Annotated in this window: 42 protein-coding genes and 1 pseudogene (1 of these 43 running past the window's edge); 38 read left to right on the top strand and 5 right to left on the bottom strand. The window is 62.6% G+C overall.

From position 1 onward, the window contains the following. The 3 genes in view from HOP52_RS09885 to HOP52_RS09875 are tightly spaced (at most 42 nt apart) and all read right to left on the bottom strand, a layout consistent with a single transcriptional unit that may run on beyond the window. On the bottom strand, positions 1-86 hold the start of the coding sequence (locus HOP52_RS09885; protein ID WP_238977215.1) for a type II toxin-antitoxin system RelE/ParE family toxin. Its footprint begins 262 nt before the window's first position; 86 of the gene's 348 nt are visible here — the first part of the coding sequence; its start codon is at positions 84-86; its stop codon lies beyond the left edge, outside the window. Then, positions 83-346 carry a type II toxin-antitoxin system Phd/YefM family antitoxin gene (locus HOP52_RS09880; protein WP_238977214.1) on the bottom strand — a complete coding sequence of 88 codons (264 nt, stop codon included), beginning with the start codon at positions 344-346 and terminating at the stop codon, positions 83-85. The genes HOP52_RS09885 and HOP52_RS09880 overlap by 4 nt, the downstream gene beginning before the upstream one ends. A gap of 42 nt (positions 347-388) precedes the next feature. Beyond that, entirely contained in the window at positions 389-1081 is a 693-nt protein-coding gene (locus HOP52_RS09875; RefSeq protein ID WP_422677703.1) for an arylesterase, read from the bottom strand. Between HOP52_RS09875 and HOP52_RS09870 the strand changes: the two genes are divergently transcribed. From HOP52_RS09870 to HOP52_RS09860, 3 genes are read left to right on the top strand one after another with little or no spacing between them, the layout of a single operon-like run. Beyond that, a complete protein-coding gene (locus HOP52_RS09870) occupies positions 1080-1832 on the top strand; it encodes an ABC transporter ATP-binding protein (RefSeq protein ID WP_238977213.1) in 753 nt (250 codons plus the stop codon). The two genes, HOP52_RS09875 and HOP52_RS09870, sit on opposite strands and share 2 nt — an antisense overlap. After that, positions 1829-4417: an ABC transporter permease gene (locus tag HOP52_RS09865; protein WP_238977212.1), complete on the top strand. Its 2589-nt coding sequence runs from the start codon at positions 1829-1831 to the stop codon at positions 4415-4417. Before HOP52_RS09870 ends, HOP52_RS09865 begins: the two co-directional genes overlap by 4 nt. Before the next feature lie 58 nt (positions 4418-4475). After that, a complete protein-coding gene (locus tag HOP52_RS09860; protein WP_238977211.1) occupies positions 4476-5891 on the top strand; it encodes a hypothetical protein in 1416 nt (471 codons plus the stop codon). A 116-nt stretch (positions 5892-6007) separates the two neighbouring features. Here the strand turns inward: HOP52_RS09860 and HOP52_RS09855 are convergent, their stop codons facing one another. Beyond that, positions 6008-6265, bottom strand: coding sequence for a hypothetical protein (locus tag HOP52_RS09855; protein ID WP_238977210.1), 258 nt, complete (start codon positions 6263-6265; stop codon positions 6008-6010). A 244-nt stretch (positions 6266-6509) separates the two neighbouring features. On the opposite strand from HOP52_RS09855, the gene glyA reads away from it, so the two are divergent. The 20 genes from glyA to HOP52_RS09755 all read left to right on the top strand — a co-directional run bounded on the left by glyA (position 6510) and on the right by HOP52_RS09755 (position 32475). Then, complete coding sequence (glyA, locus tag HOP52_RS09850) at positions 6510-7775, top strand: serine hydroxymethyltransferase (protein WP_238977209.1); 1266 nt, start codon at positions 6510-6512, stop codon at positions 7773-7775. Positions 7776-7993: 218 nt separating this feature from the next. Next, positions 7994-9016 (top strand): NAD-dependent epimerase, encoded by a 1023-nt coding sequence (locus HOP52_RS09845; RefSeq protein WP_238977208.1) that lies wholly within the window; start codon positions 7994-7996, stop codon positions 9014-9016. 84 nt (positions 9017-9100) lie between these two features. Then, positions 9101-9448, top strand: a complete 348-nt coding sequence (locus tag HOP52_RS09840; protein ID WP_238977207.1) for a four helix bundle protein — start codon at positions 9101-9103, stop codon at positions 9446-9448. A gap of 63 nt (positions 9449-9511) precedes the next feature. Then, positions 9512-10849 (top strand): UDP-glucose dehydrogenase family protein, encoded by a 1338-nt coding sequence (locus HOP52_RS09835; RefSeq protein ID WP_238977206.1) that lies wholly within the window; start codon positions 9512-9514, stop codon positions 10847-10849. 34 nt (positions 10850-10883) lie between these two features. Next, the gene (locus HOP52_RS09830) at positions 10884-11183 is read left to right on the top strand and encodes a nucleotidyltransferase domain-containing protein (protein WP_238977205.1); all 300 of its coding nucleotides are present in this window, start codon (positions 10884-10886) and stop codon (positions 11181-11183) included. Beyond that, on the top strand, positions 11180-11662 hold the full coding sequence (locus HOP52_RS09825) for a hypothetical protein (RefSeq protein ID WP_238977204.1): 483 nt from the start codon (positions 11180-11182) through the stop codon (positions 11660-11662). The genes HOP52_RS09830 and HOP52_RS09825 overlap by 4 nt, the downstream gene beginning before the upstream one ends. Positions 11663-11898: 236 nt before the next feature. Next, on the top strand, positions 11899-12144 hold the full coding sequence (locus HOP52_RS09820) for a DUF6364 family protein (RefSeq protein WP_238977203.1): 246 nt from the start codon (positions 11899-11901) through the stop codon (positions 12142-12144). Continuing rightward, positions 12141-12542: a type II toxin-antitoxin system VapC family toxin gene (locus HOP52_RS09815; RefSeq protein ID WP_238977202.1), complete on the top strand. Its 402-nt coding sequence runs from the start codon at positions 12141-12143 to the stop codon at positions 12540-12542. The genes HOP52_RS09820 and HOP52_RS09815 overlap by 4 nt, the downstream gene beginning before the upstream one ends. 62 nt (positions 12543-12604) lie before the next feature. Next, positions 12605-14074 carry an MBL fold metallo-hydrolase RNA specificity domain-containing protein gene (locus HOP52_RS09810; RefSeq protein ID WP_238977201.1) on the top strand — a complete coding sequence of 490 codons (1470 nt, stop codon included), beginning with the start codon at positions 12605-12607 and terminating at the stop codon, positions 14072-14074. A gap of 284 nt (positions 14075-14358) precedes the next feature. Then, on the top strand, positions 14359-15498 hold the full coding sequence (wecB, locus tag HOP52_RS09805) for a non-hydrolyzing UDP-N-acetylglucosamine 2-epimerase (RefSeq protein ID WP_459076824.1): 1140 nt from the start codon (positions 14359-14361) through the stop codon (positions 15496-15498). A gap of 53 nt (positions 15499-15551) precedes the next feature. Beyond that, the gene (gene wecC / locus HOP52_RS09800) at positions 15552-16823 is read left to right on the top strand and encodes a UDP-N-acetyl-D-mannosamine dehydrogenase (RefSeq protein ID WP_238977199.1); all 1272 of its coding nucleotides are present in this window, start codon (positions 15552-15554) and stop codon (positions 16821-16823) included. A 25-nt stretch (positions 16824-16848) separates the two neighbouring features. Further along, entirely contained in the window at positions 16849-21711 is a 4863-nt protein-coding gene (locus HOP52_RS09795) for an FkbM family methyltransferase (RefSeq protein WP_238977198.1), read from the top strand. A 938-nt stretch (positions 21712-22649) separates the two neighbouring features. Continuing rightward, the gene (locus HOP52_RS09790) at positions 22650-23891 is read left to right on the top strand and encodes an ISL3 family transposase (protein ID WP_238977197.1); all 1242 of its coding nucleotides are present in this window, start codon (positions 22650-22652) and stop codon (positions 23889-23891) included. 196 nt (positions 23892-24087) lie between these two features. Then, the gene (locus HOP52_RS09785) at positions 24088-24624 is read left to right on the top strand and encodes a hypothetical protein (RefSeq protein ID WP_238977196.1); all 537 of its coding nucleotides are present in this window, start codon (positions 24088-24090) and stop codon (positions 24622-24624) included. Then, positions 24621-25682, top strand: a complete 1062-nt coding sequence (locus HOP52_RS09780) for a glycosyltransferase family 4 protein (RefSeq protein ID WP_238977195.1) — start codon at positions 24621-24623, stop codon at positions 25680-25682. Before HOP52_RS09785 ends, HOP52_RS09780 begins: the two co-directional genes overlap by 4 nt. Beyond that, positions 25672-27006 (top strand): glycosyltransferase family protein, encoded by a 1335-nt coding sequence (locus HOP52_RS19725; protein WP_238977194.1) that lies wholly within the window; start codon positions 25672-25674, stop codon positions 27004-27006. Before HOP52_RS09780 ends, HOP52_RS19725 begins: the two co-directional genes overlap by 11 nt. Then, positions 26996-28747, top strand: coding sequence for a hypothetical protein (locus HOP52_RS09770; protein ID WP_238977193.1), 1752 nt, complete (start codon positions 26996-26998; stop codon positions 28745-28747). Before HOP52_RS19725 ends, HOP52_RS09770 begins: the two co-directional genes overlap by 11 nt. Then, the gene (locus HOP52_RS09765; protein WP_238977192.1) at positions 28716-29972 is read left to right on the top strand and encodes a glycosyltransferase family 4 protein; all 1257 of its coding nucleotides are present in this window, start codon (positions 28716-28718) and stop codon (positions 29970-29972) included. The genes HOP52_RS09770 and HOP52_RS09765 overlap by 32 nt, the downstream gene beginning before the upstream one ends. 17 nt (positions 29973-29989) lie before the next feature. Continuing rightward, on the top strand, positions 29990-31183 hold the full coding sequence (locus tag HOP52_RS09760) for a glycosyltransferase family 4 protein (RefSeq protein ID WP_238977191.1): 1194 nt from the start codon (positions 29990-29992) through the stop codon (positions 31181-31183). 17 nt (positions 31184-31200) lie between these two features. Then, positions 31201-32475: an exopolysaccharide biosynthesis polyprenyl glycosylphosphotransferase gene (locus HOP52_RS09755; protein ID WP_238977190.1), complete on the top strand. Its 1275-nt coding sequence runs from the start codon at positions 31201-31203 to the stop codon at positions 32473-32475. A gap of 41 nt (positions 32476-32516) precedes the next feature. Here the strand turns inward: HOP52_RS09755 and HOP52_RS19800 are convergent. Beyond that, positions 32517-32600: pseudogene (locus HOP52_RS19800) on the bottom strand (transposase); the annotation flags it as partial. A gap of 315 nt (positions 32601-32915) precedes the next feature. On the opposite strand from HOP52_RS19800, the gene HOP52_RS09750 reads away from it, so the two are divergent. From HOP52_RS09750 to HOP52_RS09680, 15 genes are all read left to right on the top strand, one after another. Next, entirely contained in the window at positions 32916-34298 is a 1383-nt protein-coding gene (locus HOP52_RS09750; protein WP_238977189.1) for an undecaprenyl-phosphate glucose phosphotransferase, read from the top strand. A 306-nt stretch (positions 34299-34604) separates the two neighbouring features. After that, the gene (locus tag HOP52_RS09745) at positions 34605-36776 is read left to right on the top strand and encodes a putative bifunctional diguanylate cyclase/phosphodiesterase (RefSeq protein WP_238977388.1); all 2172 of its coding nucleotides are present in this window, start codon (positions 34605-34607) and stop codon (positions 36774-36776) included. A 124-nt stretch (positions 36777-36900) separates the two neighbouring features. Next, positions 36901-38667, top strand: a complete 1767-nt coding sequence (locus HOP52_RS09740) for a type I secretion system permease/ATPase (RefSeq protein WP_238977188.1) — start codon at positions 36901-36903, stop codon at positions 38665-38667. A 3-nt stretch (positions 38668-38670) separates the two neighbouring features. Continuing rightward, on the top strand, positions 38671-40083 hold the full coding sequence (locus HOP52_RS09735) for an HlyD family type I secretion periplasmic adaptor subunit (RefSeq protein WP_238977187.1): 1413 nt from the start codon (positions 38671-38673) through the stop codon (positions 40081-40083). Then, a complete protein-coding gene (locus HOP52_RS09730) occupies positions 40083-41573 on the top strand; it encodes a TolC family outer membrane protein (RefSeq protein ID WP_238977186.1) in 1491 nt (496 codons plus the stop codon). The genes HOP52_RS09735 and HOP52_RS09730 overlap by 1 nt, the downstream gene beginning before the upstream one ends. Before the next feature lie 21 nt (positions 41574-41594). Beyond that, positions 41595-42974, top strand: a complete 1380-nt coding sequence (locus HOP52_RS09725; protein ID WP_238977185.1) for an undecaprenyl-phosphate glucose phosphotransferase — start codon at positions 41595-41597, stop codon at positions 42972-42974. Between the two features lie 147 nt (positions 42975-43121). Next, positions 43122-44585, top strand: a complete 1464-nt coding sequence (locus HOP52_RS09720) for a mannose-1-phosphate guanylyltransferase/mannose-6-phosphate isomerase (RefSeq protein ID WP_238977184.1) — start codon at positions 43122-43124, stop codon at positions 44583-44585. Then, a complete protein-coding gene (locus HOP52_RS09715) occupies positions 44582-45793 on the top strand; it encodes a glycosyltransferase (RefSeq protein WP_238977183.1) in 1212 nt (403 codons plus the stop codon). The genes HOP52_RS09720 and HOP52_RS09715 overlap by 4 nt, the downstream gene beginning before the upstream one ends. Continuing rightward, on the top strand, positions 45790-46044 hold the full coding sequence (locus HOP52_RS09710; protein ID WP_238977182.1) for a hypothetical protein: 255 nt from the start codon (positions 45790-45792) through the stop codon (positions 46042-46044). Before HOP52_RS09715 ends, HOP52_RS09710 begins: the two co-directional genes overlap by 4 nt. Then, the gene (locus tag HOP52_RS09705) at positions 46041-48941 is read left to right on the top strand and encodes a glycosyltransferase (RefSeq protein ID WP_238977181.1); all 2901 of its coding nucleotides are present in this window, start codon (positions 46041-46043) and stop codon (positions 48939-48941) included. The genes HOP52_RS09710 and HOP52_RS09705 overlap by 4 nt, the downstream gene beginning before the upstream one ends. Continuing rightward, on the top strand, positions 48935-49750 hold the full coding sequence (locus tag HOP52_RS09700) for an ABC transporter permease (protein ID WP_238977180.1): 816 nt from the start codon (positions 48935-48937) through the stop codon (positions 49748-49750). The genes HOP52_RS09705 and HOP52_RS09700 overlap by 7 nt, the downstream gene beginning before the upstream one ends. 91 nt (positions 49751-49841) lie before the next feature. Next, a complete protein-coding gene (locus HOP52_RS09695) occupies positions 49842-51068 on the top strand; it encodes an ABC transporter ATP-binding protein (protein WP_238977179.1) in 1227 nt (408 codons plus the stop codon). Continuing rightward, positions 51065-52567, top strand: coding sequence for a methyltransferase domain-containing protein (locus tag HOP52_RS09690; protein ID WP_238977178.1), 1503 nt, complete (start codon positions 51065-51067; stop codon positions 52565-52567). The genes HOP52_RS09695 and HOP52_RS09690 overlap by 4 nt, the downstream gene beginning before the upstream one ends. Then, positions 52564-53589: a glycosyltransferase family 4 protein gene (locus tag HOP52_RS09685; RefSeq protein ID WP_238977177.1), complete on the top strand. Its 1026-nt coding sequence runs from the start codon at positions 52564-52566 to the stop codon at positions 53587-53589. The genes HOP52_RS09690 and HOP52_RS09685 overlap by 4 nt, the downstream gene beginning before the upstream one ends. Before the next feature lie 460 nt (positions 53590-54049). Then, on the top strand, positions 54050-57671 hold a 3622-nt coding region (locus HOP52_RS09680; RefSeq protein ID WP_238977176.1), incomplete at its 3' end, for a DUF4214 domain-containing protein.

Here is a 57671-nt window from a genome sequence, read left to right as displayed (position 1 = left end):
TCCTGGTGATCGATGAGGAAGTGGCGACAGCGACGCAGTGACCGAAGGGCGGTGTCTTCAAGGGTGACGGGAAGGGGAGGGGTCACAGCCTTTCGCCCAGCTCGGCCCTTTCATCCTCCTTCAGCCGGGCCATGAACTCTTCGGCGCTCATGGTCTTGCCCTCTTCACGGCTCTTCTCGCCCAGGCTCAGCAGCTTGAGCAGAGCGATCGCCTGTTCGCGCCGCTCGTGGGCGGCATAGGACTCGACCACATAGGTGGGCTTGCCCTTCTGGGTGATCACCAGGGGCTCCTCGACATCGAGCGTCGCGGCGTTCTGCTTCAGGTAGCTGATGGTTTCGGTGCGCATGGTGGGCTCCGGGGCGAATTCGACTGGTCCAAGTTTAGTCCATCAACGGACCGGCCGCGAGTCGTCGGCCAGTGCCAGGCCGCTCTCCTCCAGCAGCGGGGCGAGCTCGGGCCAGACGTTATCGAGGATTCGTGGCTGAGCCGCGGCGGTGGGGTGGATGCCGTCGGACTGCATCAGCCCCGCTTCCAGCGCCACGCCCTCGAGCAGGAAGGGCACCAGCGCGATCTCGTAGGCCTCGGCGAGCTCAAAATAGACCCCGGTGAAGGCGTCGCGGTAGGCCTGGCCGTAGTTGGGCGGAATATCGATGCCCAGCAGCAGCACCTCGGCCTCGGCGTCCAGGCTCGCCTCGATCATGCTCGCCAGGTTGTTGCGGAACTGGCCCGGCGGCAGGCCGCGCAAGCCGTCGTTGCCGCCCAGCTCGAGCAGAACAATGTCCGGCTCGAGCTGTCCGAGTAGCTCGGGAAGCCGGCTGGCGCCGCCGCTGGAGGTCTCGCCGCTGATGCTGGCGTTGACCACCCTGGCCTTCCCGTCGAGCCGCGCTTCCAGCAAACTGACCCAGCCCTCCTGCTGCTCGATGCCGTAGGCGGCGCTCAGGCTGTCGCCCATCACCAGCAGCAGCGGGCGTTCGTCCGCTACGGCCACCAGCGCGGCCAGCCACAGCCCGGCGCCGGCGATAATCGCCAGGCCGAGCCGGCGATATGTCACCATCCAACCTCTGGGGAAGCCCTTCACCATGTCCCACTCCTCGACTCGTGATGCTGTTTCGACGCCCGATGCCCCGGTAGCCGGGGGGACCAGGCCGATTCTACACGCCGAGCGGCTGGTCAAGCAGGTCACCAGCGGCGAACGGCAGCTCACCATTCTGAGTGGTTTGGACATGACGGTGTTCCCCGGCGAGAGCGTGGCGATCCTCGGCCAGAGCGGCGCCGGCAAGTCGACCCTGCTGGGGCTGCTGGCCGGCCTGGACCAGCCCACGGGTGGCACCCTCGAGCTGTTCGGCCAGTCGCTGGGCGAGCTGGACGAGGACGGCCGGGCGCGGCTGCGCGCCGGGCGGGTGGGCTTCGTCTTCCAGAACTTCCAGCTGCTGCCGACCCTGACCGCGCTGGAGAACGTGCTGCTGCCGCTGGAGCTCTCGCCGCTGCCCGACACCGCCACCCGGGCCCGCGACTGGCTGACCCGGGTCGGCCTGGCAGAGCGCCTCGACCACCTGCCCAAGCAGCTCTCCGGCGGTGAGCAGCAGAGGGTGGCCCTGGCCCGGGCCTTCGTCACCGGCGCCGAGCTGGTGTTCGCCGACGAGCCCACCGGCAACCTGGACCAGGCCACCGGGGCGCGCATCATCGACCTGCTGTTCGCCCTCAACCGCGAGGCCGGCACCACCCTGGTGCTGGTCACCCACGACCACGCCCTGGCGCGGCGCTGCGACCGCTGCCTGGAGCTTGAAGACGGGCGGCTCAGCGAGATGCGCCTCGACGAGGTGAGCGCATGAGCCAGGCCGCCGCTCACCCCGCCCCAGACGCCCGGGCCTCGGCGGGGCGCACCCTGCGCCTCTCGGCCCGCGGCCTGCTGCGCGACCTGCGCGCCAGCGACGTGCGGGCGCTGTTCCTGGCGCTGGCCCTGGCGGTGGCCGCCTCCACCATGATCGGCTTCTTCCTCGACCGCCTGGACCGGGGCCTGACCCACCAGGCCGGCCAGCTGCTGGGCGGCGACCTGGTGCTGGAGCAGAGCCGCCCCTTCGACGACGACCTGCGCCGCACCCTGGCGCAGGCCGGTCTCGAGCTCAGCGACCAGACCGGCATGGTCACCATGGTCAGCTTCGACGACGCCTTCCACCCCGCCAGCCTCAAGGCGGTGGATAGCCGCTATCCGCTCTACGGCGAGGCCCTCGTCGACCTGGGGGAGGGCATGCAGAGCGTGCCCCGCGGCCCCGCCCCCGGCGAGGCCTGGCTGGCGCCGCGCCTGGCGCTGCTGCTGGAGGCCGAACTCGGCGACCGGGTGCGGGTGGGGGAGATCGAACTCACCGTGGCCGGCCTGATCGAGCGTGAGCCCGACCAGCAGGGCGGCTTCGGCAACTTCAACCCGCGGCTGATGATGCACGCCGACGACCTGGCCGCCAGCAACCTGGTGCAGGCCGGTTCCAGGGTCAGCCACACCCTGCTCGGCGCCGGCGAGCCCGCCGCCCTGGACGCCCTGGCCCCGCGGCTGCGCGAGCTCGCCCGGGACGGCGTGGAGGTGCGCGATGTGCGCCGCGACCGGCCCCAGCTGGGCAACGCCCTGGAGCGCGCCGAGAAATACCTCAGCCTGGCCGGCCTGGCCGCGGTGCTGCTGGCCGGCGTTGCCGTGGCTATGGCCACCCGCCGCTACGTCGACCGCCACCTGGATACCGCCGCGCTGCTGCGCTGCTTCGGCGCCACCCAGCGCGAACTCACCCGGCTGTTCGCCCTGCAGCTGCTATGGCTGGCGCTGGCCGCCTCGCTGCTCGGGGCGCTGCTGGGGCTGGTCGGCCAGGCGTTGCTGCTGCGCCTGCTCACCGCCTTCCTGCCGCTGACCCTGCCGCCGCCGGGCATGCTGCCGCTGGCGCTGGGCGTGCTCACCGCCCTGGCAGTGCTGGTGGGCTTCGCCGGGCCGACCCTGCTGCGGCTCAAGCGGGTCAGTGCGCTCAAGGTGCTGCGCCGCGAGCTCGACCCGCTGCCGGCCTCCGCCTGGGTGGTGGTGGCGGTGGCCAGCCTGGTGTTCGGCGGTCTGCTGTGGCTCTACTCCGGCGACCCGGGGCTGGCCGGTGCGCTGCTGGTGGGGGGCCTGGTGATGCTGGTGGTGCTGTGGGGGCTCGGCGCGCTGCTGCTCGGCGGGGTGCTGCGCCTGGCCGCCCGGCTGCCCCGGGCCGAGGGCGGGCGCGGCGAGTTCTACCAGGCGCTGCGCCTGGGCGGGCGCCAGCTGGCGCGGCGGCGCAGCGCCAGCCTCGGCCAGCTGCTGGCCTTCGCGGTGACCTTCTTCGCCATGGCGATGATCGCCATGGTGCGCGGCGACCTGCTCACCACCTGGCAGGCGCAGCTGCCCGAGGACACCCCCAACTACTTCGCCATCAATATCCAGCCCGCCGAGCGCGACCCCTTCATCGCCGCGCTGGAGGATGCCGCTGACGACCGCACCGCCCTCTACCCCATGGTGCGCGGGCGCATCAGCGCCATCAACGACCAGCCGCCCCGGGAGGCGGTGCCGGTGGAGTCCCGGGGCGACAACGCCCTGCGCCGCGAGCTCAACCTCACCTGGCAGGCCGAGCTGCCCGAGGGCAATCGCCTGGTGGCCGGTGAGTGGTTCGATGAACCGGCCGACAACGGCGCGGCGCCGGGCGATCGGGTACCGATCTCCATGGAAGACGGCCTGGCGGCGCGCTTCGGCCTCTCGCTTGGCGATACCGTCACCTTCGCCATCGGCGGCCAGCAGATCGTCGGCGAGCTCACCAGCCTGCGCAACCTGGACTGGGACAGCTTTCGGCCCAACTTCTACGTGATCTTCCCGCCCGAGGTGCTGGAGCGCTTCGGCCACAGCTATATCACCGCCTTCCATCTGGATGCCGACCAGGGCGACACCCTGCGCCGCCTGGTGGCGGAGTTCCCCGGTGTCTCGCTGCTCAACGTCGACGCCATCCTCGGCCAGGTGCGCGAGGTGCTCACCCAGGTCACCCGGGCGGTGGAGCTGGTGCTCGGCTTCGTGCTGCTGGCAGGCGTCAGCGTGCTCTACGCGGCGCTTACCGCCAGCCGCCCCCAGCGCGCCCATGAGAGCGGCCTGCTGCGGGTGTTCGGCGCCGGCAACCGGCTGATCTCACGGGTCCAGGGCGCCGAGTTCGCGATCCTCGGCCTGGCCAGCGGGCTGATGGGCGCGCTGCTGGCGGAGCTCGCCACCGCCGGGATCTATGTCGCCTGGCTCGACCTGGCGCCACGCCCGCACCCCTGGCTGTGGCTGCTGTTGCCGCTGGGCGGCGCCTTGCTGATCGGCGTCATCGGGCATCTGCTATCGCGCGGCCTGCGCCGCCAGGCCCCCGCCGCCAGCCTGGGGCTGCTGGGAGAGGCGTGACTCGCATCCTTCCAATTGGCTGTTAGACTCAAGGTTTCCATCACAACGGAGGTGACCAATGACCATTGCAACCTGTTCACGGCCGGCCCGTGCCGGCTCTACCCTGGCCCTGGCCGCGCTGCTGGGGGTTTCCGGAAGTGCGCTGGCCGATGCAGAGCGGCTGGAGGCCGATCTGCGCGCCATGTTCGGCGGCTACGGCAGCGTGGAGCTCGGCGAAGTTTCCAGCGCCATGGTGCGCTCGCGAGTGACCGCCGAGGGCTTCGTCTTCGAGGCCGAGGAGGGCGAGCGCCTGCTCATCGACCGCTACGTGGTCAGCGGCGATTACGACAGTCCCGACGAGGTGACCCTGGAAGGGGTGCGCATCGAGGACCGCCTCACCGATCTGACGCTGATGAGCGCCGAGCGCATCGTGCTGGGCGAGCCCTCCCGGGCGGTCTTTCCCTTCGACGACAGCCTGGCCCCCGAGGACTTCCGCCTGGGCAGCCTGGCCATCGACGACATCGTCGTCGACCTGGCCTCGGAGATCGCCGAGGATCTGTTCTACGGCACGCCCTTCACCGCCAGCGAGGGGCGCCTGACCATCGACAGCCTGCGCGGCGAGTCGCTGAGCCATGACGCCATCGGCATGCTGGAGATCACCGGGGTGGCCGGCGCGGGCGAGAACCTCGACGAGCTCGGCTCGGGTTCCTTCACCCTGGCCTCGCTGCGCGTTGAGGGCCTCTCCGGGCTCGATGGCGACGAGGAGCGGCTCGACTCGCTGGTGATGCGCGACTTCGCCGTGGAGTCCGACCGCCTGGTGGGCAGCCTGTCGCGGCTCGCCATCGACGGCGACTTCAGCGATGGTGAGGGCGGCCTGCGCCTGGAAGATTTCTCCCTCGACCTGGCGAAGATGATCGAGCTGGCACCGGAGAGTGAGCGTACCCAGCTGCGCATGGTCAGCAACGTGCTCACCGACGGCAGCGGCACGCTGCGCCTGGACGCCGCCTTCCTCGGCAACTGGGAGGAGGGCAGCGATCACAGCCGGATCCACAGCGACAGCCATATCACCGCCCATGACGCGGTGCGCCTGCTGTTCGACATCGACCTGCCGCTGCTGCTGCCCGAGGGCGCCGAGCCCGCCGATGTCTTCGCCGATACCGGCCTGCTGGATGCCGCCACCCTGCTGGGCGGTGACATCCGACTGACCATCGGCAACGAGGGCCTGTTCGGTCGCCTGGCCACCCTGGGCGCCGCCATGGAAGGGGTCACCGAGGCCCAGTACATCGAGCAGACCCGCACCCAGGCCGAAGGCTTCGGCATGATGTTCGGTCCCCAGGTGCAGGCGATCCTGATGGGACTGGTGGAGCTGTTGGAGGGCAACGCCAGCGAGCTTGAGATCAATGTCGGCCTGCCGGCGGAGAGCAACCTGGCCACCTATACCGGCGACCCGCTGGGACTCCCCGACAAGGTCTCGTTCGACGTCGAGACTCGCTGAATCGACCGGCAAGCGATAAACGCCCCGCTCGGCCATGAACCGAGCGGGGCGTTTTGTCGAGTCGTGGGGCGGCCAACCGTGGGCCGGCCGAAGATCTAGCCAGTCAGTACGACGAATCAGTACGAGGAAAGCGTCTGCTGGGAGCGGCGAAGGTGGCGAAAGGCCGCCAGCGCCGTCAGGCCCGACAGCACGATCACCGTGGCGACCAGGAACGGCTCGAGCGTCTTGCCCCAGGCGAGGTCGGCCGCCGGGAACAGCGGCAGCAGCTGCAGCGCAATGCAGGCGATCGAGGTGGCAATGGTGGCGATCAGGCAGGCGCAGAACAGGCGGTCCTGCGTCATGGCGGGTAGCGGCGTATCAGGCGTCATCAGCATGTCGTCCCTCCAGTGGTCGAGCCGGGTATCCAGAGTGCGGTTCGGGACAAGTCTATTGCAAATGAAAACCGTTATCAATAGCGGGGGCCACTTCCCCGGTGCAGGCATCGTCGGCACTCGGTTGGCACTAAACCCAGCATGAGAATTACTGCACCCAACGATGACGGCCTTTCATGTGAAAGCCTTCATGGGCTGGGGTATCATGCCCGCTCAGATTCTCCCCGTGATGCGAGGTTTCCCGCCGATGTTCAGCCGTGACATGCAGATTGCCGGTTTCGATGACGCCCTGTTCGATGCGATGCAAAAGGAAGTCGCTCGCCAGGAGGCGCATATCGAGCTGATCGCCTCCGAGAACTATGCCAGCCCGCGCGTGCTGGAAGCCCAGGGCAGCCAGCTCACCAACAAGTACGCGGAAGGCTACCCCGGCAAGCGCTACTACGGTGGCTGTGAGTACGTGGACATCGTCGAGCAGCTGGCCATCGACTACGCCAAGCAGCTGTTCGGCGCCAGCTACGCCAACGTCCAGCCGCACTCCGGCTCCCAGGCGAATAGCGCGGTCTTCCAGGCGCTGGTCAAGCCGGGCGACACCGTGCTCGGCATGAGCCTGGACGCCGGCGGCCACCTCACCCACGGCGCCAAGCCCAACTTCTCCGGCAAGCACTACAACGCCGTGCAGTACGGCATCGACGAGAGCGGCCGCATCGACTACGCCGAAGTGGCGCGGCTCGCCCGCGAGCACCGGCCCAAGATGATCATCGCCGGCTTCTCCGCCTACTCCCAGATCATCGACTGGGCCAAGTTCCGCGAGATCGCCGATGAAGTGGGTGCTTACCTGCTGGTCGACATGGCCCACGTGGCCGGCCTGGTGGCCGCCGGCGTCTACCCCACGCCGCTGCCCCACGCCCACGTGGTCACCACCACCACCCACAAGACCCTGCGCGGCCCCCGCGGCGGCCTGATCCTCTCCAGCGAGGGCGACGAGGCCATCGAGAAGAAGCTGCAGTCCGCGGTCTTCCCCGGCGGCCAGGGCGGCCCGCTGGAGCACGTCATCGCCGCCAAGGCGATCTGCTTCAAGGAGGCCATGGACCCCGAGTTCACGACCTACCAGCGGCAGGTGGTCAAGAACGCCCAGACCATGGCCGGCGTGTTCATCGAGCGCGGCTATGACATCGTCTCCGGTGGCACCGAGGACCACCTCTTCCTGCTCTCGCTGATCAAGCAGGGCCTGACCGGCAAGGACGCGGACGCCGCCCTGGGCCGCGCCCATATCACCGTCAACAAGAACGCCGTGCCCGGCGATCCCCAGAGCCCCTTCGTCACCTCCGGCCTGCGCATCGGCACCCCGGCGGTGACCACCCGTGGCTTCGGCGAGACCGAGTGCAGCGAGCTGGCCGGCTGGATCTGCGACATCCTCGACGCCATGGCCAAGGGTGAGGACACCGCCACCCTGGAAGCCGAGGTCAAGAGCAAGGTTGAGGCTGTGTGCGCCCGCTTCCCGGTGTATCGTTAAAGGCGCAGGTCTCGCCGTGGGGCCATTGCGGTTGCGCATAGCGAGAGGCGCCGGGGACTGGGCGTAGAGGGGGTCCTACGCCATGGATGGCGTCGGTAGCGCCCAGGGAGGGGTTCACAGCGCCCCCTCTACGATCTGTCGCCGGAAAGGTCTCGAGCAGGTTCCGCATCTGCGATAGCCCTGCTCTCTCGCCGCGGTATAACCAGGGAGGCCACACCATGAAACTGCTGATTACCGGAAGCGCCGGCTTCATCGGCTACCATGTGGCCAGGCAGCTGCTCGAGCGCGGCGACAGCGTGGTCGGCTTCGACAGCGTCAACGACTACTACGACGTCTCGCTCAAGGAGGCCCGGCTGGCGAGGCTCGAAGAAACGGCCCGCCAGACCGGCAGCGACTACACCTTCATCCGTGCCGACCTGGCCGACCCGGCGGCGGTGGAGCGCTGCTTCGTCGATCACGCCTTCGACCGGGTGATCCATCTGGCCGCCCAGGCCGGTGTCCGCTACTCGCTGGAAAACCCCCACAGCTATGTGCAGAGCAATATCGTCGGCTTCACCAATATTCTCGAAGCCTGCCGCCACGGCAAGATCCCACATCTGACCTACGCCAGCACCAGCAGCGTCTACGGCGCCAACACCGCCATGCCGTTCAGCGAGCACCAGGGGGTGGATCACCCGCTGCAGTTCTACGCCGCCACCAAGAAGGCCAACGAGATGATGGCTCACAGCTACAGCCATCTGTTTGGCCTGCCGACCACCGGGTTGCGCTTCTTCACCGTCTATGGCCCCTGGGGCCGGCCGGACATGGCGCTGTTCAAGTTCACCCGGCATATCCTGGCCGGTGAGCCGATCCCGGTGTTCAACCACGGCCACCACACCCGCGACTTCACCTATGTCGACGACATTGCCGAAGGGGTGATCCGTGCCAGCGACGATATCGCCAGGCCCAACCCCGAGTGGAACAGCGACAGCCCCGATCCGGCCACCAGCAATGCGCCGTACCGGCTGTTCAATATCGGCAACAGCACCCCGGTCAAGCTGATCGACTATATCCACGCCATCGAGGAAGTGCTGGGCAAGCCCGCCATCAAGGAGCTACTGCCCCTGCAGCCGGGCGACGTGCCCGATACCTTTGCCGACAGCAGCGCGCTGGAGCGGGCGGTGGGCTACCGGCCATCGACGCCGGTCAAGGAAGGGGTGGCGAGCTTCGTACGCTGGTATCGCGACTTTTACGGGGTTTGAGGTGCGAGGTACGAGGGGCGAGGGGCGAGGGGCGAGGAAGCCTCTTAGGAATCATGCGTCATTCAAGGATGAAGAGGGGACGTCATGCAGTTCGAGGATCTGGAGGTATGGAAGCGTGCCGCACGCCTGTGTGCGCATATTTACCGTCATTTCGGGGATTCTCGGGACTATGGCTTCAAGGATCAAATTACCCGTTCATCGCTCTCAATTGCTAGTAACATTGCTGAAGGATACGAACGTGTCGGCGAGAAAGATCGCATCCGCTTTCTCAACTACGCCAAGGGCTCATGTGGCGAGCTGCGCACTCAGATTTACATAGGCATGCAGGTTGGCTTTATCGACCGCGGTTCCGGCAAGCAATGGGTGGAAGAAACTCACGAACTCTCCCGAATGCTCTACGGCCTGATGCAACACTTCCGGCAGCGTCAGTAGCTTTCTTGAACCTCGAACCTCGAACCTCGAACCTCGAACCTCGAACCTCAAACGGAGTGATTGATGAGAATCACCATCTTCGGCACCGGCTACGTGGGCCTGGTCACCGGCGCCTGCCTCGCCGACGTGGGCCACGACGTGCTGTGCATGGACGTGGACGCGGACAAGATCGCGCGTCTCGAGCAGGGCGAGATTCCTATCTTCGAGCCGGGGCTCGAGGGGTTGGTCAAGGAGAACGTGGCGGCGGGGCGCCTGCGCTTTACCACCGACCCGGCCGCGGCGGTGGCCTTCGCCACCCTGCAGTTCATCGCCGTGGGCACCCCACCGGATGAGGACGGCAGCGCCGACCTGCAGTACGTGCTGGCCGTGGCCGAGACCATCGGCCGGCACATGGCCGACGACAAGGTCATCGTCGACAAGTCGACGGTGCCGGTGGGCACCGCCGACCGGGTGCGCGAGCGGGTGGCCGCCATGCTGGAAAGCCGCGGTGAGGCGCTGGCGTTCGATGTCTGCTCCAACCCGGAATTCCTCAAGGAAGGGGCGGCCATCAACGACTTCACCCACGGCGCCCGGATCGTGGTGGGCACCGACAGCGAGCGGGTGAAGAGGCTGATGCGCGAATGCTATGCGCCCTATATTCGTCAGCAGGAAAAGCTGATGTTCATGGACGTGCGCAGCGCCGAGCTCACCAAGTACGCCGCCAACGCCATGCTGGCCACCAAGATCAGTTTCATGAACGAGATCGCCAACCTCGCCGAGCGACTCGGCGCCGACGTGGAGCAGGTGCGCTTGGGGATCGGCTCAGACCCGCGCATCGGCTACCAGTTCATCTATCCCGGCTGCGGCTACGGCGGCTCCTGCTTTCCCAAGGACGTGCAGGCGCTGGCGCGCACCGCCGGCCAGGTCGGCTACCGGGCCGAGCTGCTCACCGCGGTGGAAGCCGTGAACCAGCGCCAGAAACGCAGCCTGTACACCAAGCTCGAGCAGGCCTTCGACGGCGAGCTGGCCGGCAAGACCATCGCCCTGTGGGGGCTTGCCTTCAAGCCCGACACCGACGACATGCGCGACGCTCCCAGCCGCACCCTGATGGAGGCGCTGTGGCAAGCCGGCGCCACGGTGCGGGCCTACGATCCACAGGCGATGAAAGAGTGCCGCCGCCTCTACGGCGAGCGCGACGACCTGCTGCTGGCGGGCGATCGCATCCAGGCGGTGAAGGGCGCCGACGCCCTGGTGATCTGCACCGAGTGGAAGGACTTTCGCGCCGTGGACTTTGACTGGCTCAAGGCCCAGCTCGCCACCCCCGTGGTGGTCGACGGCCGCAACCTCTACGACCCGGCGCTGGTCCGCCAGGCCGGCCTGCTCTACTACGCCGTGGGGCGGGGCGAGTCGCTGGTTCTGTAAACCTTCTCTCAGCCAGTCCAGGAGCTACCGAGCCATGCGTCTGACGGACCAGCAGTGCCAGATCATCCACCGCATCATCGACCAGGAGCTGGGCGGCGGTGCCCGGGTCAGTCTCTTCGGCTCACGGCTAGACGACCAGGCTCGAGGCGGCGACATTGACCTGCTGGTGGAGGTCGACGAACCGATCGAACGCCCGGCGCAACTGGCGGCACGTTTGAGCGTTCGGGTCATGCGGGCGATGCGGGGGCGCAAGGTCGATATCCTGCTGAGCGCCCCCAACCTCCAGAACTTGCCGATACATGACATCGCCCGAGAGCAAGGAGTGCGGCTATGAGCAGCAATGCCACCGAAACCACTGAACGGCTGCGCTTCCTGCAGCGCGTGGTCGGCAAGGAAATCCAGCACCTCCGCTACTCCGCGGGCAACGTCTTTGGTCAGCCGCTGACGGAAGAGCGCGTGGCGACACTGGGCGAAGACGAAGCGCTCGCTGAGAAAGTGGAGGCTTATACCAGCCGTTTCTGTCGGCTGCAGGATACCGTTGGCGACAAACTGCTGCCGCTATGGCTGCGTGCGCTCGGCGAAAAAACGGCTGCTGCTGTCGACAATCTGGACAAGGCCGAGAAACTTGGCGTCTTGGCATCGGCCGACAAGTGGCTCGAGATACGCCAGATCCGAAATCAGATGATCCACGAATACATCGAGTCGACCAAGGTGCTGACGGATGCTCTCAATACCGCCTTCGACTACCAGGAGTCACTCATCGAGTTCGCCACTGCCATGCTGCGAGATGCCGAGCGTCGTGGCCTGCTATGAGCCACTCCCCCTGTTAGCCCGCAAGGAACCCCAGTCATGGACGACTACCCCTATATCCTTCACCACGCGGCTCCTACGCCGTGGGGCATCGCTGGCTAGGCTAGGGGGATGGTGTCCAGCGTTGTGTGCCGCTTCTCCAAAGCGACGAACCGCTCGTGCGTCAGGCTTGTTTTGCCATTCTGCCCTCTTGCCGTACACTTGGGGAAAGTAAGCCGTACGAGCGAGAGGTTGATCGTATGGAGCGGGAAACCACCAAAGTCACCATCCGCCTTCCCAAACAGGATGTCGAATTTGCCAAGGCCTATGCCAAGGCACACGGTATCAGTATGACCGAAGTCATCGATCGCCACTTGCGCCGCCTCAGGGAGCTGGAGCGCCATACCCCGAGCGCGGAGCTTGATGCGATCACCGGCCTGCTGCCATCCGATCTCGACGCCGAACGGGTATACCGGGAGCACCTAGTCGAGAAGCATCTTTCATGATCATGCTCGATCTGAATGTCCTGCTCGATATTCTGCAGAAACGAGAGCCCCATTATCGGGTATCGGCTGCTGTGCTCGAGAGGATTCTTCACGGTGAGGAGCGAGGTGCCCTGAGTGCGCATGCCGTCACCACCGTGCATTACCTGGTGGGACGCTACGTCGACCGTGCCGCTGCGGATCGCGCGCTCTCCTGGCTTCTTGACCATCTCACGGTATGCGCAGTAGGCCGAGAGGAGCTGGAAAGAGCCCGCTCCCTCGGCTGGTCCGATTTTGAAGATGCCGTGGTGGCGGCTGTCGCCGAGCGTGCCGGCTGCGCTTGTATCGTGACGCGAAACGTGAAGGATTTTGCAGACTCGCCTGTCAACGCCCTGACCCCGCAGGAATTCCTGCTTCACTGATTGGGTGGTCCATCTAGGAGGCTGGTACTCTCCTGAATTCAAGCTACCAAGGAGCCCCAGTCATGGACGACTACCCCTATATCCTTCATCACGGCGGCGCCGATGGCGTCACCGGCAGCTGCCATCGCCTGCAGCTCGCCCCGGACCGGGCGCTGCTGGTCGACTGCGGCCTGTTTCAAGGTCAAGACGCTAATGACCAGGGCGGCGAAGGGCAGGGCGGTGAAGGGCGGGGCGTGTTCGAGCAGCACCGGGTGCGTTTTCCCGTCGAGGACGTGCTGGCGCTCGTCGTCACCCACGTGCATATCGACCATATCGGCCGGCTGCCCTACCTGCTGGCGGCCGGTTACAAGGGGCCGCTGCTCTGCTCGGTGCCCTCGGCGAAGCTGCTGCCGCTGGTGATCGAAGACGCCCTGAAGATCGGCTTCACCCGCGACCGGTCGCTGATCGAGCGCTTTCTCGAGGAAGTGGAAAGCCGGCTGGTCGCCCTCGACTACCGGACCTGGCACACCCTCGTCGACGACGAGCGCCACCGCCTCCGGGTCAGGCTACAGCGCGCCGGGCACATTCTTGGTTCCGCCTATGTCGAGGTGGAGAGTGAGGAGATCGGCAGCCACGACCGGCAAAGCGGCAAGACCCAGCGCACCGTCTTCAGCGGTGACCTGGGCGCCCCCCACGCCCCGCTGCTGCCCGCGCCGCGCTCCCCCCACCGGGCCGACGTGCTGGTGCTGGAGAGCACCTACGGCGACCGCCTTCACGAGAATCGTCGCCAGCGCCGGTCGCGTCTCAAGGCCGCCATCGACCAGGCCCTGGAAGATGGCGGCACCGTGGTCATTCCCGCCTTCAGCATCGGCCGCACCCAGGAGCTGCTCTACGAGCTGGAAGGGCTGATCCACGCTGCCCGCGACCAGCGCTGGCGCGAGCTCGAGATCGTCGTCGACTCACCCCTCGCCGCGCGCTTCACCCGGGTCTACCGTGAACTCAAGCCCTGGTGGGACGCCGAAGCCCACCGGCGCCTGCGCAGCGGCCGCCACCCGCTCGACTTCGACAACCTCTACACCGTCGAAAGCCACGAGGAACACCAGCGCAGCGTCGACTACCTGGCGACCAGCCACCGCCCCGCGGTGGTCATCGCCGCCAGCGGCATGGTCAGCGGCGGGCGGGTGGTCAACTACCTGAAGCGCATGCTGCCCGACCCGCGCCACGCCGTGCTGTTCATCGGATACCAGGGGGCCGGCACCCCCGGCCGCGACATCCAGCGCCACGGCCCCCGGGGCGGCTGGGTGGCGCTCGACGGCGAGCGCATCGAGATCCGCGCCCGGGTGGCGACCGTCAGCGGTTACTCCGCCCACGCCGACCGGCAAGACCTGCTGAATTTCATCAAGCGCATGCGCCACCCGCCCCGGGAGGTGCGCCTGGTGCACGGCGAGCCCGACGCCAAGCGCTCGCTCAAGGCCGCCATCGAGGCCTGGGCGGAAGGGGCAGGGCACCCGCTCAGGGTGGTGGCTGGTTACAAAAAACCACCCGATAGCTGAATTGACACATCGAGTCTCTCCGGGGCATTGGATAGAATCGCCGCACTTTTGGTGTCTTCAGTCGCCTTCACTTTGCTGAGGATGGCAAGGTGGCTAGGTAGGATTCTTCGATCTACAGGGTATGGGAAAGCGCCCGGCATCAATCCCTGGGCGGTAGCGTGCCCGGGCAACAAGCAGAGCCATTTGTTGCCAGTATAATAGTACGATTCGATAAGGATCAGTCCCAAGGAGTCCTGAAAACTCCAGGTGCTTAAAATTTTCTTTTGATACAGATGATTATGCCCATCAAGACGCTCTGCGTGTTCGGCACGCGCCCCGAAGCCATCAAGATGGCTCCTCTTGCACTGTCTCTCGCTGCCGACAAGCGTTTCAACGCTCAGGTTTGTGTGACCGGCCAGCATCGAGAAATGCTGGATCAGGTGCTCGATCTATTCGAACTTAGCCCTGATTACGACCTCAAGGCCATGAAGCCAGGCCAGGACCTGACCGATGTGACCACCACCATCCTGCAGGGCATGAAGGGGGTGCTGGAGAGCGTAAAGCCGGATATCGTGCTGGTGCATGGCGATACCACGACAACCTTTGCCACCACCTTGGCGGCCTACTACCAGCAGATACCCGTGGGCCACGTTGAAGCCGGGCTGCGTACGGGCAATATCTATTCACCCTGGCCCGAAGAAGCCAACCGCAAGCTGGTGGGTGGCCTGGCGGAGCTGCACTTCGCCCCAACCGAGCGCGCTCGGCGGAACCTGCTCGAGGAAGGGGTATCACCGGGTAAGGTATTCGTCACCGGCAACACCGTCATCGATGCCCTGGTCGATGTGGTAGACATTCTCGAACAGAATACGCGTTTTCAGCGGCGTTTTGCCGAGCGATTTTCCTACCTGGAAGAAAGCCGCCGGGTGATTCTGGTCACCGGTCATCGCCGCGAGAGCTTTGGCGGTGGCTTCGAGCGGATTTGCCGGGCGCTACGCGACACCGCCAGCCGCCACCCCGAAGTGCAGATCGTCTACCCCCTTCACCTGAACCCCAGTGTGCGCGAACCGGTGCAACGGCTGCTTTCCGATATCGACAACGTCTATCTGATCGAGCCCCTGGACTACCTGCCGTTCGTCTATCTCATGAATAGGGCCCACCTGATTCTCACCGACTCAGGCGGTATCCAGGAAGAGGCGCCCTCGCTGGGTAAGCCGGTGCTGGTGATGCGGGATACCACCGAGCGTCCGGAAGCTGTGGATGCCGGAACGGTGAAGCTGGTAGGCACCGATGTGGATCGTATAGTAGTGGAGCTGGATGCCCTGCTGACGGACCCGGAAGCCTATGGCGAGATGAGTGTCGCCCACAACCCCTACGGCGATGGTCGGGCCTGTCAGCGAATCATCGATATCCTGGCATCATCCTCGCTGGCGTCTCGTGCCGGGTAATGCCATGCCGAACTCATTGCCAAGAAACTCAAGTGACTGACCTGGACTCCTCCATGACCCTAGACACCGTCACGGTGGTCGGCCTCGGCTACATTGGCCTGCCGACTGCTGCCGTGATCGCCTCCCGCCGCAAGAAAGTGGTAGGGGTCGATATCAATCAGCATGCCGTGGATACCATCAACCGTGGCGATATCCACATCGTCGAGCCCGAATTGGATATCGTGGTTCACGCCGCCGTCAAGGAGGGCTGGCTGCGTGCGACGACCCGGCCGGAGCCGGCCGATGTCTTCTTGATCGCCGTCCCCACACCCTTCAGGGCGGAGCCGGGCAACGACCATGTGCCGGACCTGAGTTATATCGAGGCCGCGAGCAGGGCCATTGCGCCGGTGCTGAAGACGGGCGACCTGGTGATTCTGGAATCCACCTCGCCGGTGGGTGCCACAGAGCGGATGGCGGCCTGGCTTGCCGAGGAGCGGCCGGATCTCAGCTTTCCACAGACCCGGGGTGAGGCCTCGGACATCCGGGTGGCACACTGCCCCGAGCGAGTCCTTCCCGGGCATGTGGTGCGCGAGCTGGTGGAAAACGACCGGGTCATCGGCGGGATGACCGCCAGGTGCTCCGCTGCGGCGGCTGCGTTCTACGCGATCTTCGTGGAAGGTGAGTGCATAATGACCACGGCACGCACCGCCGAGATGGCCAAGCTCACCGAGAACAGCTTCCGGGACGTGAACATCGCCTTCGCCAACGAGTTGTCCATCATCTGCGACAAGCTCGATATCGATGTCTGGGAACTGATTCGGCTGGCCAACCGTCATCCCAGGGTCAACATCCTTCAGCCCGGTCCGGGAGTCGGCGGGCATTGCATCGCCGTGGACCCCTGGTTCATCGTCAGCGAAACGCCGGCCGAAGCCAGACTCATCCGCACGGCCCGGCAGGTCAACGACAGCAAACCGCAATGGGTCATCGACAAGGTGAACGCGGCGGTGGGCAGCTTTCTGAGTGAGAACCCCGACAAGACCGCGGGGGATGTCACCATCGCCTGCTTCGGGCTGGCCTTCAAGCCGGATATCGATGATCTTCGCGAGAGCCCGGCGCTTAGAATCGCTGAAGATATTGTTGCGCGTCACCCAGGTCAGATATTGGTGGTGGAGCCGAATATCAAAGAGCTGCCCAAGGGAAAGATGGCAGATGCCAGATTGGTTGATGAGTCGGCTGCGCTCGAGGCTGCAGATATTGTGGTGATGCTTGTCGATCATAAGCCCTTTAAGGAAACTAAGTTGCCGGGCAGCTTGGCATTGGTCGATACGCGTGGCATCTGGGGCTAGCAGCGGACAAAAGGCATTAAGCAATATGGATAAGCAGCAGCTCGCACTGGATGGTGCAAGTTACGTTATTTTCCTGCCGGATGCGGCTACAGACTATATTCAGGGAAAGATTGCCAGCGCAAAAGAGCCTTATGAACTTGATATGCTGCGTGATATGGCGTCGCGGCTGGAAAAGGGAGATCTGGTTCTGGACGTTGGGGCCAATATCGGGAACCATAGTCTTTATCTGGCCAGTATTGTTGGCTGCCGAGTTGAAGCCTTCGAGCCCAACCAGAATTTGTGTGAGGCGTTGCAGGCTTCCATTGCGTTGAATGCACTGGAGGAGCGGGTCGTTGTCCACCAGGTGGGCGTCTCCGAGGCTCAGGGTTTTGCCCATTTCGACCATGACCATGTCGATGCGAGCAACCTGGGGGGGCAGTCGCTGGAAGTATCCCAGAGCCCGGACGAAATCACGTTGGTGAGCCTAGATCAGCTTGATCTTCCCGCTCCGCTCAGAATGATCAAGATTGACGTTGAAGGCATGGAGCTTCAGGTGCTGCGTGGAGCGAAGAACCTGATCGAAAGAGACCGCCCTATCCTCTATGTTGAAGGGAAGACGGAGAATGATTTTTCTTCCATCAATAACTTGCTAAAAGAGCTAGGCTATCTGTTCTGCTCCACTTTCAATGCGACGCCGACGCACCTATTCCTGCATCATTCAGAGTTTTCTGGGCTGGCGGAAGCAGGACGTTACCTAGAAGAAAAAGTACACTTCTCCTATCGGGCTAACCACGCCATCTCGGAGTTGTGTGCCAAGTTGGAAAATAGCAACCTAAAATACAGGGAGCTGAACGAGCGCTATGCCGACATCAAGAAGCGTTACGAGGAAGCCAATCTAAAATACCGAGAAGTAACAGCTAAGACCGCAACTATGAAGAGTGAGATAGCCAGACTGAGCCTCTCTCTGAGGGAAGCGGAGCTTGATAAAGAAAAATTGCATGCCAGCAAAGACTTGGAGCTGGAACGCGCTGCCTTGGATTTTGAGCGGGAAAAAATGCGCCACCAGACCCAGATCGAGCGCCTGAGCCTGGACAAGGGACATGCTGAGCAGGCCCGGAACCAGCTGCATGAGCAGTTGCAGAGTGTGCGAAAAGAGCTCGCAGCATTGAACGCTGCCCATAGCGAACTTCGGGCTAGAAAACAGGCCAGACTGCAGGAGCTGCAGCAGGCCAACGGCAAGTACCGCCAACTGACAAGCGAGACCATTCCCACTCTGAAGCAGAAGCTGGATGCTCAGACCCAGCGCACGGCAGAGCTGTACCAGCGTACCGAACAGCTCAACCAGGAACTCAAGCAGGCCAGGCAGCTGCAAGCAGCGGCACAGCGAGCCCTGTCGTCCATAAAGTCCAGTGCCACCTATAAGGCAGGGCTGCATGTCCGGGCCGCCTCCAGCTCCATAAGTGCAGCACTCAAGCTTCCCATTCGTCTGTGGCGGCTCCGTAAGCTCAACCCGCAAACGCAGGCGGAAGCGGCTTTCTTGCCGGCTACCTCCCAACTGGCACCGGCGGCAGTGGACCGGAAAACACTCTTTACCGAATGTCTTGAGAACAAGCCCGCCAGTCAGGTTCGCGTAGCCTGCATCATGGATGACTTTACATTCGGCTCCTACCAGCCCGAATGCGATCTGCACCAACTGACCCCTGACGGCTGGCAGGCCGAGTTGGAAGCCTGCCAGCCGGAGCTGCTGTTCATCGAGTCGGCCTGGCGGGGCAAGGATGAACTTTGGGGCAGCAAGGTCGGCCATTGCAGTCAGGAACTGCAGGGCATCGTGGCCTGGTGCCGTGAGCGCCATGTGCCGACCGTGTTCTGGAACAAGGAAGACCCAGTGCATTTCGAGACCTTCCTGACCACGGCCAAGCTGTTCGACTTCGTCTTTACCACTGATATGGACTGTATCCATAGGTACAAGGCCGCCTTGGGACACGAGCGGGTGTTTTTCCTGCCTTTTGCCTGCCAACCAAGCGTGCACAACCCGATCGAAAAGTACATCCGCAAGGACGCCTTCTGTTTTGCCGGTGCCTACTACCTGCGTTACCCAGAGCGCACTCGGGATCTGGAGAGCTTCGTTCAGGAGCTACCGGCCTATCGGCCGCTGGAGATCTATGACCGCAATTTCGGCAAGGACGATCCCAGCTATCAGTTCCCCAAAGCCTATCAGCCATACATTGTCGGCACCCTACCGTTCGCAGAAATTGATAAGGCCTACAAGGGCTATCGCTACGCCATCAACCTCAACTCCATCAAGCAGTCGCAGACCATGTTCGCGCGCCGGGTCTTTGAACTGCTGGGGTCCAATACCCTGACCGTCAGCAACTTCTCCCGGGGCGTGCGCCTGATGTTCGGTGACCTGGTGCTCACCAGCGACAGTGGCGAAGAAATCAAGCGGCGGCTACAACAACTGCAGAGCGGCAACCAGGTAGACCGGCTGCGCCTGGCCGGGCTGCGCAAGGTCATGGCCGAGCACACCTATGCAGACCGGCTCAACTACATGCTGCAGCAAGTAATCGGCAAGGCACGGCCTGCGAAGCTGACTCCTTTCACGGTGCTGGCCTCCGTCAAGACACTGGTTGATGTCAAGAGCATTGCCGCCCATGTGGCCCGCCAGCAAGGGGTTGAGCTGAGCCTGGTTCTGGTGATACGCCGTGGTCTGTCCATGACCGAAGCCGAGGCGGCGCTGAAGGATCTGCCGTGCCCCTACACACTGCTGCCGGCCAAATTCCTCCGACACAAGAATCTGCTGGAGCTGACGGGCTCGGATCAGCATTGGATAGCCGGCATGGTGCCTGACGACTATTACGGCCCTCATTATCTGCTGGACATGGCTCTGGCAACCCGGTACAGCAAGAAGTCAGTGATCGGTAAAGCCGCCCGACATATCTGCACACTGAATAATGGCGCTCCCCATATTACCCTGAATAATGCTGCAGAGGCTTATATCCCCGCCAACCACCTGTACGCACGTTGCTCAGTCATAGCTCCGGAAGTAGCCAAGAGCATCCGATCGGATAAATGGCTGGCCGCACTGGCTGACTGGCAATACGACCAACCGGAACAATTGAGTATCGATCCCTATCACTACTGCCAGAACGTGAGGTCTGAGCACTGGCCGCAGGTGGCGGATGAGGTAGACGATCTTCCGGTTGACACCGGCGTGGAACTGGCCAGCCTGACCCAACTGGCGGAAAATATAGAGGCAATGGAAAATGGCGCGACGAAAGCTCCGAGCCTCAATGGCAACCAACTGGCACAGCTATTACTTGGCAAGGGACTCAATCACGATGCTCAGAGCACCTTGGCCCTGCCTGACGGCCCGATCAAGCTGACGCGCAACAAGTCCATCCATCCTGGGATTACCGGTGCCACGCTGGACCTGGAGTCGAGTTTGCCGGACGGCAAGCATGAATACCTCTATGCGACAAATGTCATTGAGGTAGCTGCTGTGAGCTGCTTGGTGGACGGGCAACAGTCGATCCCCATGCACCTCGAGGTAGATCCCGGACTGAACCTGAACCTGGTCGTTCTGTTTCTGGATGGCAACAAAGAGCGCCTAGGGCACCAGATGCTACTGCCCAATCGCAACGTGAAGCTGGATATACCGGTCGATGCCGAGTTCTTGCGGTTCGGGCTGCGGGTGTATGCCGGTGGCAGCACTCGTGTCAAGCGGCTGATGTTCGGCCATCTGGATCTGGAACCGGCCAAAATACTCGGTCAGTCAGATGTATTGCTGCTGACCAACCACTACCCCAGCTACGACGACCTGTACCGAAACGGCTTCGTCCATAGTCGGGTAAAGGGCTATGCTGAGCGAGGAGTGCCTGTCGATGTGTTCCGCTTGCGCAAGGATGAACCCATCAGTTGGCACGAATTTCAGAACGTGGATGTGACCACGGGCTCTCAGCAGGCGTTGCGCCGCATGCTGCAAAGTGGATGTTATCGACATGTACTTGTGCACTTTCTCGACCCTGACATGTGGCAGGTGCTCAAGGATTTTGTTGAATGTATTAAAATCACTGTGTGGGTGCATGGTGCTGATATTCAACCATGGCATAGGCGTAAGTTTCTTGTTGATACTTTGGAGCAAGAAAAAATAGCTATAGAACTCAGTGATAAGAGGATGTCATTTTGGCGAGATATCGTCTCTTCCATACACCCCAATCTTGAGTTGGTATTCGTGTCGAATTACCTTGCGGAAGAAGTGATGGAGGATTTGGGCTTTAGGCTTCCAGTAAATCAATATCACATCATTCATAATCCCATTAATACGGAGCTATTTAAATATCAGGAAAAAGATCCTGCTCTTAGGAAAAAGATTCTTTCTATCCGATCATACGCTTCACGAGTCTATGCTAATGACCTGACCGTCAAGTGTATAATTAAGCTCTCTGAAGAGCCTTTTTTCAACGAGCTGGAGTTTAGGTTGATTGGTGATGGAAAGTTGTTTGATGAAACTGTTTATCCATTGCGAAAATTTAAGAATGTTATCATTGAGAAAAAATTCCTGACACAGCAAGAAATTGCAGAGCTTCATAAAGAATTCGGTATCTTTCTTTGTCCGTCCAGGATGGATACTCAAGGGGTGTCCAGAGATGAGGCTATGTCATCGGGGCTTGTTCCAGTTACTAGTAATGTGGCAGCTATACCTGAGTTTGTTGGATCCGAGTGTGGAATAGTTGCCAGTCCTGAATCATATGTCGAAATGGCGGATGGAATTTCCAAACTTTACCATAGTCCTGATTATTTTCTTGGATGTTCTTTTTCCTCTTCCCAGAGTGCTAGGCGTAACGTCGACCAAGAATTGGTGATAAAAAAAGAAGTTTTGCTTTTTTCTGATGGTATGCTTGGCCTGTGAAGGAGCGAGTTCAAATTGTGCACATTGTTGATGTGGTTATTTTAAAAAACTCTTGGGTGTGGTGGAAGGTATATCTCATTGTCGTATTTTTGTTGGTGGTTTTCAAAAAAACCGGCTCTGGCGCAATAGTTAGCTGGCTTAATGATGTTTATGGGGTGAAAAGTTACCTAGGTGGCTTGTCTGAGACTCAACTAGTGACTTGACCTGTTGGACTGGGCGCCCTTATGGAAAGAATTAGGAACGACGATGAATTTGGCTCTGCCCTTGTTGAGTCTCACTTTTCTTTGTTTCGAAAAATGAGTATGTAGAGAGGATTATTTAAAAAGTAACGCGGAACTGAATAGAAGGAAAATAAATACAAGCATGAATTTGTTCAAATAAGAATTTTTGAATGATTATGTCAGCATTAATTTGAAAAGAAAATTTTGTTTTATTTAATTTTGGTTTCGATAACCGCACAGCTAGCCACATGGTTTCTAACTTCCTTGATGACATCGGTAACTTTGTTAAGTCCCACAGCTCTAGCGTAACATTGTTTAATAACGAGCCGAACTGTCGGAATCTGGGCTTGCTTAGTGGAGTTCCTGGGCATGCCTTCTTGGGTATTTACAGGGGCTTAAGGGATGTTTATTCGGATGTTATTGTTCTTCGGAAGCGATCTTTAAATGAAAGAGATGTCAAGCGCTTCTTGAAAACGTACAAAAAGTTTCTCGATGAATCAACATCAGGTGCCAGTAGGCAGGATATGCTGAGAGTGGCCTTCATAAGCTTTGATAAATTTGTTGGGATCAGATCGTAAGAAACAGTTTGAGAAGCTGGCTGGGTATAGATCATTTGGCAGTGGGTGGAAGTAAAAAATTGGCTCTTCGTCGTCGGGTATGGAAGCCGGTCCCGGTGTTGAGCCACGATAGAGCCTCCACGACGACAGGAGGCATGACATGGACGGCACCCAGATTCTGACCCTCGGCCTCGGCCTGGAAGCGCCCTGGGTTCTCAAGGACCAGCACCTGGATACCGCCGTGTCGCCCCACCGCCTGGATCTCTATGTCGAGGCCGAGCGTGGCAGCCTCTACCCCTGCCCGGAGTGCGGCAAGGCCTGCCCGGCCCACGACTTTGCCGACCGGACCTGGCGGCATCTGAACTTCTTCCAGCACCACTGCTACCTGCACGCCCGCGTGCCTCGCACCAAGTGCCCCGAGCATGGCGTCAAGCGCATCGAGGTGCCCTGGGCGCGGCCGGGCAGCGACTTCACCCTGCTGTTCGAGCAGGCCGCCATGTCGCTGGTCAAGGAGATGCCGGTGCTGGCCGTCTCTCGGCAGCTGGAGATCTCCGACAAGCGCCTGTGGCGCATCGTGCACCACTACGTGGGCCGTATGTTGGGTGAGCTGGATCTGTCCAGCGTGGCCACCGTCGGCGTGGACGAGACAGCCTCTCGACGAGGCCACCGCTATGTCACGGTATTCCTCGACATGCAGCGCCAGCAGGAGCCGGTGCTCTTCGCCGTTCCTGGCCATGGCAAGGACGCCATCAAGGCGTTCAGCGCCTTTCTGGCGGAGCATGGCGGCGATCCGGACAATGTCGTCGAGGTGGTCTGCGACATGTCTCAGGCCTTCCTGAGCGGCGTTGCCGAGAACCTGCCCAACGCCGAGGTGACGGTCGACTGGTTCCATATCGTGCAGACCTTTACCAAGGCGCTGGACGAGGTCCGCAAGAAGGAACGTCGTGAGAAGGGGCATCCCAAGGCGCTGCGGTGGGCGGTGCTCAAGAGCCTGGATAACGAGAACATGACAGCCAAGCAGATTGCTGCCCTCCAGGAGCTGGTGGCCGATCAGGGAGCCACCGCCGATGCCTGGGTGATCAAGGAAAAGCTGCGCTGGATCCAGAAGGCCCCGACGCCGCGAGCCGCTCGTTGGCGGATCACGAACTACCTCCGGGTGATGCGGGAAGCGGTTACCGATCAGCCGCTGCTCAAGCCGATGGCGAAGGCTCTGACGACCTTGGAGCGACATGCCGAGCAGGTCGTGAGACGCTGGATTTCGGGGCTGACCAACGCGCGATTGGAGGGCATGAATGGTCTGTTTCAGGCTGCCAGATCACGCGCACGCGGCTACCGGAACGAGGCTAACTTCATCGCGATGATCTACCTGATCGGCAGCCCCGTGGGGCGCCTGCTCGATTAGGCCAAATCCACATGATGTGACGAAGAGCCAAAAAATTCCTCTTTTACGAAAAGAAAGCCAAGGAAAGTGTGAGGTTTTATAAGTTGGTTCTTCCGGGGAAATTGTCGGAAATGATTGAATGTGAAGGGGGCGGCTTATTACTGATTTCGAGCAAGAGTTAAGTGAAGAGAATATGTTAATTGAATGAAGGTGGTGGATGGCTTTGGGAAATATTTTCTTAATTGAGTTGCTGCGACAGGAGGTGCGAGATGCTGAGCAGGAGCTTTCCAATCTGCGTAGCAGCCTTAGATATAGTATTGGCGATATGCTGTTGCAAGCGTTACCCTTGTCCTGGCGGTCGTTCCGGGTGCTGCCCAAGCTATGGCGGTTATATCGTCAGTACAGTGGTGGGCGCGCGCCCGGCACTGCGGCAGCTCACTCGTTGTTGAAGCTTCCAGAGACGGCTCTGGGGGCGGAGCATCTTTTATTGGGTCCGACTTCTGCCGAGGGCGGGGCTCATGCCTGGGCGACCGAGGATGTCGAGTTGATGGCGCTGCGCTTACGAGCCGATGCCCCCGTTGCGTCGCTGACCCTGCGTTGCCTGTCGGCGTCGGTAGTTCGCCAGTTGGCACGCGTGCAGCAACAAGGGGGCCGTATCATCTGGTGGCCGAACCCAGAGATATCGAATGCCCCGGAGCTGGAGGCCTATGTCGTGGCGCTGGCTGATGAATGCCGATCAGGAGATCCTTTTTGAAACTGCTCTATGCCTACCGATATGGCATCGTTGGCGGTGTGTCCACCCAGCTGTTGCTGCGCAAGCGCGCGCTTGAACAGGCCGGCTTTCAGTGCGAGCTATTCTTCACTCAGGATAACGGTCTTCGTCAGGTTTTGCCGGCGGGTATCGAAGGTGTGCACTTCGGCAATCTTAGCGCCTTTCGGCAATTGGCCGCCAAGGGCCGCTTTGATGCTGTGGTTGTAATTGACACCCCCGAATTGTTGAGTTTGGCTGCGGGCCCCCTGTGGCGGCGCAATCGTGTATTTCTGGATGTGCATACCACCACTCAGACCGGTCTGAGTTATCTGGATGGCCTGTCGATAAAATATCTCGCAGGTATCATGGTGCCGTCGGCCTATTCGGCCCGGCTGGTTGAACGGAGGCGCCCCGACTGGCGGGCGCGAATTCATGTCATTGCCAACCTGCTCAATACGGAGGTGTTCACCCCTGCGGAACCGGTTACGCCTGTCCGCAGCGGCCCGCAGTTCATCTGGGTAGGCAAGCTGGACAAGCACAAGAACTGGCGGCTGGCATTGATCTATGCTCGCCTGCTCAAGGATCTGTTGGGGGACATGCACCTGTATGTGGTTGGTGGTTACACTGCCCCCGAGGCTACGGCGGAAGCCTTTTTTGAGCTGGCCTATCGGTTGGACATCAGTGATGTGATCACCTGGCTTGACCGGGTGGAAAACGTGCAGCTGGCTCGGCTGTATCATCGGTGCGCCCACAGCGGCGGGGCCATGTTGGTGACTTCCCGGGACGAGTCCTTTGGTATGGCGGCGGCGGAGGCCTTGCTGTGTGGTTGCCCGCTGATCACCAACGATCTGCCCGTCTTCCGCGAGGTGTTTCCTGAGTCGTCAATGGTGCAACGCGTAGATATCTGGCAGCCGGGGCAGGTGGCATCGGCTGTCGAGCGGCTGTCACGCGGCGTTGCGACTAAGGATGAGTGTCTGAACTTGTACGAGACGTTGCGCACCCGTTATGGTGTATCGGCATTTGTTGCGGCGTTACGCGGGGTGATGGGCAGTGGGGCGTAAGACAGAGACTGAACAGCAACTTGAAGCAGCCCGCCAGGAGTTGGAGGCGTTGCGTCTGGAGTTCCAGCGTGTGGAGCAGAGCAGCAGTTACCGCCTCGGGCGCCTGTTGACGGCGGCGTTGCGTTCACCGCGGCAGCTGTTACGCCTGCCTGTGGGGCTGTTCAGGCTGGGGCGGGAAGCGCTCCAGCTTAGGCGCCCCCCAGCGCCGGATTCGACGATCTTCCGTCAGCTGTGGCAGGCTTGGCTGGGGCTTGTCGAACAGGTAAATAATGAATCGGCACCCGTGATCTTCATGTTTTCTGGCACCACTTTCATTCAGGGCACTCGGGGGAATAGGCCAATTCGCCAGACTCAGGCGCTGCTGCGCCAGGGCGCCAAGGTGCTATTCAGCTACCATCGCTCGCATTTTAATGATCCGCTGCCAACTTGGAGTGCTCATGGCCTAGTGCAGATGCCACAGGATGTTAGCCTGCAACTGCTGCCGGAAATCGCTCAGGCGGATCTGGGCTCTGCGCCCAAGCTATTCATCGTGTCATACCCCTATCCTGGTATCGAAAAGCAAGTGGAGGTGTTTCGCCAGCAGGGCTGGAAAGTGGTGTACGATTGCCGGGACGACTGGGAAGAGTTCTCCAAGGTGGGTATGGCCCGCTGGTTCGATGCCGATGTGGAGCAGTCTCTTGTGCGCCAATGCGATGCAACCCTCTGCGTGTCGGCTCCCCTGGTGAAGAAGATGTGCGGTTTTGCTCTGGACAAGCCGGTTTTACTGGTGCCCAATGCCGTTGAATCAGACTTCTTGCCGGTGGGCTATCGACGTGCGCCTGTGGTTCCGCCGGTGGTTGGCTACTTCGGTCATTTAGCCGATGCCTGGTTCGACTGGGAGGCATTTGTGCAAATTGCCGAGGCCTGTGCCCAATACCGTTTTGAAATCATCGGCCATTCCGCTCCCCAAGGGCTGAAACTACCCGGTAACGTGCGACTGCTGGGCCCCAAACCCTGGCATGAGCTGTACCGTTATGCTTCCCGCTGGAGTGCTGCGATCATCCCATTCCGTATGGGGCCGCTGGCCGACGGCGTGGATCCCATCAAGATTTATGAGTATCTCTCCTTTGGCTTGCCGGTGGTTTCGTTCCGAATGCCGCAGATTGAGCGCTACCCCTGCACAGCCACGGTTGATTCCGTATCTGATTTCTGTATAGAGCTTAAGGTAGCATGTTCGATGGAGCCTGATGGACAGTTGATAGGTGAATTTATCGCTGCTAATTCCTGGGAGATTAGAGCACAAGAGTTGCTTAACCTGATTAGGGATTCTGGCAATGGCAGCTAAATTGGTTTCTGGTCTTCGCTGGAATGTCTCTCTGGGCGCCAAGTTTTTAAGAGTGGTGCCGTTTTTCACTCTGGTTGTTGTATTCCTTACGCTGGTTTCACAGATAGCAGCGCTGCTTGCCTCATTCTTGCCCTTGAAAGTAATTATCATGCTGGGGTCGGATGGAATCCCTCGCTACTTTCCTTCCTCTTTTGCCACGCTGGATCGGGATAGTCTTATTGCAGCCTTGAGTGCAGGAACTCTCGGCTTCTTTTTGCTTCACTTTCTAGCCGAGCGGATGATTGGCTGGGTGACTTCCCTGTCAACCAGTCAGCTGTTGTCAAGAAGTCAGAAAATGGTGCTTTTTGAAAATCAGGAGGAGCTGGCAGCAAGCTCTTATCAGCGCTATTCTCGTGCTTTAGCTGGCGGTGTTTTTATTGTTCTGTCACTTTTCGGGCTGGTCTGGTTTTATCCTTGGATGTTTACTGTAATCATCGGATATTTTTTTCTGGTGAAGGTTGTGTTTCTCTTGTTGTATCAGTTAAGCAATGGATTTCGTGAGCGTTTGGAGTCCAAATTGCCTCAAACGCTAAATTTATTTGGCGGGGTTGGTTTTTTTGTCGCCTTCGGATTTTTGGTGACAGACTTCATCTTCTGGTCCCCCCCTGGTGTGATCATTGCCATTGTCGCGCTGCTGCTTAGCCGGCAAGTCATGCAGCGTGCCGCTGGTATGGTGGGGGACCTGACGTCATTGCGTCGGCAGCAGGTAAAGCTCGACGCTTTGTTTTTCCATGGTAAGGTGCTGTTGCCCCAACAGGTCCATCCGGAGAAAACGCTGTGGCCGCTATTAGCACCTGAGGCTAGGCAGGCTTGGGTGGCTGCAGTATTGGATGAGCTGGTAGGTCCTGAGCAGGGTGAGCTTGATTGCCATTGGCAGCAGTTGGGCACACCCAATGTGGTAGGGCTGAGAGCCATGCGTGCTAACCGCCAGTATCTCGTCAAGCTGTTTGAAGTCAACCGTAGCTCCTGGGCCCTCCATGAAGCTACATTGATGGCCGGGTATCCGAACAACTTGTCGGCGCCTTGTTGGGTTGGCACCACCCAGTTGCAAAAATTCCATTGTCTTGTCTATGCGCTTCCCCAAGGTGCAGGGCCTGAAGTACGGCAGGTGAAGGAGTTTGTTCAGCAGCTGCAAGGAGATCTACTGGCTGCTCAGCTAAAGCATGAGGATGTAAAGCGCTATCAGCGCTCCAGGGCAATGTTATGGCAACGTCTTGAGGCGAACCTTATAGAGCGGCTTAGCGTTGCCGCAGAGACACCTGATCAGAGACAGGACTTGGCTAACTTGCTCAAGCAGATGGCACACCTTCACCAGCAGCTGAAAGCGCTTCCCGTGGTACTGCTCAATCCCGAGATCACTCAGGATGCGATCTGGATTCCCGCTGCGAAAGGCGAAGAGCGAGCGACACCTATCTTGCTCAATTGGGGGCGGTGGTCGCTGGAGCCAGTGGGCGCAGGGTGGCCGGAGGATGAAAAACAACTGGCCAACCTGGGTGAAGCCCTGCGCCTAGCCGCTGAGCAGCGTGCGGAACTCTCTCGAGTTAACGTCGAGCAGGCTGAGTTAGCTGCGCTTGCCTTTGCACTGGAGCGTGAATGCAATAGGCAGCGCTACGTGCAGGCGTTGGAACTCGTGCCTCGTATGCTTGAACGACTTGCCGTTCTTGAGACCGATGATCAACCAGGAACTGCCAATGCAGGATGAGATTCCCTCCATCGCAAGCTCTCGTGCAGCGCGTGTCAGCATGTTGGTCTGGAATACCTTTCAGAACGATGCTCGTGTGCTGAACGAAGCTAAAACCTTGGCACGCGCTGGTTATCAGGTCACGGTTCATGCGCTGGCGCTGCCCGGAATCGCACCAAGGGTTGAAACGCCGGAAGCCGGCATCACGGTGCGGCGCTGTGGCGGGGGGCAAGGCCGCAAGCAGATCAAGAGTGCTGGTGGAAGAAGCGCCTCTTGGTTTTCGCTGCTGTTGCAAGCGAGCTCTCGCACCTTTGCGCTGTTGCAGATGGGCAGGGCAGCCTTACGCGCCCGCCCGCAGGTAATCCATGCGCACGATGTCAACGTGCTGCCCACCGCTTGGCTGGCGTCGAAACTGGCAGGGGCGCCGCTGGTCTACGATGCCCATGAGATCAGCACCGACCGGGAAGGCTATCACGCCTTTCGCGGGCTGGTGGCAGGTCTCGAAAAACGCATCATGCCAAGGGCGGCGGGCACCATCACCACCACCGACGCCCGGGCCAAGTTCTTCGCGCGAGCCTATGGCATTCCCCGGCCGCTGGTGCTGCAGAATCGGCCGCGCCGCGTCCAGCCGCCTCGCGGCAACCGTATTCGCGATGAGCTGGGACTGAGCGAGCCCTGGCCGATTGTGCTCTATCAGGGCGGGCTGCAGCCGGGGCGGGGACTGCTGCGGCTGGTCGAGGCAGCGGCGGATGTGCCCAACGCTTATTTCGTGTTCATCGGCGGAGGACGACAGCGGCGCGAGCTCGGCGAGCGGGCGGAGAGTCTGGGCTTGTCCCATCGGGTGCGTTTCATCCCCACCGTGGTACTCCGTGAGCTGCCGTCCTATACCGCCTCGGCGGACATCGGCGTGCAGCCCATCGAAAATACCTGCCTCAATCACTTCACCACCGACTCCAACAAGCTGTTCGAGTACGTCATGGCCGGGCTACCCGTGGTGGCTAGCCGGTTGCCCGAGATCAGCCGAGTCGTGGCTCCCCATGATCTGGGCTTGCTGGTTCCCCCTGGCGACACGCCAGCCCTGGCGGCAGCCATTCGACGCCTGGTCGATGAGCCTTCGCTGCGCGATGAGTATCGTTCGCGAGCCGCTCTCGCCGCGCAGTCGCTCAACTGGGAAGCCCAGGAGCAAGCCCTGGTGGACCTCTATGCCAGGGTGCTGCCCGCACCCTCAGCCCACCCCGGCTCATGACGGCGCCGCTTCGCCTGTTGTTGCTGGGCTTCCACTATCCGCCCGACATCAGTGCCGGCGCCTTTCGTGCCCAGGCGCTTGTGGAGGCCCTGGCCCGCCGCCTGCCCGAAGGCAGTGAGCTGCTGGTACTGACGACCCTGCCGAATCGCTATACCGCCGGGCGCGACGCCGTACCCGAGGTAGAAACCCAGGCGGGAGGCAAGGTCACCATTCGGCGACTGCCGGTCGCGGGGGGAGCAGGCGGAATGGCCGCCCAGGCCCTGGCTTTTCTGCGCTATGCGCGTCATGCCAACGCCCTGACCCGACACGGCTCCTACGATCTGGTGATCGCCACCTCATCGCGCCTGATGACCGCCGTGCTGGGGCGCTGGATAGCCCGGCGCAGCAACGCCAGGCTCTATCAGGATATTCGCGACAACTTCGTCGACAATCTGCCTCACGTACTGCCACTGGGTGCCGGGCACTTGCTGGCCCCGTTGTTCGCCAGGCTTGAACGGTGGTCGCTGGAAAAGGCGGATTGCCTCAACCTGGTCTCCCGAGGGTTCGGCGACTACTTTCAAGCTCGCTATCCGCGGCTCGCCATTTCCTGGCACACCAATGGCATCGATCCGCTCTTTCTGGAGGCCTCTGGGTCGGTCAGGTTCCCGTCGAACCCTGGACACCGCCAGGGCCAGCCCCTGCGGGTGCTCTATGCCGGCAACCTAGGCGCCGGGCAGGGCATCGAACGCATCCTGCCGGCACTGGCCGAGCGTCTGGCAGGGCGTGTGGAGTTTCGAGTGATCGGTGCCGGCGGGCGGCGCCAAAGACTTTGCAGCGAGCTTAGCGCGCGCGGCCTGACCAATGTTCAGGTAGAGAACCCCGTTCCCCGATCGCGCCTGCCGGCAGCATACGCCGAGGCGGACGTACTGTTCCTGCACCTCAACATGCTTCCCTCGCTGGAGGCCGTGCTGCCATCGAAACTGTTTGAGTACGCCGCGACAGGCCGACCGATATGGGCGGGCCTGAGCGGCTTTCCGGCGGGATTCGTGGAAAACGAAATCGATAATGCGGCGCTGTTTCCCCCGGGCGATGTCGAGGCGGCTCTCGATGCCCTGGGGCGGCTTGAGATATGCTTTCGCCCCCGGTTACGTTTCGTGGCCAGGTGGCGACGGGACACGATCATGCAAGCGATGGCAGACGATCTCATGGCACTGGTGACGGATGACACTTGAAACATGAAGTATGAAACATGAGCCATGAATACGAACGCCGTCACTCGCGGTGGTACGAGGTGCTGCTGCTTGGCCTGCCGGTCCATGTGCTGGTGGGCATGCCCTTGGTCATCGGGCTGCCGGCCATCGACCGCTGGGGCTGGCAGTTCTGGCACTACCTGCCGGATGTTCGCTTTAACACCGTGCTCGCCATTGGGTTGGCCTTTCTGGCGTCGGCCTTGACGCTCAGGCGCATGGCTCGCTTTCCCGGCTCGCAGCTGGCGGCGCATATCATGCCCACGGTATCCATCGCCTTCCTCTTGGCGGCCGCGCTGCTGCTCTTCACGCGCGAGGGTTATACTCGCCAGGTGCTATTCGGTGGCTATCTGGCCAGCCTGGCGTGGTTTTACCTGGGTTACTTCGCTGGCCGGCGCTTTCGCAAGCCCAAGCTGGCGCTGGTCCCGTTTGGCGGAACTGGGCAGCTGTTGGGCACAAGCTGGGCAGACCTGCGGATGCTGAGTTCCGTGGATATGGGCGGGGTGAGATTTGACGCCGTCGTGGCCGACCTGCGTGCCGTGGACATGCCGCCCGAGTGGGAAAAATTCCTGGCGCACTGCACTCTGGCGCATATTCCCGTCTATCACATCCGCCAAGTGGCGGAGTCGCTGTCGGGCCGGGTGCAGATCGACCATCTGGCTGAGAACGAGTTCGGCACCTTGTTGCCGCCACTGTTTTACGTGGGTGCCAAGCGGGTGATGGATTTTGTCGCTGCCCTGCTGATGCTGCCGTTGCTGGTTCCCCTCATGCTGCTGGTGGCCGTTGTCGTCAAGATCGACAGCCCGGGCCCGGCCCTTTTCCTGCAGCCGCGCATTGGCTATCGGGCGCGGCCGTTTCTGATGTTCAAGTTTCGTAGCATGTACCACGACATGAGCGGTGAGGACTTTACCCTCTCCGATGACGACCCGCGCATCACGCGGGTGGGGCGGGTGATCCGCAAATACCGCCTGGACGAGCTGCCGCAGATCTTCAATATCCTCAAGGGGGAGATGAGCTTCATCGGCCCGAGGCCCGAGTCGGCGTCGCTCTCGGAGTGGTACGAACAGGATGTGCCCTTCTTCAGCTATCGCCATGTCGTGCGCCCGGGCATCACTGGCTGGGCCCAGGTGAATCAGGGCTATGCCGCCGAAGTGGGCGGCATGACCACCAAACTGCAGTACGACTTCTATTACATCAAGCACTTTTCCCTGTGGCTGGATGTGCTGGTTTGCCTGAAAACCGTGCGCATCCTGTTTACCGGGTTCGGTTCGCGCTGAAATGAAAGCAACGGTATGGAGGCCTCCCCGCCAGGCAGATTGGTGAAGGTTTGCACGATATGGAACCAGTCGACCGTCACCTCGGCGTTGGGCAGGTTCTCGGCGACGCCGCTCAGGAAGGCGCTGAGAGCCTTGATGGCGTCCTTGTCATGGCCAGGAACGGCGAAGATACCGGCTCCTGCTTACGCTGCATGTCGAGGAATACCGTGACATAGCGGTGGCCTCGTCAAGAGGCCGTCTCGTCCATGCCATCCCTGCTGTCATCGTGGAGGCTCTATCGTGGCTCAACACTGGGACCGGATTCCACACCCAACGACGAAGAGCCCAATTTTTGTGGTGCTTCTCCATGATGTGGTTGTTTATCATCTCAGTAAATCGAATTGAGATTTAAATGGGGCTCATGGCTGATATATTACACAGTATCGGAAAGAGTATTCAGAATGCCTGGTGAGATTAAAGGGCTTGCAGAGCGCTATCCGGCTCAGCTTATGGTGCCTATTATTGATGTCTTGTCCATCGTGCTGGGCGGGGCGGTAGCGCACGTGTGGCGTTTCGGAAATTTGCAACTTCCAGAGCGTTTTGTGCTGGCGATGGCCATCATGGCCCTGTTGGTGGTGATATTTAATACCGTCCTGGGTGGCTACTCTCGTTGGCGAGTCACCCGTGTGTCAACGCTGCTTGGGCGATTGCTGCTGGTCTGGATGATGGTAGCGCTGATGGCAATGTCTACTATCTACCTTGCCGATGCCGCTCAGCGCTACTCGCGCTTGTGGGTGGGAGTTACGCTACTGGTTTCCTTTATCATCGCAGCCAGTGCGAGGGTGACAGCACAACTGGTATTGCGAGGAGTGCGCCTGAGGGGAATGGCAAGACGTTCGGTGTTTCTTATCGGGCCGGGTCATCATCTGGTGAATGTGGCCAAGGGCATGCGAGCATCGCCGGGAGAGGGCTATTCCATTGCAGGGGTCGAGCGACTGTCCGGCATGCCGGATCAGGCCTGCGTGACACGGCTCTCCAAGCGAGTGAATGACTCCGGGGCAAGTGAAGTGTGGATCTGCGTTCCGTTGGAAATGGGGAGTGTCGTGCGTACCATTTTTCATGCGTTGCGAAATCATACTGCAGAAGTCCGTTTCATACCTGACTTCAAGGATATGCACTTGCTTAACCACCGTGTGAGTGAGGTGGTTGGCCACTACTCCATTGATCTTAGTGTGACGCCGATGGATGGTATGGCCAGGGTGATAAAGCGTATAGAAGATATTTTGTTAGGGGTTTTTATCAGTATATTGATTCTGCCAATCTGCGTCATGATCGTTCTTGCAATAAAGCTGACATCCCCCGGGCCTGTGCTTTTCAAGCAATATCGCACGGGTGCCAATGGAAAGCAGTTCAAGGTCTATAAATTTCGCTCTATGGAGGTTCATCATGAGGAGGGAGGGCGCCTGACTCAAGCAACCCCGGGTGATCCAAGGGTGACGAAAGTGGGAGCCTTCCTGCGCCGCACCTCGCTCGATGAGCTGCCACAGTTCTACAATGTACTACAGGGGCGCATGTCGATTGTAGGGCCAAGGCCCCACGCCCTGGCGCACAACGAGCATTACAAGGAGCTGGTGGAATCCTACATGCGCCGCCACAAGGTAAAGCCCGGGATTACAGGGTGGGCTCAGGTCAATGGCTTGCGCGGTGAGACGGATACTCTGGAGAAAATGGAAAAGCGCGTTGAGTATGACCTATGGTATATCGATAATTGGTCGCTCTGGCTGGATCTTCGCATCATTATCCTGACCGTCTTCAAGGGGTTTATCAGCAAAAACGCATATTGAGGCATGTCAGGCAATCCATGGTGAGCCTGGTAACGGATGCTGCCATCCATAGTCGAGTGCAGTCACTCTGCCCTAGGCAACGCGCCGTATGAAACACTCGGCAGAATGCCTGACATGCACCATACTGAGCATATCCATACTCCTGATGCCATGAGGGTGACGGCCACCCTCATGGCCTTAGCGGGTTCTGCGTGCCCAGGGAGCAAGCCGCTCATGGACGAATCCAGGGAGTTGCCGCGTGGCCCCGCCAGGTCGGTGGTCAGGTGCACGTGGCTCATATATTTGATCACCCTGGTGATTGCCTTGGTGGTTGCCGCCGTGCTGCTCTACGAGCGTAGCGCGGTGCAGGCTGGCTGGTGGCAAACCCTGCTGCTGCTGGGCGGTGCCTGGCTGTTGCTGGCCGGATTTGGCCTGTGGGGGGTGTGTCACTACCTTGACCTGCGGGAGAGCGAGCAGCGGCGCCGCGCCAACGAACGCCGGCTGGCGGCGCTGGTCAGCGCCATACCCGATCGAATCTTCGTGCTGGACCGCCAGGGCCGGGTCCTCTTCGCCAATGGCCGGGAGCAAGCCAGCCAGGAGCGGGGGGGCGATCTGCTGCTGGTCGACTTGCTACCGGGGGTGTCCGCCGAGTCGCTGCGCGCGGCCATGCAGCGTATCGGGTCCGAGGGCGCCACCGCTGAGCTGGAGTACAGCGAGTCAGCCGATGAAGGCGGCATCGCCCACTGCCATGCCGTGCTCAGTCCCCTCGATGCCAGTGCCGATGCAGATGCAGGCAGGTTGGTGATGGTGGTGCGCGATGTCACCGAGAGCAAGCGTGTGGAGGAGCGTCTGCGCATCGCCGCCACGGCGTTCGAGACCCACCTGGGCGTAATGATCACCGACGCCAGTGGCGATATCGTCGATGTCAACACCACCTTCACCCAGATCACCGGCTATGAGCGGGAGGAGGTGCTGGGTCGCAATCCGCGGCTGCTGAATTCTGGCCAGCAAGGCCTCGAATTTTACCAGCGCATGTGGGAAGCGCTAACGCTCAACGGCCGCTGGCAGGGCGAGATCTGGAACCGCCGCAAGGGAGGCGACCTCTATCCCCAGTGGCTGACCATCAGCGCCGTGCGCACCCCAGCGGGGGAGCTCACCCACTATGTCGCCACCCTCCATGACCTGACCGAGCGCAAGGCCGTGGAGCAGGAGCTGCATCACATGGTGTTCTTCGACCCCCTGACCGGCCTGCCCAACCGCCGGCTGCTGCTCGACCGCCTGGACGGCGTGCTCAAGGACAGCTATCGCAGCGGCAAGCTGGCGGCGCTGGTACTGCTCGACCTGGATCACTTCCAGGCGGTGAACGATACCCTGGGGCACCGCTGCGGCGACCAGCTTCTGGTTGCCTTGGCCGGCCGCTTTGCCACCATTCTGCGCGATACCGATACCCTGTCGCGGCTAAGTGGCGACGAATTTGCCATCCTGCTGCACGATATCCACGGTGACTCGGATGCGGCCGCCATTGCGGTTGAGCGGGTCGCTGCCAAGCTGTTGGAATCCCTCAAGGTGCCGGTGACCATTGCCGGACAGCCGCTGGTGGTGACGGCGAGCCTCGGCGTCAGTCTGTTCCGTCAGCAGGAGGTCTCGCTCGAGGACGCGCTCAAGCAGGCGGACCTGGCGTTGATGCAGGCCAAGCGGGGCGGGCGCAATCAGGTCTGCTTCTTCGACCCGCAGGTGCAGGGGCGGCTCAAGGCCCGCGCCCAGTTGGAAATCGACCTACGCCAGGCGCTGGGACGGGGCGAACTGGCGGTGGCCTATCAGCGGCAGGTGGATGCACGGGGCGGAACGGTTGGCGCGGAAGCCCTGCTGCGCTGGCGGCACCCTCAGCGTGGTAAGGTGCCTCCCGCCGAGTTCATCCCCATCGCCGAGCAGACCCGGCTGATCGTCGAACTGGGGGAGTGGGTGCTGGAGATGGCCTGCCGGCAGCTGGTGGCCTGGGCCGAGGTGCCGACCACCGCCGGCTGGACGGTGTCGGTGAATGTGAGTCCCGTGCAGTTCCGTGAGAGCCGCTTCGTCGACCAGGTCCAGGCGGTGTTGACTCGGACCGGCGCCGCCCCCTCCCGGCTCAAGCTCGAGGTCACCGAGTCGCTGCTGATTCATGACCCCGACGAGGTGCGTGCGCGCATGATCGCGCTCAAGGCGCTGGGGGTCAGGCTGTCGCTGGATGACTTCGGCACCGGCTACTCCTCGCTCGCCTATCTGCGTCGGCTGCCCCTGGATCAGATCAAGATCGATCAGTGCTTCGTACGTGAACTGCTGGAAGACCAGGCCAGCGCCGCCATCGTGGAGACCATCATTTCGCTGTCGGCCAGCCTAAAGCTCGAGGTGATTGCCGAGGGGGTGGAGACAGCTGCCCAGCAGCACTGCCTTGCTTCCCGGGGCTGCCAGTTCTATCAGGGGTTCCTGTATGGCCGCCCGGAGGCCAGCATCGCGCTGTAGGCCGAGTGGTGGCTTTTACCTGGCGATGAGCGCCAGCCTCTACCGGTAGGTGGGGGCTTTCTGGTATCCTCCCGCGGTTAAACCTCCCCCGCTTGAACAGTTTTTTCTAACGGTGACTCGCCTTATGGCAAAGCAACAGGACGCTACCGACCTCCAGCGCGCCTTGAAGGACTGCCGGAGTTCGTTTGCCTCGGTGGGCTTCTTCAGCATGTTCGTGAATATGCTCATGCTGGTCCCACCGATGTACATGTTGCAGGTATACGACCGGGTGCTGACCACCCAGAGCGTCGAGACCCTGCTGATGCTGACCCTGCTGGTCGTATTCCTGTTTATGGTCATGGGCGGGCTCGAGCTGGTGCGCTCGCGCATGCTGGTGCGGGTCGGCAACCGGCTGGATACCAGCATCAACGCCCGGCTCTACAGCGCCATGTTCCGTCGCAGCGTGGTCACGCAAGGGCAGCAGAGCGCCCAGCCGCTCAGCGACTTGACCAATGTGCGCCAGTTCCTGACGGGCAACTCGCTGTTCGCCTTCTTTGATGCGCCCTGGGTGCCGGTCTACCTGGCCGTGCTGTTCCTGTTCCACCCCTGGCTGGGTTTCTTCGCCACCTTTGCTGGCATCGTGTTGCTGGTGCTGGCGATCGCCAACGAGAAGGCCACCAAGAATCTGCTCGCCGAAGCCAATAGCGAACATATCCAGGCCCAAAACCTGGCCAACTCCAACCTGCGCAACGCCGAGGTGTTACATGCCATGGGCATGTTGCCGGGCATCATGGGGCGCTGGGCCGAGAAGCACCATCAGTTTCTGGCCAAGCAGTCTCAGGCCAGCGATCGCGCCGGCGCTTTGACCAACACCTCCAAGGTGCTGCGCCTGCTGGCCCAGTCGATGATTCTCGGCCTGGGTGCCTACCTGGTGCTGCAGGGAGATATGACCCCGGGCATGATGATCGCTGGCTCCATCATCATGGGCCGCGCCCTGGCGCCTATCGACCAGATGATCGGCGGCTGGAAGGGGTTTGTCGGTGCGCGTGGCGCCTACGACCGCCTCAATGAACTGCTGACCCAGATCCCCGCCGAGCAGCGGCGCATGTCGCTGCCTGCCCCCAAAGGGGATGTCGCCGTGGAAAGCATCGCGGCCGCTCCTCCCGGCGTGCGCATGGCCACCATTCGCGGCATCAACTTTTCCGTACCCGCTGGCGAACATGTGGGGATCATCGGCCCCAGCGCAGCCGGCAAGTCCACCCTGGCCCGCGTCATGCTGGGCGTGTGGCCTACCCAGGTCGGTAGCGTCAGGCTCGACGGTGCGGAGGTGTTCCACTGGAACCGCGATGAGCTGGGCCCCTATATCGGCTACCTGCCCCAGGACATCGAGCTGTTCGACGGCACTATCAGCGAGAACATCGCCCGCTTCGGTGAGGTCGATCCCGACAAGGTCGTTGCCGCTGCGCGCAAGGCCGGCGTGCACGAGATGATCCTCGAACTGCCCAATGGCTACGATACCTACATATCGGCCTCCACCGGTGCCCTCTCCGGTGGGCAGCGCCAGCGTATCGGCCTGGCCCGTGCGCTGTACGGAAACCCGGTGCTGGTGGTGCTCGACGAGCCCAACTCCAACCTGGATGAGGCCGGCGAAAGGGCGCTCTCGTCAGCCATTCAGCAGCTCAAGGCCGAGGGCGTGACACTGTTCGTGATCAGCCACCGCACCAGCGTCTTGAAGAACATGGATCAGCTGCTGGTGCTCAAGGATGGTCAGGTCAGCATGTTTGGTCCCCGCGACGAAGTGCTGGCTCAGTTCGCCCGCAAGCCTTCGCAGGTCAGCCAGACCGCCAATGCCCGACTCTCCGCCATCCAGGGCGGCAAGTCGGGTTCTAACGACCCCACCCAGGAGCCGTAAGCCATGGCAGACGAACGCGACCCGCGCTCCAACGAGGGCAAGACGTCATCTTCGGACTCAACACCCGCCATCGATGTCACGCCGGCCAAGCAGGGCGGCGACACCCTCGAGGGCGAGTACTCCGAAAAACTCCCCACCAGTGACAAGGGCTACAAGCGCTTGGGGCTGGTCATTCTGCTGGTGGCTTTCGGGGGCTTCGGAACCTGGGCCCTGACCGCCTCACTGGCTGTTGCGGTCGTGGCCCCGGGCAACGTGTCGATGGAATCCTTCAAGCGGACTGTCCAGCACCTTGAGGGGGGGATCGTGCGCGAGATCCTTATCGAGGACGGTGAACACGTCGAGGCCGGCCAGCCATTGATCATCCTCAGTGACACCCAATCCCGCTCGCAGCTGGAAATTGCGCGTTCCCAGTACCTGCTCAATCGCGCCATGGAAGTTCGCCTGTTCGCCGAGCAGCAGGGCCTCGATCACCTCGATTTCCCCACAGAGCTGCTCGACAGCGAAGAGCCCCGCGTGCAGCAAGTGCTGGCCGTCCAGCAGAGCCTGTTTACAGCCCGCCGCCAGTCGCTGATCGGCAGTCTCGAGTCCCTGGATGAGCAGAGCCAGCAGATGCGCGAGCAGATCGAAGGCCTGAAGTCCCAGATCGATGTGAATACCCGCCGGGTACGTTCGCTGCGTTCCGAGGCCGAGGATTTCCGCTCGCTGTTCCGCGAGGGGCTGGGCGACAACCAGCGCCTGCGCGAGCTTGAGCGGCAGGTGATGGAATACGAGGGACGTATCGCCCAGCACCGCTCCGAGATTGCCAGCCTCAAGTCGCGCATCAGCGAAAACCAACTGCAGAAAGAAGTGCGCCGCCAGGAGTTCCAGAAAGAGGTCGGCGAACAGCTGCGCGATGCCCAGGCGCAGATCGCCGAAGCCGAAGAGCGCATTGTCTCGCTCCGCGACCAGGTCGAGCGCACCACGCTCCACGCCCCCGTATCGGGCACGGTGGTGGATCGCCAGGTGCACACCATCGGTGCGGTCATTCGCGCCGGCGACCCCATTCTCGACATCGTGCCGGGTGACGACGGCTTCGTGGTCGAAGCACGCATTCCCAACCGTGATATCGACCACATCTACCGGGGGCAGCACGCTGAGATCCGCTTCTCGGCGTTCAACCAGCGGCTAACCAACGTGATCGATGGCGAAATCATCTATGTCAGCGCCGATAGCTTCGAGGATGAGGCCACCGGGCAGCGCTATTACCGTGCTCGGGTCCGTGTCACCGAAGAGGGCAAGCAGGACATGACCGAACAGATGCAGCTGCTCTCCGGGATGCCCGCGGAGGTCATGATCCGCACCGGTGAGCGCACCTTCGCCAGCTACATTGCCAAGCCGATCACCGATATGCTGGCTCGTGCCATGAGGGAGGATTGATGTTCGGCACCCCGCCCAAGCGATTCATCAACAGGCAGAGTTGCCTCAGCGGACTACTCCTGCTGAGCGTTGCACTGGCAGTGCCCGGCCATGCGGAAACGTCGGGGCAGGAAGCGGACATACCCGCCGGCGAGCAGGCGATGGCGGAGCTGGCCGCCCTCGGCGAGAGTTCGGGCGCGGAAAGCGCCCGTGCGCTTCCCTCCTTGCCGCGCCTTTTCCAGCGCTCGCTGGAGTATGACGCCGACCTCTCCCGGCAGCGCTTCGAAGTTGAGGCGACCCGGGAAGAAGTCCCGCTGGCGCGGTCCCAGCTGTTGCCCCAGGTGACCGCCAGCGGCGGCTACCTGTGGCAGGACTCCACCAATATCCAGACGGAACTCGACCCTGACGTGCCGCCGGAGCAGCAGAACGTCCGCCCCGGCGAGATCAATGAGCACCATTGGCAGGTGCAGGTTCAGCAACCGCTGTTCAGCCTGGAGCGGTGGCGCGGCATGGATCGTGCCCGCGCCCAGGTCAGCGTCTCCGAACTGCAGCTGGCAGTGGCCGAAAGTGACCTGGCGCTGCAGGTCGCCGAAGCCTATGTGAACGCCTACCTGGCATCACGAAGACTCGGCCTGCTGGAAGCCCAGAAAGAGTCCCTGGAGCTTCAGGTACGCCAGGCGCAGCGAGCCTATGACCTGGGGGTCGGTGACCGCATCAACCTGCTCGAAGCGCGATCGCGGCTCGACCAGGCCATCAGCGATGCCGTCATGGCCGAGAACGAACTCGGTAACGCCTTGACCCTGCTCGAACGCCTGACCGGAGAGCTTCCCGACTTCAGCGGTTTTCAGCTGGGCGACGTCGTATCGGCGTCGGTGCAGCAGGATTGGGGCGACATCGAGGACTGGCTGAAGCGCACCGCCAACAACCCTCGGGTCAGGCTTGCCCGCGAGCAGCAGCGCGTCAACCAGGCTGACTCCAGCATGCGTCGCGGCGGCTACTTTCCCGAAGTCAACCTCAACCTGAGCTACTCCGATCGCGAAAGCGACGATGAGCTGCGTTCCAGCGAAGACTACCGTGCCAGCGTTGAGCTCAGCGTGCCGCTCTATCGGGGGGGGTTCACCTCCGCGAGCGTTCGCCAGGCCGATCTCAATGCCCGTGCCGCCGAAGAAGGCGTTGCCCACGAACTCAACCTCGCCGGGCAGGAGGTCCGCCAGCGGATTCGCTCGCTCAACGGCAGCGTCAGGCAGCTACAGGCCCTGGGCGAGTCGGTCGCCTCCAGCGAACTGTTTTTGCAGGCCGCCGAACGCGGTGAGCAGCTCGGGTTGCGCGACCTGGTGGATGTGCTGGATGCCCGTGCCAGCCTGTACGACCAGCGGATTCGCTACGTGGATACCATCGGGCGCTATGTGCTCGACCAGCTCGCGCTCAAGGCAGCGGTGGGCGAGCTTCGCAGTGATGACATGCAACAGGCCATGCAGCTTCTCGCTAGCATTACTGACACCGCCGACTGAACGCCCTGGACAATGGCCACCATGACCAGCGACTGGCTGCGCCGCGGCATGCGCTGCTTCGATGCCTCCCTTGCCCTGGCAGTCGCTTTTGGCCTGCAGTACTTGATGCCCGGGCTGGAGCATACCCAGGGCATCGAATACCCGCTGCTGATCCTGGTTGGCAGCCTGCTGCTGCCTGCCTGTGGTGAGCTGCTAGGGCTTTATCAGCCTTGGCGGGGTCGCAGTCTCTCCCGCATGCTCGGCGTTTACGCCGCCGCCTGGATACTGACCATTGGCCTGCTCAGCCTGTTCCTGGTGATGACCCAGAGCGCGGTGATTTTCTCTCGCGGTTGGATGGCGGCGGCCTCGCTGGCCGTGCTTGCCGCGGGTCTGCTGCTTCGCGGCCTGCTGCACGTCGTGCTGCGCCAGCTGCGAGCCAGCGGGCACAACCAAAAGCGGGTGTTGCTGATTGGCACACGGGCCAACCGTGAACGCGTGCAGCGGCGTCTCGCCGATTTGCCGCACATTGGCTATCGCATCACTCAGGCAATCACCGATGAAGGCCAGGGCCCCGGCGAACCCGGGGGCGCCGACGTTCACAGCCGAGTCGAGGCGCTGGCCAGGCAAAGCATCTTCAAGCGCGATTTCGACGAAATCTGGCTCAGCTATCCCCTCAGCGAAGGCGACACCGTCAAGCGCCTGGCCAATGTGCTCATGGCCGTGCCTGTCGACATACGCTACTTCCCCGACCTGACCGACGTGCGCCTGCTCAACCATCGCGTGGCGCAGGTTGCCAACATGTACTCGCTGGACCTCAACCACTCGCCGCTCAACGGGCCCATGCGCCTGGTCAAGGCGGTGGAGGATCGCGTTCTGGGGCTGGCGCTGTTCTTGCTGTTCCTGCCGGTGATGGCGGTCGTGGCGGCGGTGATTCGCTGGAAAATGGGCGGTGCGGTACTGTTCAAGCAGTATCGTCATGGCCTGGACGGCAAGCGCTTTCGTATCTACAAATTTCGCACCATGGTGGCGGATGACGCCCAGTGCACCCCGCAGGCGTGCCACCTCGACCCGCGGATCACCTCGCTGGGGGCCTTCCTGCGGCGCACCAGTCTCGACGAGCTTCCCCAGCTCTTCAATGTCCTGCAGGGGCGCATGTCGCTCGTCGGGCCAAGGCCCCATGCGATGGACCACAACGATCACTATAAAGACCTCATCGACAGCTACATGCAGCGTCACCGGGTCAAGCCGGGCATGACCGGTTGGGCGCAGGTCAACGGCCTGCGCGGCATCACGGATAGCATCGAGCTGATGCGCAAGCGGGTAGAGTACGATATCCACTACATCGACAACTGGTCGCTGGGTCTCGACCTCAAGATACTGGCCATGACGATTACGCGGGGTTTCGTCAACCGCCAGCGCTAGGCGGACCTAGGCCCGTCGAGGGAGAGGTTGTCGGGCGGGTGTCGCCGTGCTTGCCAAGTGTTATCATCGCCAACCCCTTTTAGGTCGCCGAAGAGCGGCTATGAGCACGCTGGGAACGCCGATACGTCAACACCTCAAGGAGGACCCATGATACTGCCCGTCATCCTGTCTGGCGGCTCTGGCTCCCGGCTTTGGCCCGTTTCACGTGAGCACTACCCCAAACAGTTTCAGCGTCTCAACTCGGCGCAGCACAGCCTGCTCCAGGAAGCCGCTCTCAGGTTGGAAGGGGTTGAAGGGGCGCTGCCACCGCTAATCGTGTGCAATGAAGCCCACCGTTTCCTGGTGGCCGAGCAGCTTCACTCCCTGGGCGTGTCCTCCGCGCGCATCATGCTCGAGCCCTTCGGGCGCAATACGGCCCCGGCGCTGGCCCTGGCCGCCTTGGCCGCCAGCGAAAGCGACCCCACCAGCCTGTTGCTGGTCATGCCGGCCGACCACGTGATCGAGCGCCGGGCGGCCTTCCTGGCGGCGATCGAGCAGGGCAGGGAACTCGCCGAAGAGGGGCAACTGGTCACTTTCGGTATCCAGCCGGCCAGTCCCCATACCGGCTACGGGTACATTCGCCGCGGCGAGATGCTGGGCACGGGCTACCGTGTCGACGCCTTCGTCGAAAAGCCGGATCGCGATCGCGCCCAGGCCTATCTCGACAGCGGCGACTACCTCTGGAACAGTGGCATCTTCCTGTTCTCCGCCGAACGCTATCTCGAGGAGCTGAAGGCCCAGGCGCCGGACATACACAGCGCCTGCCTGGCGGCCTATGCCGGGCGCCGCGAGGACCTGGACTTCCTGAGAGTCGACGGCGAGGCGTTCGGCGCCTGCCGCAGCGAGTCGATCGACTACGCGGTCATGGAGAAAACCCATCGAGCCGCCGTGGTGCCCATGGACCCCGGCTGGAGCGATATCGGCGCCTGGGATGCGATCTTCGCGCTCAAGTCCGACCCCGCCGCCTGCGGCAACGCCGTCCAGGGCGATGTGCTGCTGCATGACACCCATGACAGCCTGATCCACAGCCAGTCGCGGCTGGTCGCCACGGTGGGCGTGCAGGATCTGGTGGTAGTGGAAACCGAAGACGCCGTGCTGGTCGCCCACCGCTCCCGCGCTCAGGAGACCAAGCATATCGTGGAAGCCCTGAAGGCGAGTGGGCGCTGCGAGAGCCAGGCGCTGCCGCAGGTCTATCGCCCCTGGGGGCACTACCGCACCATGGTGCTCAACGAAGGTTTCCAGGTAAAGGAGATCGTCGTCAAGCCGGGCGCCAAGCTGTCGCTGCAGATGCATCACCACCGTGCCGAACACTGGATCGTGGTCGCCGGCACCGCCAGGGTCACCCTGGGCGATGGGCATGGCGATTGCGAGCACTTGCGCAGCTTTCTGCTCAGCGAGGACGAATCCACCTACATTCCCCTGGGCACGGTGCACCGCCTGGAGAATCCCGGCGTCATTCCGCTGCGCCTGATCGAGGTGCAGACCGGCTGCTACCTGGGCGAGGACGACATCGTACGCTTCGACGACGCCTACGGGCGCGTCCCCGAGTCCCGTGGAGCCGCGCAAGAATGAGTGAGAACGCCCTCGAGCGTCTGCGGCACTGGGGCGGGGCACGACGCATCGCCATCGTCCACGACTGGCTGGTGGTGTCCGGCGGGGCCGAAAAGGTGCTCGACGCCCTGCTGCAAGCCTTTCCCGGCGCCGAAGTCTTCACCCTGGTGGATTTCCTGCCGCAAGCGCATCGCGGCAGGCTGGACAAGCACCGCGTGCACACCAGCCTGATCCAGCGGATGCCCCTGGCGCGGCGATACTACCGGCACTACCTGCCGCTGATGCCCTACGCCATCGAGCAGTTCGACCTGCGCGACTTCGATCTCGTCATCTCCTCCAGCCACTGCGTCGCCAAGGGTGTGATCACCCACTCCGGCCAGCGCCACCTCTGCTACTGCCACACACCGATGCGCTACGCCTGGGACATGAAGGAAGCCTACCTGGTCGATGCGCACTTCCGGCTTCCGGGCATGGAGGCCCTGGTGCGTCGCACCCTGGGTCGGCTGCGTCAATGGGACCACTTCACCGCCAGCCAGGTGGATCGCTTCGTGGCCAACTCCGCCAACGTCTCCCGGCGCATCGCCAAGTATTACGGCCGCGGGGCGTCGGTGATTCACCCCCCGGTGGACCTCGACGCCTTCACGCCCAACGACGGGGCCCGTGAAGACTACTATCTGGCGGCCTCGCGGCTGGTGGCCTACAAGCGCCTCGACCTGATTATCCGCGCCTTCCGCGATATGCCGGAGCGGCGCCTCAAGGTGGTGGGGGATGGCCCGGAGCGGGGTCGCCTGGCCGCCCTGGCCCGGGGCTGCCCCAATATCGAACTGCTCGGCTTCCAGCCCGACCCCGCCCTGCGTGAACTGATGGCCCGCGCCCGGGGCTTCGTGTTCGCCGCCGACGAAGACTTCGGCATCATGCCCCTGGAGGCCCAGGCCTGCGGCACCCCGGTGATTGCCTACGGCCGTGGCGGCGCCCTGGAAACCGTTCGCGAAACGCCGGATGCCCAGGCCACCGGCCTGTTCTTTCACCAGCAGTCCGCCGCCTCGCTAAGCGAGGCACTCGCGCGCTTCGAGCAGCGCCGGTATGATCCCCACGCCTGTCGTCGCCAGGCCGAGCGCTTCGCTCCCACGGGCTTCTGGGAGCGCTGGATGAGTCTGCTGGAAGCCGACCAGAGCGAAACCGACGCTGTCGTTCCGAACTACCGAGACAACAAGGAGCCGACGTCATGAAGCGCCAACTGCGCCGACTCGTTGCCCGCCTGCTGAATCGGCTGGTACGAATTCCCCGTCTCAAGCTCATCGGCCAACGCGTTCTCAGCCATTTTCCCCGGCTGCGCGGCCTGGTGCTGCGCATCATGCACGGCGGAAGCTGGCGAGCGCCCAGCGCCCAGCCGGTGACCAATGCCTTCGATACCCGTGGCGAGCGGCAGCAGCGGCTGCTGGACGACCTGCAACAGCGATGGAACCGCCCCTCACCATGACGACCTGCTATCTCGTCGACAATCCCGCCGGCCGGCCGCTGGCCGAGGACCCTGGCTGGCTCGATGCGCTGAAGGCGTCCCCCGGCGACAGCGGGATCCTTATCGGCTTCAGCCACGCCGACCTCATCACCATCCGGCAGCGACTGGAAGACCAGCTTCCACCCAGCGCCCTTCTCTCGGTGGACGAGGCCGCCCTGGACGCCCTGGGAGGCGCCGAAAGCGAGCTGGCGCGGCTCGCCCTGGAGCGCGCCATCGAGGGCCTCTGCCCGGAAACCCTCGAATGCCACGGCCACGCCGGACAGCGCCTTCGGTTCGGCATGCAAGCGTCAGTGGCCGAACCGCAGACAGCGGCGGTCGAGCCCGACCGGCGGCCGCGGCTCGCCTTCGTCTCGCCGCTGCCCCCCCAGCCCACCGGAATCGCCGACTACAGCGCCGAGCTGCTGCCCTACCTGGCGGAGCATTACGAGATCACCCTGGTGGTCGACCAGCCAAGCGTGGAGGAGCGCCTGGCCGAGCGGTATGCCGTGATCGAGACCGCGGACTTCGCCAAACGAGCCCGTGAGTTCGACCGGGTGCTCTATCAGGTGGGCAACTCCCTCTATCATGCCTATCAGTTCCCGCTGCTCAGGCGCCACCCCGGCAGCGTGGTCCTGCACGACGTCTATCTATTCGATGCCGTCTGGTGGATGCAGGAGAGCCAGGCCTGGCCGGACGGCCTCGCCCAGCAGCTGTTCAGTGACCATGGCTACCCGGCGTCGCTGGCCCTGCACCAGCGCGACCCCGAGAAAGAACCGCTCCCACGCGGCCCGGAAGACTACCCGGTCAACGGCTTCGTGACCCAAGAGGCCGCCGGCTTGATCGTCCACTCCGCCTTCGCCCGCGACCTCGATCGCCACTGGCGGCCGGATGCCGAACGAGCGCCCGCGGCGGTGATTCCCCATCTGCGCCAGCTGCCCGACGAGATCACCCCGGCGCTCAAGCGCCAGGCCCGCCAGGCGCTGGGAGTGGCCGAGAACACCTGCCTGATCGCCAGCTTCGGCGGCATCAACCCCAAGAAGCTCAGCGACCGGCTGGTCGAGGCCATCCTCGACACCCCCCTGGGCGAGCATCCCGACATCCAGCTGGTGCTGGTCGGGGCCCAGCATGGCGGCGAATTCGGCCGTCGGCTCGAGCGGCGTCTGCGCGGTCATCCCCGTGTCGGCCGGGTCACCATCACCGGCTTCGTCGACCGTGAGCGCTATTTGCGCTGGCTGCAGGCCGCGGATATCGCCGTCCAGCTGCGCCAGCACTCTCGCGGCGAAAGCTCCGGGGCGATTTTCGATGCCATGGCCCATGGGGTGGCCGTGGTGGCCAACGCCCACGGCAGCAGCGCCGAATTGCCCGAATCGGCGGTGGCGATGCTGCCCGAACAGTGCGACCTGAACGCGCTTTCCGAGTCTCTGGTGGCGCTGGTCGACGATCCACAGCGGCGCCAGGCGCTTGGGCAGGCCGCACGCGGCTTCGTGGCCGAAGCGCTGGCCCCGCCGCGCATCGCCACCCGCTACCGCGAGGCCATCGAAGGCTTCGCCCGGGGGACCCGCCGGCAGCGTGCCGAGCAGTGGTTGGATCGCCTGGCCGCCTGCCAGGCGCTGCGCGAGCTCGACGAACCGCGGCTGAAAAGCGCCACCCGCACCCTGTGCGAACTCGACACCCTGGCCCCGGCCCAGCCACCCCGCATCCTGTTCGACGTCAGCACCATCGCCTGGCACGACCTCAAGACCGGGATCGAGCGGGTCACCCGCCGGCTGGCCGACGAGCTGCTGCGCCATCCGCCGCCGGGCTGGCGGGTCGAGCTGATCCGCTGGGGGGGCGACGACTTCCACCTGGCGCGCGGCTTCGCCAGCGACCAGCTGGGCATCGCGCCGCCGGCACCGGACCGCCCCTGCGAAGCGCGCCCCGGCGACATCTACGTCAGCGTCGAGTGGGCGCCCCCCCTGCTGGAGCAGGCGGGCCACGCCCTCGAGCGCCTGCGCGCCCGCGGAGTGCGCTGCTACTTCACGGTGCACGACCTGCTGCCCCTGCGGCTGCCGCACTGCTTCCCGGACGACACCCCGGCGCGCATGCGCGCCTGGTTCGAGGCCATCGCTGGCCTGGCCGACGGCATCACCACCGTCTCGGCCACCGTGGCCGACGATGTGCGCGGCGAACTGGAAGCGCTGGCGCTGCCCCACCCGCCCTGGGTGCGTCACTTTCACCTGGGGGCCGATTTCTCGGGCCATGCCGCCGGCGAGCCGCTGCAGCGCGGCGAACAGCGCCTGCTCGAGAAGATCGGTCAGGCCAGCGGCGCCACGCTGCTGGTGGTGGGCACGGTGGAGCCCCGCAAGGGCCATCGCCAGGTCATGGAGGCCATGGAACGCTGCTGGCAAGACGGGGCCGAGCTGAACCTGGTGATCGTTGGCAAGCAGGGCTGGGACGTGGACGACCTCATGCAGCGAATCGCCCGCCACCCCCGGCGCGATCGCCGCCTGTTCTGGGTGGAGGGCGCCAGCGATACCCTGCTGCGGCGCCTCTATGCTGGAAGCGACGGCCTGGTGGCCGCTTCGCTGGGCGAGGGCTTCGGCCTGCCGCTGATCGAAGCCGCCCATCACGGCATTCCCATCCTGGCACGCGATATCCCGGTGTTCCGCGAGGTGGCCGGCGAACACGCCGACTACTTCACGGCCGAGACCGCCGAAGACCTGGCCCAAGCGCTGACTGCCTGGCAGCGGCGCTGGCGGGCCGGCGAGCTAGGCGACTCGCGCGCCATGCCTTACCAGAGCTGGGCCCAAAGCGCCGGGCAGTGGCTGGGGCATATCCTCGCCGAGCAGCCCACGCCAGCGGCGCCGGGCCAGCCCCAGGGAGAGAACGGCTCATGTTGAATGCACTGCAACCCCGGCTGGCCGGCTGGCGGGCCCAGCTGCCGCTCATCTGGCACCTGGCCCGTCAGGAACTGGTCGACCGCCACAAGGGCTCGGTGATCGGCAAGGCCTGGACGCTGATCGGACCGCTGATCAACATCCTGGTCTTCGTGCTGGTCTTCTCCCGGATCATGGGCGCCAGGCTCGAAGGCTTCGGCGCCGAGATCGACCAGTACACCTACAGCATCTACCTGATCTGCGGCATTCTCGCCTGGACGGCCTTCGCCAAGTCGCTCAGCAGCATCACCAACCTCTACGCCGAGCGGGCCCACCTGATCACCAAGGTGAAGGTGTCGCTCAAGGCGCTGCCGGCGTCCGTGCTGCTGGCCGAAAGCATCATCTACGCCATCAGCATGGCCTTCTTCGCCGCCTTTCTGTGGCTGATCGGCTTCCCCTTCAGCGCCTGGTGGCTGGGCGTGCCGCTGGTGTTTGCCCTGCAGCTCGCCTTCACCTACGCGCTGGGGCTACTGCTGGCGATCCTTGCCGTCTATCTCAAGGACATCAAGGAAGCGGTGGCCGTGCTGCTGCCGGTGCTGTTCTGGACCACGCCGATCGTCTACGTCAGCGATATCCTGCCGGAGTGGGTCATGGGCTACATGCGCTTCAACCCCATCTACCAGCTGGTCGATGCCTACCGCGACCTGATCATGTACCACCAGTGGCCCGGAGGGCTGGGGTTGATCGGTGTCGCCCTGGCCACCCTGGCGCTGCTGCTCACGGCCCTGTGGCTGCTCAAACGCACCGAGCGCGACCTGCGTGACTGTTTATAACACCCGTTCAGGACTGTCTATAACACCCGTTCAGGACTGTTTATAACACCCGTTCAGGACTGCCCGTGACGCTTTTCAAAAGAGGCCAGCGATGATCACCGTCAACGACCTGCACAAGTCCTTCAAGCTATTTGCCAAACCGGCGGATCGGCTGCTCGAGGCATTGACGGGCCGTGCCCGCCACGCCACCCATGTGGCGCTGGACGGCGTCAGCTTCCAGGTGGGCGAGGGCGAGGTGCTGGGCGTGCTGGGCCGCAACGGTGCGGGCAAGTCCACCCTGCTCAAGCTGATGACCGGTGTGCTGCTGCCGGATGCCGGCCAGATCCATATCGACGGCCGCGTCACCGGCCTGCTCGAGCTCGGCACCGGTTTCAACCCAGAGCTCAGTGGCGCCCAGAACATCACCGCCAACGCCCTGATGCTAGGCATGACCCACGAGGAGATCGATGCCCGCCGCCAGGCCATCATCGATTTCTCCGAGCTCGGCGACTATATCCACGAGCCGCTGCGCACCTACTCCTCCGGCATGGTCATGCGGCTCGGCTTTGCCGTCGCCATCCATGCCGACCCCGCCTGTCTGCTGGTCGACGAAGCCCTGTCGGTGGGCGACGGCTACTTCCAGCAGAAGTGCATGAAGCGCATCCGCGAGTTCAAGGAGCAGGGCGGCGCCATCCTGTTCGTCTCCCACGACCTCAACGCCGTCAAGGTACTCTGCGACCGCGCCCTGGTGCTGGAAGACGGCCGGGTGGTGCACGAGGGCGACCCCGAAGGCGCCGCCAACCTCTACAATCGCATCATGGCGCGCCAGGCCGAGGAGGAGGAGGGGCGCCACCAGGCCCGCCAGCACGGCGCCTATGGCACCTATCAGGTAGAGATCACCGGCGCCAGCGCCCTCGGACGGCGCAGCGGCAGCACCACCCTGAGCAGCGGCGAGACCCTGGAAGTGAGTCTCGACCTCCACGCCCGCCAGGCCCTGGAGGATGTGGCGCTGGGCATCATGATACGCGACCGCTTCGGTCAGGATGTGTTCGGCATCAACACCCATCAGCGCCAGGGTCCCTTCCGCCTGACCGCCGGCGAGCGTCGGCGCATCCACCTGGCCATCGAGGCCGCCATCGCGCCCGGCAAGTACACCATCACCCTGGCCCTGCACTCCGGCGATCACCACCTCGATGACTGCTACTGGTGGCATGACAGCGCCCTGCAGTTCGAAGTGGCCGGCTATCTGGGCCCGAAATTCTCGGGGCTCTGCCGGTTGCCCTGCGAGATCGACCTGAACGCCTCAGACCAGGGGCTGCCCGAGAAGGAATCGACATGAGCGAGTCGCAGCAAACCGAGCTTGAGGCTCTGGTGAACAGGCTGCGGGATGCCGCTGCCACCCTGGATGCCGAGCAGCCCCCCATCGCTCCCCCGATCGGCGACTGGCGCCGCCAACTGCTGGCGCTGCGAGAAGGGCTGTCGGCGCCGGACCCGCTCCTCGACCCCCGGCGCCCCGAACTGGCCGAGCTGCTGGCCTGGGACCGCGATGCCGAGGCCTTCCTCGCCACCCTCTACCGGTATCTGCTGGGACGGGAGATCGACCCGGAAGGGCGCGACTACTACCTGGGCATACTGCCCGAGCTGGGTCGGCTGCAGGTGGCGGCCCTCCTGGCCGACTCGCAAGAGAGCCGGGAGCATTGCCGGCACCAGGGGGTCGAGCTGCCCGCTGGGCTGCGGCGGGTGATTGCCGCAGCGAACCGGGCGGGCCGGCTGGACCGGCGATACCTGCCGGTCCAGCGCCTGTTGACACGGCTCCTCGCCCTGGTGACCCGCTGGCGGCGCCGCGACTGGCGGCACGAGGCCTCACTGGCGCGCCTCCTGGCCCAGCGCGCCACCTGGGAGCAGGAGCGTCGCGAGCTGATCACCGCCGTGCTGGAAATGGACGATCGTCAGAACCAATTTGGCCAACGTCAAGATCATGAGTACGCCCGTCAGCGCTCGCTCTGGGAGCAGCTCGCCGTGCTGCGCAAGCGTACAGCCTCGGGTGCGACCTCACCCTCGGCGCTATCCACAGCCCCGCCCACGCACCCAGCCACGGCCCAGTCCGTGGCTTCCGCGCCCCCAGAGTCGCCCCTGGGCGCCGGCATGGACGAGGAGCTGGACGCCTACTACCTCGCCTTCGAGGCCGCCTTCCGGGGCCCCGAGGCGGATATCGCCAGCCATCTGGATCACTATCGCGACGCCTGGACCCGGGCCCGCCAGGCCGGCGAGCGGGCCCTGGACCTGGGCTGCGGCCGCGGCGAGTGGCTGCGCCTGCTGCAACGGGCCGGCTTTGCGCCCCGCGGCATCGACCTCAACGCCACCATGGTCGCCCACTGTCGGGAGCAGGGCTTCGACGTGGCCCATCAGGACGCACTGGCCGCCCTGCGCGAATGTGAAGCGGGCAGCCAGGCGCTGATCAGCGGCTTTCACATCGCCGAACACCTGCCGTTCGAAAGCCTGTTCCAGCTAGTGGCCGAGGCATACCGCGCCCTGGTGCCTGGCGGCGTGCTGATCCTCGAGACGCCCAACCCCGAAAACCTCATCGTCGCCAGCTACAGCTTCTACCATGACCTGACCCATCGCCATCCGCTCACCCCGCCCACGCTGCAGTTCCTGCTGCGCTTCCACGGCTTCGGCGATACCGCCATTCGCCGCTTCAACCCGCCGCCGGAGCAGACCCGGGTACCGGGCGAGGGCCCCGTCGTCGAGCGCCTCAACGCCATGCTGGCCGCGCCCATGGACTACGCTGTAGTAGGTACCAAGCCCATGGCGGGAGAAGAGGAGCGCCAGCCATGAGGCTGTTGGTCACCGCCAACCACACTCCCTTCATTGCCGGCGGCGCCGACTATCACGTCAATGGCCTGGTGGATGCCCTGCGCCAGCACGGCCACCAGGCCGAGCTTTTGCGGCTGCCGTTTCATTACGGCGAGGCCGAGATCGAGCGACTCATGGCCTTCACGGAAGGGCTCGACCTGCGCCGCGTCAATGACGTGGACATCGACCGGGTGATCAGCCTGCAGTTTCCCGGCTACGGGGTGAACCACCCCGATCATGTCGTCTGGCTGATGCATCAGCACCGTGCCTGCTACGAGCTCTATGACCCGAACAACGCCAGCCCCGCGCTCGCCGCTCTGAAACCCAAGGTGGAAGCCTACGACCGTCACCACCTGGCCAAGGCAAGCCGACGCTATGCCAATTCTCCTCGCGTGGCCGAGCGACTTCGAGAGTACAATGGCCTCGCGGCTCAGCCGCTCTATCATCCGCCCCACCGGCCGGAGCGCTTCACCTGCGCCGCCGACTGGGGCTACATTTTCTACCCCAGCCGCCTGGAGCCGCTGAAGCGCCAGGCGCTGTTGATCGAGGCGGCGGCCCATCTCACCACGCCGGTAAAACTGCTGATCGCCGGCGATGGCAGCCAGCGCCACACGCTGGAGGCCATGATCGAGACACTGGGCGTGGAAGACCGCGTGCGGCTATTGGGGCGAATCTCCGAAGCCGAAAAGCTCACGCTGTATGCCCACGCCCTGGCGGTGGCCTTTCCTCCCTTCGACGAGGATTACGGCTACGTCACTCTGGAGGCGATGCTCAGCGCCAAGCCGGTGATTTCCTGCACCGACAGCGGCGGGCCCACCGCCTTCATCGAGCCCGGGGAGTCGGGCTGGATCACCTCGCCGACCCCAGAGGCCCTGGCCGCCGCGTGTGACGCCGCTTGGCAAGACCGGCGGCGTACGGCAGAAATGGGCCAGGCAGCGCGTGCCGTCTATGCTGGGTTAGATATCGGTTGGGAAGCTGTCATTGAAACCTTGCTGTCCTCATGACCGATTAATCAGCGTTGATCAAATGATGCGGCTTAGGCAAGTTGCGGATGCGCGGGCAAGTTGCGGATGCGGTGGTTGCCTTCTAGAGTGAAAAAAGCGTGAGCGGCACACGGGGGGCTGCTCATGATAAGTTATGAATGAGATTTCGGTCATGAGGATGGTCGTCATGAAGATGTCAATGGCTAGTGGCAAGATTTGTCTTGGTTTTTAATGGCTCCAGGCGTTGACGATATTGGAGGGAGGCCATTACATTGATGCGTGGAACGCCGCGCCCGGAGGATTGGTAGACTGTCGCAGGATCGGCGGGTTCAAGGGAACGCTTGCCGTCCTGTTACGCCGACAGTCGCTCAAATTGTCGGCGCGAGGCACCACCATGGAAAGACCTTGAGCGCTCAAGGTGATGCAAGGGCTGATGCTCCTGTAGCGTCGGATCTTCAAATTGGAAGGAGACTATAGTCCCATGGCAACACAAGAATCTTTGGATCTGGTCCAAAAACTGTACGTGGCCTACTACGGTCGCCCGGCCGATCCGTCTGGCCAGCAGTACTGGGCAGAACAGATCGACGAGCGAGGGATCGACGCGGTGATCAACGATTTCGGCACCTCGCCGGAATTTGATGCCCGTTTCGGCAGCATGTCCAACGAGCAGTTGGTCAACAATCTCTACTTCCAGCTGTTCGGCCGTAGCGCCGAGGCGGAAGGTCTGGCCTTCTATGTCGACCATCTGGAAGCCGGCAACCTGACCCTGGCCGAGATCGCTCTGACCATCGCGGGTGGCGCGCAGAACGAAGACGCCGTAGCCCTCGACAACAAGCTGGCCGTGGCACAGTCGTTCACCGACGCCATCGACGATCCCAACGAGATCACTGCCTATCAGGGTAACAACGCTGCCAACACGGCGCGTCAGTTCCTGGTCAATGTCAACGAGAACACCGATCCTGCAGCGGTAGATGTCGACGGGTTTATTGCCCAGCTGGTTAAGGCCGCCGGCCAGCCCAGCACCCAGAACGTCTTCACGCTCACTGAAATTCCCACTCAGACCGAGACCACGCTGAGCTGGAATGGCGTGGACGTTGAGGACGCCCTGGCCTTCCTGCAAAGCGTCAGCGACCTGACCCTGGAAGACCTGGGTATCGAGGTCTCCGGCGACAAGATCGTCAACGTCGAAAACGTCAATATTTCCGACAGCGGCGATAACTCCACCATCACCGTGACCCTGCTGGATGGCTCCGTCTTCGAGGCCACCATCGATACTCCGGCCGCGCTGTTCGCCGAGATCATCGATGGCCTCCAGCAGAATGAAGAAGTCACTCAGACTGGCATCGTTCTGACTCCCACCCAGAACAACGGCGGTGCCTTCGAGTCCGGCTACACCACCAGCGCCAACGACCTGATCATCGCCGGTCGCCCCGAGCTGCTGCACGGTGCCTACATCGACGGCGGCGGTGGCTACAATGTCCTCGAAGTGGACATGAAGGGCTTCTTCGCCCAGCCCTTCCAGCTGAAGAACATCCAGGAAGTGCAGGTCCAGAATCTGCCGAACTACTATCAAGTCAGCGAGACGATCTTCGAAGACGCCAACTTCCCGATGCCCGACATCGATGGCGGTGCCAGCATCCTCGACCTGAGCCGCGCCCGCGAGCTCGAGAAGCTGGTCATCAACGAAGGCGGTGCCTTCAGCGGCGAAGGTGAGGCAGGTGCCCTGCACCTCCTCGGCATCGAAGGCAGTGCGACCGCCCGCCTGGAAGGCAACTTCACCCAGGACGTCAACCTCTACTACGGCCGTGGCCTGGGCGATGCCGTCGAGCTGGAGCTGGCCAACGTCACCATGAACACCGGTAACCTGGCGCTCGGCCACAACGCCGGTACCGTCAACCTGCTCTCCGAAGGCCGCCTGAACGTTCTGGAGAACGCAGACTTCGGTGAATTCCTGCGTGAACTGAATGTCTCCGGCAGCGGCGAGCTGGTCATCAACTCCGACCTGCAGTTCGCCTTCGGTGAGGCTCACGTCGATGCCTCCGCCAACACCGGTGGCCTGCGCCTGGGTATCACCGCTTCTGACAACCTGGACGATGCCGACGGCACCGGCGGCAGCGACCTGCTCCAGGAAGTCACCGTGCTCGGCTCCCAGGCGCGCGACGTTATCGCCATCAGCGGCACCGAAGCCGGTGTGGTGCTGAACGTCGACACCAACGCCGGCCGTGACACCCTGATCCTCGACGGCGTTGACGCCGGCCGTGGCTCCAAGATTGCGGGCAGCGAGCTGACCCTGCACATCAAGGGTGACGTCGAACTCGACTTGGTCAACACCGACGATGTGACCGTGGATCGCGTCGTGCTGCACCAAAGCAGCAAACTGACCCTCAACCAGGAGCAGTTTGCCCTCTGGGGTGGTGTCCTCGAGACCAACCATCGCGACACCGTTGAAATCGAAGTGATCATCAGCGAAGACACCTCGCTGTCTGAGCTGATGGCCGACTTCGATCTGGACAGCAACATCAAGCTGAGCCTGATCGTCGAGAAGGGTGCCACCCTGACCCTGACCGCCGAAGAGCTGCACAAGTATGTGGCTGAAGATGGCATTGAGTTTGACGCCGAAGACGGCCCGAGCAAAGGCTTCTTGGTTATCACCGAGGCTGGCCTGCAGTTCGATGCCACCGGTCAGAGCAACTACAGCACTGGCGGTACCATCTCTGGTTGGGGTGATGATAACCTCACCATTGAGCGCAGCTTCAACGGCTTCGAGCGTCCGGACACTGTCGATAGCCTCGACGTGCTGACCATCGATACCGACCTGCTCAGCGCTGACGATCAGCCGATCGGTGACATCGAGACGGGTGCCCAGACCCTGGTGATCACCGGGTCGCAGGACGTCGTGTTCGATGGTTACGTCGAGCTGAACGGTGGTGATGGCATCTTCTTCATCGACTTCTCCGAGCTGGAAGGCACGGTGGAAGGTCTGACCATCAAGAACTTCGATCAGATCTACAATACTGCCGATGATGAGTGGGGCTCCATCATTGGCAATAACACCGGTACCCGCATCGATGTGATGCTGGCAGGTGATGTGGGTGAGGCCTCTCCCGATCCCGCAACCGGTCTGCCCACTCAGGGCGTAGCCGAGTATGTGGTCGTGGACCTGGGTGGCGAAGATCGCTTCTTCAACATCTCCGACAGCTCCCAGGACCTCGAGCAGGTCGGCCTGAAGGGCAATCAGGGCTACACCCTGACCTTCAACAACCTGCCGTTCGGTAGCACCAACCCGGAAATCCTCCTGGAAGGTGACGGCTTCGCCAACTTCGACGAGCTGTCCAAGGCCGCTGGCGACCCCAACGCCTCCAACATCGGTACGGTGGAAGCCCTCTGGTTCCGCGATGGCGAAGCCTCTGGCGTGTTCAACATCAACAACGCTGGTGTGACCCTGGGCGCTACCTCCACCGGTGGCACGCGTTCGCTGCATGTCGATGGCATCATCACCAATGCCGGTGACGTAACCATCAACGTGGCCGACGGCGACGCCATCATCGGTACCCTTGAAGCCAACTATGCGTCCTCGATCACCGTCAACTCCAACCCCTCTGACGTTCAGCTGTGGTTGGATGGCAGCAGCTTCGATGAAGATGTGCTCGAGACCATCGACATGTCCGGCGTCGACGGTACCGCTGTGCTGGGTGTGGGTGAGCATGTTGACACTGACGATTTCAGCTTCAGCGGCTTCGAAGGCGGGGTCATTGACCTCTCCAATGTCGAGCTGATCGGTATCGATGCCATCGCCCTTGCCAAGGATTCCGAGCTGACACTCAACGTCAACCAGCTGCAGGAAATTGATCTGATCGCTGCATTTGATGTTGATGAGGACTCCGCCACGCTGAATGTAGCCAACTACGATGGCTCCGAGTTCGACTTCGGTACCCTGGATCAGGAAGGGATCGATGTTGGCACCGTGACCTTCCTGGAAGGTGAGGACATCGTCGTCGATCCGGCCACAGACTTCACTGGTATCGACCAGCTGGTCATTCCGGAAGGCACGAACGTCACCATCTCCGCCGAGCAGTTCAAGCAGCTGGTCGAGTCCGGCGCCA

The sequence above is a fragment of the Billgrantia campisalis genome, assembly GCF_022341425.1.
Lineage (GTDB): Bacteria > Pseudomonadota > Gammaproteobacteria > Pseudomonadales > Halomonadaceae > Halomonas > Halomonas campisalis.
The sequence above is the reverse complement of the archived record's forward strand: the minus strand, read 5'-3'. Positions and strand labels throughout refer to the sequence as shown.

Excerpts from the sequence above, each read along its gene's own strand:
- HOP52_RS09880 (WP_238977214.1), bottom strand. The coding sequence starts at position 346 with ATGCGCACCGAAACCATCAGCTACCTGAAGCAGAACGCCGCGACGCTC.
- HOP52_RS09870 (WP_238977213.1), top strand. The coding sequence starts at position 1,080 with ATGTCCCACTCCTCGACTCGTGATGCTGTTTCGACGCCCGATGCCCCG.
- HOP52_RS09875 (WP_422677703.1), bottom strand. The coding sequence starts at position 1,081 with ATGGTGAAGGGCTTCCCCAGAGGTTGGATGGTGACATATCGCCGGCTC.
- HOP52_RS09865 (WP_238977212.1), top strand. The coding sequence starts at position 1,829 with ATGAGCCAGGCCGCCGCTCACCCCGCCCCAGACGCCCGGGCCTCGGCG.
- HOP52_RS09860 (WP_238977211.1), top strand. The coding sequence starts at position 4,476 with ATGACCATTGCAACCTGTTCACGGCCGGCCCGTGCCGGCTCTACCCTG.
- HOP52_RS09855 (WP_238977210.1), bottom strand. The coding sequence starts at position 6,265 with ATGCTGATGACGCCTGATACGCCGCTACCCGCCATGACGCAGGACCGC.
- glyA (WP_238977209.1), top strand. The coding sequence starts at position 6,510 with ATGTTCAGCCGTGACATGCAGATTGCCGGTTTCGATGACGCCCTGTTC.
- HOP52_RS09845 (WP_238977208.1), top strand. The coding sequence starts at position 7,994 with ATGAAACTGCTGATTACCGGAAGCGCCGGCTTCATCGGCTACCATGTG.
- HOP52_RS09840 (WP_238977207.1), top strand. The coding sequence starts at position 9,101 with ATGCAGTTCGAGGATCTGGAGGTATGGAAGCGTGCCGCACGCCTGTGT.
- HOP52_RS09835 (WP_238977206.1), top strand. The coding sequence starts at position 9,512 with ATGAGAATCACCATCTTCGGCACCGGCTACGTGGGCCTGGTCACCGGC.
- HOP52_RS09830 (WP_238977205.1), top strand. The coding sequence starts at position 10,884 with ATGCGTCTGACGGACCAGCAGTGCCAGATCATCCACCGCATCATCGAC.
- HOP52_RS09825 (WP_238977204.1), top strand. The coding sequence starts at position 11,180 with ATGAGCAGCAATGCCACCGAAACCACTGAACGGCTGCGCTTCCTGCAG.
- HOP52_RS09820 (WP_238977203.1), top strand. The coding sequence starts at position 11,899 with ATGGAGCGGGAAACCACCAAAGTCACCATCCGCCTTCCCAAACAGGAT.
- HOP52_RS09815 (WP_238977202.1), top strand. The coding sequence starts at position 12,141 with ATGATCATGCTCGATCTGAATGTCCTGCTCGATATTCTGCAGAAACGA.
- HOP52_RS09810 (WP_238977201.1), top strand. The coding sequence starts at position 12,605 with ATGGACGACTACCCCTATATCCTTCATCACGGCGGCGCCGATGGCGTC.
- wecC (WP_238977199.1), top strand. The coding sequence starts at position 15,552 with ATGACCCTAGACACCGTCACGGTGGTCGGCCTCGGCTACATTGGCCTG.
- HOP52_RS09795 (WP_238977198.1), top strand. The coding sequence starts at position 16,849 with ATGGATAAGCAGCAGCTCGCACTGGATGGTGCAAGTTACGTTATTTTC.
- HOP52_RS09790 (WP_238977197.1), top strand. The coding sequence starts at position 22,650 with ATGGACGGCACCCAGATTCTGACCCTCGGCCTCGGCCTGGAAGCGCCC.
- HOP52_RS09785 (WP_238977196.1), top strand. The coding sequence starts at position 24,088 with ATGGCTTTGGGAAATATTTTCTTAATTGAGTTGCTGCGACAGGAGGTG.
- HOP52_RS09770 (WP_238977193.1), top strand. The coding sequence starts at position 26,996 with ATGGCAGCTAAATTGGTTTCTGGTCTTCGCTGGAATGTCTCTCTGGGC.
- HOP52_RS09765 (WP_238977192.1), top strand. The coding sequence starts at position 28,716 with ATGATCAACCAGGAACTGCCAATGCAGGATGAGATTCCCTCCATCGCA.
- HOP52_RS09755 (WP_238977190.1), top strand. The coding sequence starts at position 31,201 with ATGAGCCATGAATACGAACGCCGTCACTCGCGGTGGTACGAGGTGCTG.
- HOP52_RS09750 (WP_238977189.1), top strand. The coding sequence starts at position 32,916 with ATGCCTGGTGAGATTAAAGGGCTTGCAGAGCGCTATCCGGCTCAGCTT.
- HOP52_RS09740 (WP_238977188.1), top strand. The coding sequence starts at position 36,901 with ATGGCAAAGCAACAGGACGCTACCGACCTCCAGCGCGCCTTGAAGGAC.
- HOP52_RS09735 (WP_238977187.1), top strand. The coding sequence starts at position 38,671 with ATGGCAGACGAACGCGACCCGCGCTCCAACGAGGGCAAGACGTCATCT.
- HOP52_RS09730 (WP_238977186.1), top strand. The coding sequence starts at position 40,083 with ATGTTCGGCACCCCGCCCAAGCGATTCATCAACAGGCAGAGTTGCCTC.
- HOP52_RS09725 (WP_238977185.1), top strand. The coding sequence starts at position 41,595 with ATGACCAGCGACTGGCTGCGCCGCGGCATGCGCTGCTTCGATGCCTCC.
- HOP52_RS09720 (WP_238977184.1), top strand. The coding sequence starts at position 43,122 with ATGATACTGCCCGTCATCCTGTCTGGCGGCTCTGGCTCCCGGCTTTGG.
- HOP52_RS09715 (WP_238977183.1), top strand. The coding sequence starts at position 44,582 with ATGAGTGAGAACGCCCTCGAGCGTCTGCGGCACTGGGGCGGGGCACGA.
- HOP52_RS09710 (WP_238977182.1), top strand. The coding sequence starts at position 45,790 with ATGAAGCGCCAACTGCGCCGACTCGTTGCCCGCCTGCTGAATCGGCTG.
- HOP52_RS09705 (WP_238977181.1), top strand. The coding sequence starts at position 46,041 with ATGACGACCTGCTATCTCGTCGACAATCCCGCCGGCCGGCCGCTGGCC.
- HOP52_RS09700 (WP_238977180.1), top strand. The coding sequence starts at position 48,935 with ATGTTGAATGCACTGCAACCCCGGCTGGCCGGCTGGCGGGCCCAGCTG.
- HOP52_RS09695 (WP_238977179.1), top strand. The coding sequence starts at position 49,842 with ATGATCACCGTCAACGACCTGCACAAGTCCTTCAAGCTATTTGCCAAA.
- HOP52_RS09690 (WP_238977178.1), top strand. The coding sequence starts at position 51,065 with ATGAGCGAGTCGCAGCAAACCGAGCTTGAGGCTCTGGTGAACAGGCTG.
- HOP52_RS09685 (WP_238977177.1), top strand. The coding sequence starts at position 52,564 with ATGAGGCTGTTGGTCACCGCCAACCACACTCCCTTCATTGCCGGCGGC.